At 62.5% G+C, this 56,089-nt stretch carries 50 protein-coding genes and 2 pseudogenes (2 of these 52 running past the window's edge); 26 read left to right on the top strand and 26 right to left on the bottom strand.

Translation table 11 applies throughout. The features are described 5' to 3' along the window. From V8Z78_RS18700 to V8Z78_RS18685, 4 genes are all read right to left on the bottom strand, one after another. A protein-coding gene (locus V8Z78_RS18700; protein ID WP_280031769.1) for an NAD(P)-binding domain-containing protein crosses the window boundary here: on the bottom strand, window positions 1-496 show its start. Its footprint begins 968 nt before the window's first position; the window shows 496 of its 1,464 coding nt (coding positions 1-496); the start codon lies at window positions 494-496; its stop codon lies beyond the left edge, outside the window. A gap of 204 nt (window positions 497-700) precedes the next feature. Further along, window positions 701-1,711, bottom strand: a complete 1,011-nt coding sequence (locus V8Z78_RS18695) for a Bug family tripartite tricarboxylate transporter substrate binding protein (protein ID WP_256629635.1) — start codon at window positions 1,709-1,711, stop codon at window positions 701-703. A 209-nt stretch (window positions 1,712-1,920) separates the two neighbouring features. Next, window positions 1,921-2,325 carry a YXWGXW repeat-containing protein gene (locus V8Z78_RS18690; RefSeq protein ID WP_003059306.1) on the bottom strand — a complete coding sequence of 135 codons (405 nt, stop codon included), beginning with the start codon at window positions 2,323-2,325 and terminating at the stop codon, window positions 1,921-1,923. Window positions 2,326-2,525: 200 nt separating this feature from the next. Further along, window positions 2,526-3,257, bottom strand: a complete 732-nt coding sequence (locus V8Z78_RS18685; protein WP_349731891.1) for a helix-turn-helix domain-containing protein — start codon at window positions 3,255-3,257, stop codon at window positions 2,526-2,528. A gap of 110 nt (window positions 3,258-3,367) precedes the next feature. On the opposite strand from V8Z78_RS18685, the gene V8Z78_RS18680 reads away from it, so the two are divergent. Beyond that, window positions 3,368-4,168, top strand: a complete 801-nt coding sequence (locus V8Z78_RS18680) for a hypothetical protein (protein ID WP_349731890.1) — start codon at window positions 3,368-3,370, stop codon at window positions 4,166-4,168. A 105-nt stretch (window positions 4,169-4,273) separates the two neighbouring features. Beyond that, entirely contained in the window at window positions 4,274-6,226 is a 1,953-nt protein-coding gene (locus V8Z78_RS18675) for an MFS transporter (protein ID WP_349731889.1), read from the top strand. Between the two features lie 10 nt (window positions 6,227-6,236). Here V8Z78_RS18675 and V8Z78_RS18670 read toward each other — a convergent pair whose 3' ends face one another. Then, window positions 6,237-6,929: a DUF3047 domain-containing protein gene (locus tag V8Z78_RS18670; RefSeq protein WP_012836807.1), complete on the bottom strand. Its 693-nt coding sequence runs from the start codon at window positions 6,927-6,929 to the stop codon at window positions 6,237-6,239. A 269-nt stretch (window positions 6,930-7,198) separates the two neighbouring features. Here V8Z78_RS18670 and V8Z78_RS18665 point away from each other — a divergent pair, with 269 nt between their 5' ends. From V8Z78_RS18665 to V8Z78_RS18655, 3 genes are all read left to right on the top strand, one after another. Beyond that, window positions 7,199-7,705 (top strand): hypothetical protein, encoded by a 507-nt coding sequence (locus V8Z78_RS18665; protein ID WP_314353087.1) that lies wholly within the window; start codon window positions 7,199-7,201, stop codon window positions 7,703-7,705. A gap of 21 nt (window positions 7,706-7,726) precedes the next feature. After that, complete coding sequence (locus V8Z78_RS18660) at window positions 7,727-8,584, top strand: DUF2145 domain-containing protein (RefSeq protein ID WP_003065630.1); 858 nt, start codon at window positions 7,727-7,729, stop codon at window positions 8,582-8,584. Window positions 8,585-8,654: 70 nt separating this feature from the next. Further along, a complete protein-coding gene (locus V8Z78_RS18655; RefSeq protein WP_314353088.1) occupies window positions 8,655-9,755 on the top strand; it encodes a serine endopeptidase in 1,101 nt (366 codons plus the stop codon). Between the two features lie 29 nt (window positions 9,756-9,784). On the opposite strand, the gene V8Z78_RS18650 is transcribed toward V8Z78_RS18655, so the two are convergent. Then, a complete protein-coding gene (locus tag V8Z78_RS18650) occupies window positions 9,785-11,206 on the bottom strand; it encodes a GGDEF domain-containing protein (RefSeq protein ID WP_314353089.1) in 1,422 nt (473 codons plus the stop codon). Between the two features lie 273 nt (window positions 11,207-11,479). After that, on the bottom strand, window positions 11,480-12,652 hold the full coding sequence (gene tgt / locus V8Z78_RS18645) for a tRNA guanosine(34) transglycosylase Tgt (protein WP_003065625.1): 1,173 nt from the start codon (window positions 12,650-12,652) through the stop codon (window positions 11,480-11,482). Window positions 12,653-12,773: 121 nt separating this feature from the next. Here tgt and V8Z78_RS18640 point away from each other — a divergent pair, with 121 nt between their 5' ends. After that, entirely contained in the window at window positions 12,774-13,247 is a 474-nt protein-coding gene (locus V8Z78_RS18640; RefSeq protein WP_012836812.1) for a universal stress protein, read from the top strand. A gap of 55 nt (window positions 13,248-13,302) precedes the next feature. Here V8Z78_RS18640 and V8Z78_RS18635 read toward each other — a convergent pair whose 3' ends face one another. After that, complete coding sequence (locus V8Z78_RS18635; protein ID WP_050788965.1) at window positions 13,303-13,782, bottom strand: hypothetical protein; 480 nt, start codon at window positions 13,780-13,782, stop codon at window positions 13,303-13,305. Window positions 13,783-13,820: 38 nt separating this feature from the next. Then, complete coding sequence (locus V8Z78_RS18630; RefSeq protein ID WP_409338882.1) at window positions 13,821-14,345, bottom strand: MarR family transcriptional regulator; 525 nt, start codon at window positions 14,343-14,345, stop codon at window positions 13,821-13,823. Window positions 14,346-14,461: 116 nt separating this feature from the next. Here V8Z78_RS18630 and V8Z78_RS18625 point away from each other — a divergent pair, with 116 nt between their 5' ends. From V8Z78_RS18625 to V8Z78_RS18590, 8 genes and pseudogenes are all read left to right on the top strand, one after another. Next, complete coding sequence (locus V8Z78_RS18625) at window positions 14,462-16,774, top strand: bifunctional salicylyl-CoA 5-hydroxylase/oxidoreductase (RefSeq protein WP_003065620.1); 2,313 nt, start codon at window positions 14,462-14,464, stop codon at window positions 16,772-16,774. 145 nt (window positions 16,775-16,919) lie between these two features. Next, complete coding sequence (locus V8Z78_RS18620; protein ID WP_046461445.1) at window positions 16,920-17,690, top strand: SDR family NAD(P)-dependent oxidoreductase; 771 nt, start codon at window positions 16,920-16,922, stop codon at window positions 17,688-17,690. Between the two features lie 21 nt (window positions 17,691-17,711). Next, complete coding sequence (locus V8Z78_RS18615; protein ID WP_034377981.1) at window positions 17,712-18,566, top strand: enoyl-CoA hydratase family protein; 855 nt, start codon at window positions 17,712-17,714, stop codon at window positions 18,564-18,566. Window position 18,567: 1 nt separating this feature from the next. Beyond that, window positions 18,568-19,733, top strand: a pseudogene (locus tag V8Z78_RS18610) (acyl-CoA dehydrogenase family protein). 53 nt (window positions 19,734-19,786) lie between these two features. Further along, the gene (locus tag V8Z78_RS18605) at window positions 19,787-21,397 is read left to right on the top strand and encodes a benzoate-CoA ligase family protein (protein ID WP_003065612.1); all 1,611 of its coding nucleotides are present in this window, start codon (window positions 19,787-19,789) and stop codon (window positions 21,395-21,397) included. A gap of 77 nt (window positions 21,398-21,474) precedes the next feature. Continuing rightward, entirely contained in the window at window positions 21,475-21,936 is a 462-nt protein-coding gene (locus V8Z78_RS18600) for an acyl-CoA thioesterase (protein ID WP_003065610.1), read from the top strand. A 2-nt stretch (window positions 21,937-21,938) separates the two neighbouring features. Then, on the top strand, window positions 21,939-22,331 hold the full coding sequence (locus tag V8Z78_RS18595; RefSeq protein ID WP_003065607.1) for a RidA family protein: 393 nt from the start codon (window positions 21,939-21,941) through the stop codon (window positions 22,329-22,331). A 169-nt stretch (window positions 22,332-22,500) separates the two neighbouring features. Continuing rightward, the gene (locus V8Z78_RS18590) at window positions 22,501-23,172 is read left to right on the top strand and encodes a GDSL-type esterase/lipase family protein (RefSeq protein ID WP_080771293.1); all 672 of its coding nucleotides are present in this window, start codon (window positions 22,501-22,503) and stop codon (window positions 23,170-23,172) included. 38 nt (window positions 23,173-23,210) lie between these two features. Here the strand turns inward: V8Z78_RS18590 and V8Z78_RS18585 are convergent, their stop codons facing one another. From V8Z78_RS18585 to V8Z78_RS18575, 3 genes are all read right to left on the bottom strand, one after another. Next, on the bottom strand, window positions 23,211-24,395 hold the full coding sequence (locus V8Z78_RS18585) for a phospholipase A (protein ID WP_502878862.1): 1,185 nt from the start codon (window positions 24,393-24,395) through the stop codon (window positions 23,211-23,213). Between the two features lie 80 nt (window positions 24,396-24,475). Continuing rightward, entirely contained in the window at window positions 24,476-24,799 is a 324-nt protein-coding gene (locus V8Z78_RS18580; protein WP_003065599.1) for a hypothetical protein, read from the bottom strand. Between the two features lie 114 nt (window positions 24,800-24,913). Then, window positions 24,914-26,986, bottom strand: a complete 2,073-nt coding sequence (locus tag V8Z78_RS18575; RefSeq protein WP_003065596.1) for an ATP-dependent helicase — start codon at window positions 26,984-26,986, stop codon at window positions 24,914-24,916. Window positions 26,987-27,215: 229 nt separating this feature from the next. On the opposite strand from V8Z78_RS18575, the gene V8Z78_RS18570 reads away from it, so the two are divergent. The 5 genes from V8Z78_RS18570 (at window position 27,216) to V8Z78_RS18550 (ending at window position 30,488) form a co-directional block, all read left to right on the top strand. After that, window positions 27,216-28,004 carry a hypothetical protein gene (locus V8Z78_RS18570; protein WP_349731894.1) on the top strand — a complete coding sequence of 263 codons (789 nt, stop codon included), beginning with the start codon at window positions 27,216-27,218 and terminating at the stop codon, window positions 28,002-28,004. Further along, the gene (locus tag V8Z78_RS18565) at window positions 28,001-28,567 is read left to right on the top strand and encodes a GTP-binding protein (protein WP_003065591.1); all 567 of its coding nucleotides are present in this window, start codon (window positions 28,001-28,003) and stop codon (window positions 28,565-28,567) included. The genes V8Z78_RS18570 and V8Z78_RS18565 overlap by 4 nt, the downstream gene beginning before the upstream one ends. Next, on the top strand, window positions 28,564-28,965 hold the full coding sequence (locus tag V8Z78_RS18560) for a roadblock/LC7 domain-containing protein (protein ID WP_003065588.1): 402 nt from the start codon (window positions 28,564-28,566) through the stop codon (window positions 28,963-28,965). Before V8Z78_RS18565 ends, V8Z78_RS18560 begins: the two co-directional genes overlap by 4 nt. Before the next feature lie 85 nt (window positions 28,966-29,050). Continuing rightward, window positions 29,051-29,410: a hypothetical protein gene (locus V8Z78_RS18555; RefSeq protein ID WP_003065585.1), complete on the top strand. Its 360-nt coding sequence runs from the start codon at window positions 29,051-29,053 to the stop codon at window positions 29,408-29,410. A gap of 127 nt (window positions 29,411-29,537) precedes the next feature. Beyond that, window positions 29,538-30,488, top strand: coding sequence for an AEC family transporter (locus tag V8Z78_RS18550; RefSeq protein WP_012836828.1), 951 nt, complete (start codon window positions 29,538-29,540; stop codon window positions 30,486-30,488). Between the two features lie 180 nt (window positions 30,489-30,668). Here the strand turns inward: V8Z78_RS18550 and V8Z78_RS18545 are convergent, their stop codons facing one another. The 3 genes from V8Z78_RS18545 to hemE form a co-directional block, all read right to left on the bottom strand. After that, window positions 30,669-31,790, bottom strand: a complete 1,122-nt coding sequence (locus V8Z78_RS18545; RefSeq protein ID WP_003065578.1) for an asparaginase — start codon at window positions 31,788-31,790, stop codon at window positions 30,669-30,671. 195 nt (window positions 31,791-31,985) lie between these two features. Further along, the gene (gene priA / locus V8Z78_RS18540; protein ID WP_349731888.1) at window positions 31,986-34,187 is read right to left on the bottom strand and encodes a replication restart helicase PriA; all 2,202 of its coding nucleotides are present in this window, start codon (window positions 34,185-34,187) and stop codon (window positions 31,986-31,988) included. 659 nt (window positions 34,188-34,846) lie between these two features. Further along, window positions 34,847-35,962, bottom strand: coding sequence for a uroporphyrinogen decarboxylase (gene hemE, locus V8Z78_RS18535; RefSeq protein WP_003065572.1), 1,116 nt, complete (start codon window positions 35,960-35,962; stop codon window positions 34,847-34,849). 216 nt (window positions 35,963-36,178) lie between these two features. Here hemE and V8Z78_RS18530 point away from each other — a divergent pair. Then, a pseudogene (locus tag V8Z78_RS18530) lies at window positions 36,179-37,046 on the top strand (GNAT family N-acetyltransferase). 62 nt (window positions 37,047-37,108) lie between these two features. On the opposite strand, the gene V8Z78_RS18525 reads toward V8Z78_RS18530, so the two are convergent. Beyond that, the gene (locus tag V8Z78_RS18525; RefSeq protein WP_003065569.1) at window positions 37,109-37,624 is read right to left on the bottom strand and encodes a hypothetical protein; all 516 of its coding nucleotides are present in this window, start codon (window positions 37,622-37,624) and stop codon (window positions 37,109-37,111) included. 313 nt (window positions 37,625-37,937) lie between these two features. Between V8Z78_RS18525 and V8Z78_RS18520 the strand changes: the two genes are divergently transcribed. After that, entirely contained in the window at window positions 37,938-38,324 is a 387-nt protein-coding gene (locus V8Z78_RS18520) for a VOC family protein (protein ID WP_039050727.1), read from the top strand. 30 nt (window positions 38,325-38,354) lie between these two features. Here the strand turns inward: V8Z78_RS18520 and V8Z78_RS18515 are convergent, their stop codons facing one another. Then, window positions 38,355-40,628 carry a protein-disulfide reductase DsbD family protein gene (locus V8Z78_RS18515; RefSeq protein ID WP_179627186.1) on the bottom strand — a complete coding sequence of 758 codons (2,274 nt, stop codon included), beginning with the start codon at window positions 40,626-40,628 and terminating at the stop codon, window positions 38,355-38,357. 100 nt (window positions 40,629-40,728) lie between these two features. After that, window positions 40,729-42,324 (bottom strand): MATE family efflux transporter, encoded by a 1,596-nt coding sequence (locus tag V8Z78_RS18510; RefSeq protein ID WP_179627185.1) that lies wholly within the window; start codon window positions 42,322-42,324, stop codon window positions 40,729-40,731. 96 nt (window positions 42,325-42,420) lie between these two features. Here V8Z78_RS18510 and V8Z78_RS18505 point away from each other — a divergent pair, with 96 nt between their 5' ends. Then, entirely contained in the window at window positions 42,421-43,296 is an 876-nt protein-coding gene (locus V8Z78_RS18505) for a creatininase family protein (RefSeq protein ID WP_349731887.1), read from the top strand. A 105-nt stretch (window positions 43,297-43,401) separates the two neighbouring features. Here V8Z78_RS18505 and V8Z78_RS18500 read toward each other — a convergent pair whose 3' ends face one another. The 3 genes from V8Z78_RS18500 to V8Z78_RS18490 all read right to left on the bottom strand — a co-directional run bounded on the left by V8Z78_RS18500 (window position 43,402) and on the right by V8Z78_RS18490 (window position 45,665). After that, entirely contained in the window at window positions 43,402-44,388 is a 987-nt protein-coding gene (locus tag V8Z78_RS18500; RefSeq protein WP_012836837.1) for a Bug family tripartite tricarboxylate transporter substrate binding protein, read from the bottom strand. Window positions 44,389-44,489: 101 nt separating this feature from the next. Next, window positions 44,490-44,939: a hypothetical protein gene (locus V8Z78_RS18495; protein WP_012836838.1), complete on the bottom strand. Its 450-nt coding sequence runs from the start codon at window positions 44,937-44,939 to the stop codon at window positions 44,490-44,492. A 48-nt stretch (window positions 44,940-44,987) separates the two neighbouring features. Further along, a complete protein-coding gene (locus tag V8Z78_RS18490; protein ID WP_179627182.1) occupies window positions 44,988-45,665 on the bottom strand; it encodes a histidine phosphatase family protein in 678 nt (225 codons plus the stop codon). Between the two features lie 286 nt (window positions 45,666-45,951). Between V8Z78_RS18490 and V8Z78_RS18485 the strand changes: the two genes are divergently transcribed. The 3 genes from V8Z78_RS18485 (at window position 45,952) to V8Z78_RS18475 (ending at window position 49,655) form a co-directional block, all read left to right on the top strand. Continuing rightward, window positions 45,952-46,980 (top strand): extracellular solute-binding protein, encoded by a 1,029-nt coding sequence (locus tag V8Z78_RS18485; protein WP_003065551.1) that lies wholly within the window; start codon window positions 45,952-45,954, stop codon window positions 46,978-46,980. A gap of 205 nt (window positions 46,981-47,185) precedes the next feature. Then, window positions 47,186-48,838, top strand: coding sequence for an ABC transporter permease (locus V8Z78_RS18480; protein ID WP_041743883.1), 1,653 nt, complete (start codon window positions 47,186-47,188; stop codon window positions 48,836-48,838). Window positions 48,839-48,995: 157 nt separating this feature from the next. Further along, window positions 48,996-49,655 carry an ABC transporter ATP-binding protein gene (locus V8Z78_RS18475; RefSeq protein WP_003065547.1) on the top strand — a complete coding sequence of 220 codons (660 nt, stop codon included), beginning with the start codon at window positions 48,996-48,998 and terminating at the stop codon, window positions 49,653-49,655. 14 nt (window positions 49,656-49,669) lie between these two features. On the opposite strand, the gene V8Z78_RS18470 is transcribed toward V8Z78_RS18475, so the two are convergent. Beyond that, window positions 49,670-50,596, bottom strand: a complete 927-nt coding sequence (locus tag V8Z78_RS18470) for a PhzF family phenazine biosynthesis protein (protein WP_179627404.1) — start codon at window positions 50,594-50,596, stop codon at window positions 49,670-49,672. A gap of 225 nt (window positions 50,597-50,821) precedes the next feature. Next, window positions 50,822-52,003, bottom strand: a complete 1,182-nt coding sequence (locus V8Z78_RS18465; protein ID WP_349731885.1) for an aminotransferase-like domain-containing protein — start codon at window positions 52,001-52,003, stop codon at window positions 50,822-50,824. 382 nt (window positions 52,004-52,385) lie between these two features. On the opposite strand from V8Z78_RS18465, the gene V8Z78_RS18460 reads away from it, so the two are divergent. Next, window positions 52,386-53,858: an aminotransferase-like domain-containing protein gene (locus V8Z78_RS18460; protein WP_003065541.1), complete on the top strand. Its 1,473-nt coding sequence runs from the start codon at window positions 52,386-52,388 to the stop codon at window positions 53,856-53,858. A 265-nt stretch (window positions 53,859-54,123) separates the two neighbouring features. On the opposite strand, the gene V8Z78_RS18455 is transcribed toward V8Z78_RS18460, so the two are convergent. The 3 genes in view from V8Z78_RS18455 to V8Z78_RS18445 are tightly spaced (each overlapping or abutting the next) and all read right to left on the bottom strand, a layout consistent with a single transcriptional unit that may run on beyond the window. Next, entirely contained in the window at window positions 54,124-54,951 is an 828-nt protein-coding gene (locus V8Z78_RS18455; protein WP_179627180.1) for a ChbG/HpnK family deacetylase, read from the bottom strand. Beyond that, a complete protein-coding gene (locus V8Z78_RS18450; protein WP_502878861.1) occupies window positions 54,948-55,364 on the bottom strand; it encodes a GtrA family protein in 417 nt (138 codons plus the stop codon). Before V8Z78_RS18450 ends, V8Z78_RS18455 begins: the two co-directional genes overlap by 4 nt. After that, window positions 55,361-56,089, bottom strand: partial view of a glycosyltransferase family 2 protein gene (locus V8Z78_RS18445; protein ID WP_039050713.1) — the 3' portion only. The gene runs 276 nt beyond the window's last position; only the last 729 of its 1,005 coding nucleotides appear in the window; its start codon lies beyond the right edge, outside the window — the gene reads right to left on this strand; it ends in the stop codon at window positions 55,361-55,363. The genes V8Z78_RS18450 and V8Z78_RS18445 overlap by 4 nt, the downstream gene beginning before the upstream one ends.

The raw sequence follows: 56,089 nt of genomic DNA, 5'->3' as shown, positions 1-56,089 counted from the left end.
CGGCCTGCGGGCGCACGGAAACGACTTCGTGGCCGTTGCGCACGTCGGCGTTGGTCACGCGGCGGTACCAGCGCAGATAGTCCATCCACTGCAGGCGCGGGATCTTGTCCAGCACTGTCCAGGCATCGAGACCGAACTGGGCGATGAACCAGGCGCGAAAGGACAGGGCTGCAACCCCCATGGCAGGGCCGGTCAGCTCCTTGGGCGAGCGCAGGGTTTCCATGCGCGCCGTGGTGGCCCATGGGCCTTCGAAGTCTGGCGCAGACCTGTCCAGCAGCACGGGCTTGATGCCGACCTGCTGCAGCGCCATGCTGAGCGCGAGACCGGCCTGGCCGGCGCCGATGACGAGCACGTCATGCACCGGCAGTCCCTTGCGCGTGGAAGGGGGAATCCAGGCCTTGGCAGGCCAGCCCAGAGTGACGAAGTCGTCACGCAGGCGTTCTTCCAGCGTTGCCAGTCCCGATGTGGTGGCTGTCGTAGAAGGTGAAATTGACATAGCTAAAACCCAAAAGCGCCTGAGGCTTGAGCCGCAGACGCATCAAACAAACACCGATAACTTAACACTGCTTGAACTCGAAGCAGGACCAAGCGAGAGACACCGAGGAAGGGCCTGGGCGGCCCCGCACCGAGGGTGTCGTTCCTCTCCCTTGGCGCGCAGCGCGTAGAGAAAGGGGGAAGCGGCAGGGCCGCTCAGGGGGTGTTAGTCAATACTGATTTTGGCATCCTTGACCACCTTGGCCCATTTGATGCGATCTTCGTGCACGGTCTTCTTGAACTGCTCGGGTGTCTCTTCGCGGATGGTGTTGCCCTGGGAGACAAAACGCTCGCGCACCTCGGGCTGCTTGAGCACGTCGTTGACCGCCAGGTTGAGCTTCTTGACGATGACCGGGTCCGTGCCCTTGGGCGCGAAGATGCCGAACCAGATGGAGCTGTTGAAGCCCTTGGTGCCGGGCAGGCCGCTGGCGGCAATGGTGGGCACTTCCTTGACGGCTTCCACGGGCTTGGCCGTGGTCACGCCCAGCAGGCGCACCTTGCCGGCCTTGTAGTGGCTCAGCACGGTCTGCACCTGGTTCATGATGCAGCAGGTCTCGCCGCGCAGCACCGAGGTGATGGCTTCGGGGCCGCCCTTGTAGGGCACATGAACCATGTCCAGGCCCAGACGCGAGTTGAACTCGGCGAATGCCATATGGGTGCCTGCGCCATTGCCGGTGGAGGCGTAGTTGTACTTGCCGGGATGGGCCTTGACCTCGTCAACGAACTCCTTGAGGTTCTTGACGTTGATCACATTGGGATTGATGGTCAGCACATTGGCCACGTCCACCAGCGGTGCGACGGGCACAAAGTCGGCCTCCACGTCGAAGGGTAGCTTTTTGTAGAGCGCGGCATTGCTGCCATGGGTGGCGGCGGTGCCGAAGTAGATGGTGTAGCCATCGGGCTTGGCGCGGGCCACGAACTCGCTGCCGATATTGCCGGCGGCGCCGCTCTTGTAGTCAATGATCACGGGCTGGCCCAGGATCTTGCCCAGCGGCTCCTGTGCCACGCGGCCGATCACGTCCACACCCGAGCCGGCGTTGAAGCCCATGATCATGGTGATGGGCTGATGCGGATAGCTGGCGGCACCGGGATCGGCCGCCTGGCTGGCCAGGGGAAACAGGGCGGCGGCCGCCGTTGTGGCAACAAGACCGGAGATGAAACGGGGCAGCAAACGCATGATGGGACTTGTCCAGAGGAACCTTGAATGCTGTGAATTGTGTCCGTAATTTAATGATTTGCTTCTATATGCTTATGCAGCATTAAGCTTGTGGGGTTAATGCAAAAAAGCCCAGATCTCTTGCGAGACATGGGCTGAAATCCGCTGGAAAGTGATGACTCGGAGGGCCAGCGGAGGGAGCTATCAGGGCTTAAAGCTTCAACAGGCTTTTAGCGGCGATAGGGGTTGTGGGGGTTGCGGTCATGGCGGTTGGGCACACCGTCGCCATCCCTGTCCCAGCGGCTGGCGCGGTAGTCCCAGCGGTTGCCGTGCTGTACCCAGACGGGCTGGCGGTACACATAGCCAGGGCGGTTCTGTACCCAGTGGCCGGCGCGCCAGACATGGCGATGGCCGCGCGGCTCCCAGTAACCCGGAGCCCAGACATAGCCACGGCGCGGAGCGGGCACGGCTTCATAGCGGACCGGGGGCGGTGCGTTGAACTGCACGTTCACATAGGCGCCCTGGCTGGCACCCGCCCAGTAAGCGCTTTGGGCCTGTGCGCTGCCGGCAAAGCCCAGCAAGGCGAGTGCGCCTGCGGCAGCGACGGTATGGATGGTGTTGCGGATTGTCAGCATATACGCCTCCTTCATGGGTAGCGGGCTGTCTGTGGGTCCAGGCATCCCTTGGGCTCCATGTTGGAAGGCCAGCGTCAACCGCGGGTTGCCGCTGTGCGAAGTCTTGCAATCTTGTGTGTCTGTTTGGTGAAGAATGTACAAAACAGGCGGATAACGCAGATGCAGCAAGCGCATTTAGCTACATATTTTGGAGTGACAGTCTACCGGCGCAAGGCCGCAAAGGCGGGCAGCTCCCATTTGCGCATGCCCAGCACCAGGGTGTAGCCCTCGATCTTGTTGGGCCCTAGGCGCTGATCCTGCAGATGCTGCTGCGAGAAGTCCTGACCGATGCGCTGGATGCGCTCCACGAAGCTGGGCGCCAGGCTGGGGGCGATGGAGCCGTGCACCAGCAGCATGGTCTCGTCCTCGCCGGCAAAAGTGCCGCCAAAGTAGTCCAGCACGGCGTTCTCGCGGAAGAAGTCCATCACCGGGCCGTTGGTCTGCCAGCGGAAGGTCTTGGCCAGGCGCAGCTTGTAGCGGTTGCCAGGACGCAGCTCGATGATGCCGATGCGGTCCAGTTGCGCCAGATAGCCTATGCCCTCGGGCTCGCTGATGCGGTAGGTGGCGACTATCTGCTCCAGCGTCCACTGGCTGAGCAGGCAGATGGCCGTGAGCAGCAGCTTGCGGTCGGCAACCACGGCAATCTCCTGCTCGCGCGTGATCTGCTGCAGCAGCGGCCGACTGTCGGCCACATTGCGGGCCAGATCGGCAAAGTCCAGGTGCAGGGCACGGCAGATCTCGTCGATGCGCGACAGCGGCATGTCGCCCTTGGCCAGCATGCGCTTGACGCTGGATTCGGCCATGCCTATGGCCTGAGCCAGGTCGGCATAGGTCATCTGCGCGGCCTTGAGTTCTTTCTTGATGGCGGTGACGAGATCGGCAGTCGTGCTCATGGTATCGGTTGGTAGTACTGGCAGTGCAGCGGTATGGGGCAAGTTTAGAAGATTGATGCCGCTGCTTCGGCGGGTTTCCATACTGCGCGGCAATCACACAAGGAAGCGCCATGCAACTGCATACCTCATCGATCACGACCGTGGAAATGACGAACCCCGAGACCTCGGGCACGCTGGAGCAGCGCTTTGCCTTGTTCGGGGGCATGGCCTTGCTGTTCACGCTGGCGCTGCTGATGCCTGGCATGGCTCAGCCCGAGCATTACCACGCCTTTGCCGACCGGCGCGGCTGGCTGGGCGTGCCGCATGCGGCCGATGTGTTGAGCAATCTGGGGTTTGTGCTGGCGGGACTGGCGGGCTGGGTCGCACTGGCGCGTGCCGACTATCAAAAGCTCAACGGCACGGCGCGTGCCCTGTGCGCCCTGTTCTTCACGGGCCTGCTGTGCTCGGGGGCAGGGTCTGCGTACTATCACTGGGCACCGCAGGATTCGAGCCTGGTCTGGGACCGGCTGGGCATGAGCCTGGCTTTCGCCGGCTTGCTGGGCCTGGCGGTACAGACGCGCATTGACGACATCAGCGCCCGCATCACTGCCGGAGTACTGCTGGTGGCCGCACCTGCCAGCGTGGCGGTCTGGGCGCAGACCAGCAATGTGCTGCCCTGGGTGCTGGTGCAAGGCGGCGGCATGCTGACTCTCCTGTGGCTGGCCTTTGTGGCACCGCGTCGTCATGCGCTGCCCATGGAGCTGGGCTGGGTTCTCGGCTTGTACCTCGTTGCCAAGCTGCTGGAGTTCTCGGACGGCGATGTCTTCGATGTGACCGCGCACTCAATCTCCGGCCACAGCCTCAAGCACTGGATGGCCGCCGCTGCCGCATGGCCTGTGCTGCGTGCCTTGCTCCAGTGGCGCGAGTCGTAATATTCATAGCGGCTGGCGCATGTTCATCAAGCGCCAGCGGCATAAAACCTACAAAAAAATCCGGGCAAGTTGGCACAATGCCAGCAGCGCCACAGGGAGAGATCCATGAATTCCACGCCGACCGTGCACACGGCCGCCGCTGCACAGCAGCATGCCCACCCCAACCAGTTTGCCCTGTTGGGCCAGCGCCGCTTTGCGCCGTTTTTCTGGACGCAGTTTGCCGGTGCGGGCAATGACAATCTCTTCAAGTTCGCCTTCACGGTGATGGTTACCTATCAGCTCAGCGTCTCGTGGCTGCCGCCTTCCATGGCGGGCCTGGTGATCGGTGCGCTGTTCACCCTGCCTTATCTGCTGTTTTCGGCCACTTCGGGGCAACTGACCGACAAGTGGGACAAGACCCGCATGTTCCGCCTGGTCAAGAATCTCGAGATCGCCATCATGTTGATCGCGGCCTGGGGCTTTGTCCAGGCCAATGTGCCGGTGCTGCTGCTGTGCGTGTTCCTCATGGGGCTGCACTCCACGCTGTTCGGCCCCGTCAAGTTCGCCTATCTGCCCCAGGTGCTCAACGACCGCGAACTCACGGGCGGCAACGGCATGGTGGAGATGGGCACTTTTGTCGCCATCCTGCTGGGTCAGGTCGCCGGCGGTCTCTTGATTGCCGTGCCCGAGGTCGGCCATATGCAGGTCGCCATGGCCTGCGTGGCCGTCGCGGTCGTGGGCCGCATCTGCGCGCAGTTCATTCCCCATGCGCCGGCGACCGATCCGGGCCTGGTCATCAACTGGAACCCGTTCACCGAAACCTGGCGCAACCTCCAGCTGGCACGCCAGCAGCCCGTGGTGTTCCGCTCGCTGCTGGGCATCAGCTGGATGTGGTTTTTCGGCGCGGTGTTTCTCTCGCAGTTCCCCAGTTTCGCCAAGGAGGTGCTGCATGGCGACGAGCATGTGGCATCGCTGCTGCTGGTGATCTTCTCGGTAGGCATAGGCATCGGCTCGCTGCTGTGCGAAGTGTTCAGCCGTCGCCAGGTGGAGATCGGCCTGGTGCCGCTGGGCGCGATTGGCATGAGCGTGTTTGCGATTGATCTGTTCTTTGCCACACGCGCGCTGCCGCTCTCCGAGCTGATGGGCGTGAGCGCCTTTTTTGGAGAGGCCAAACACTGGCGCGTGATGCTGGATCTGGGCCTGCTGGCGCTGTCGGCGGGCATTTACAGCGTGCCCATGTATGCGCTGATCCAGATGCGCAGCCAGCCCACGCACCGCGCGCGCATCATCGCGGCCAACAATATCCTGAACGCGCTGTTCATGATCGCCTCGGCCGTGCTGGCCGGTGCCCTGCTGGCCGCAGGTTGCAGCATTCCCCAGGTGTTTCTGATCACCGGCATTGCCAACGCCATCGTGGCGCTCTATGTGTTCCTGCTGGTGCCCGAATATCTGCTGCGCTTTGTGGCCTGGGTCATCACCCACTTTGTCTACCGCTTCAAGGTGCGCGGCGACGAGCATATTCCGCGCGATGGTGCGGCCGTGCTGGTCTGCAACCATGTGAGCTTTGTCGACGCCATCTTGCTCATGGCGGCCAGCCCGCGCCCCATCCACTTCGTGATGGACCACCGCATCTTTCAGACGCCGGTGTTGGGCTGGCTGTTCAAGCTGGCCAAGGCGATCCCGATCGCGCCGCACAAGGAGGACCCTGCGACCTATGAAGCCGCGTTCGCACGGGCCGCAGAGGTGCTGCGCGAGGGCGATCTGCTGGCCATCTTCCCCGAGGGCGGCATCACCTTCAATGGCGAGCTGCAACCCTTCAAGGGCGGCATCATGAAGATTCTCGACCATGCGCGAGACGACGGCCTGCAGGTTCCCGTCATTCCCATGGCGCTGACCAATCTCTGGGGCTCCTACTTCAGCCGCATCGAGCTGCGCGGCGGCAGGAATGTGGCCATGGTCAAACCGCTGCGCCGCGGCCTGTTCAATCGCGTGGGGCTGGAAGTGGGCGAGCCCGTGGCGGCTGCCTCTGTCACGCCGGCCCTGCTGCAGCAGAACGTGGCGGATTTGCTCCGGCGTTGAGGCGGAAAGATCAGGGCAGGAGCCGGATATCACCCATGTAGGCCAGTCCTTCGCCATGGGTGTTGTCCGAGTCTGCCGAGACGGTGACGCCGATGATGGTGGGCATGGCCTGGGACTCGTCGCCAAAGGCGTGCAGATAGTCGGACGCCAGGTTGCGCTGTTCCGCCACCCACTGGCCTTTGTGCGTGCTGCCGCTTTGCAGCACGATATAGCGCATGCGATGCGTGAACGCGTTGTGCATGACCGTGCCTGTGGGTTGCTTGTTGTCCCAGACATAGCACAGCGTCTCGGCCGGAATATCCTCTCCGGTGCTGATTTTTCCCAGGCGCAGCTTGGCCCGTTCACCAAAGCTCAGCTGCGATTTGTCAAAGTCGAATGATATGCAGAGCTTGAGCGCCGCATCGTCACCGGCTCTGGTTTTGATATCGGCCTTGTCGATCAGCTGATCCACGCGCCAGCGCCACTGCAGTTGCAGATCGGGCGAAGCAGTCAGGTGCAGCGTGTGAACCATATTGCCATAGGCGTCCTGTGTGCTCACGCGCAGCACATGCCCGCCATCCTGGTCCACCACATTGAAGGCCGTCGGGTTCTTGTTGGGCAGGGTGGCAAAGTGCCAGGGCCCTCCCAGAGGGCCCGGCGGCATCTGCGAAAAAGCAGGAATGCTGCTGCCCTGCGCCAGTGCCGAGACAGCTAGCGTGGACATGGCCGTGGCGAGCGCTGCTGCAAGCCGGCTTTGCCGGCGTGAAGGTTGGTGCAGGGCGAAGGTCTGAGAGTGAAGCCGCATGGATTGCCTGATGATTTTTGAAAGTTGTGGGCGCGGGAGTGGGGCAAGATGTGCAAGCTGCAGCCGGTTTGAGGGCTGGTAGTGGGCGGTAAGTATCGCTTCTCGATACTGCGAGACCTGCCGCTTGCTGATTTTGACAAAACACAGGGCCGAAGTTTCGGGCGCATTGATGATTCGTTCGTCGCCGCATGCAAATCGCGGCCCATTTCAACAACCACCGGGAGCCATTTGTGATCAACGTCCTGACCTTTATCCGTCCTCTTCGCAACGGCCTGTGCGCCCTGGGCGCGGCCTTTGCCTTGCTGGGCGGCAGCGCAGTCCACGCCCAGAGCGAAGCCTCTCTGGTGCTGTCGGCCCTGCCTGTGGCATCGGTGGTTGCAGCGGCATCGGGTGGCGCTTCGGAGGAAGTCGTGGCAATCCCCCTGTTTCTGTCGGCGGCAGGTGCATCCGTGATCGTTGAGGCCGTGGAAAGCAGTGCCACAGGCGTGACCTATGTGCTCAAGAATGTGGCCGACGGCACCTCGGCCGTGGTCAAGGTCTCCGGCCAGGCCGCAGGCGCGCTGTCGGTCGGCGTGGGCACGGTGGTGCAAACCAGCGCCACAGTGGCCGGCGTGATTCTGTCCACGGCAGGCAAGGTGCTGGCCTTCATCCCCAACGAAATCGGCAAGGCGCTGATGCACAACGAGCGTCTGTAATTCAAGAAGCTGGAGGCTCGCATGATCAAGGAAGCTACAAGCGTTGTACACGCCATGGCGCCCGCTCGACGCGCCGGCATGCCCATTCACGGCCCTGTGGCGCTGGCGCTGGGCGCCGCGCTGATTGCCTGGGCGGGCTCGGCCCAGGCCGGCCGCAGCTGTGAAGACCGTCCGCTGACCGCCGATGTGATGGCCAAGGGGCTGAATCTGGCCGCGCGCACCGCCAAGGCGCTGGACGCCGAATTCCAGAAGAACGGCACCCAGGTCGTGTTGCTGGCGCGGCAAGGGCAGGACTTGAGCAAATACGATCTCAAGTACTCGCACTATGGCTGGGCCTACAGAACGCCTGCCGGCCCCTGGCGCGTGGCCCACAAGCTCAACGAGTGCGGCACTGCATCCGGCCATATCTACCGCCAGGGCCTGGGCGAGTTCTTTCTTGACGATATGTGGCGCTATGAAGCCGCCATCCAGATCCCGACACCGGCGGTGCAGCAGGCCCTGCTCAAGTTCCTGAACGCTCCCACGGTGCTGCGCCTGCAAAACGAGCCCTACAGCATGGTCAGCTATGTCTGGAGCAGCAAATACCAGCAGTCGAACCAATGGGCGACCGAGACGCTGGCAGCCGCCATGGAGCCGGCTGCTATTCAGAATCGCGCACAGGCTCAGGCCTGGTTGCAGTCCAAGGGCTATGAGCCCAGCGCGCTCATCATCCGGGCGTTCTCGCGACTGGGCGGGCGCATGACGGCTGCCAATATCGCGTTTGACGATCATCCGAATGAAAAGCGCTTTGCCAGCCGCATCGAGACGGTGACGGTGGACTCCGTGACCCAGTGGTTGCAGCGCACGCAACTGGCATCGGCCGTGCGCACCGTGCAGTGAGTTTGAGTCTTTTTGGTTTCAAGGCCTTGCTGAGTATGCGCATGGCGCTACGTTTTTGGAGTAATTGAAAATGAGCAAGTCTCTGCGTTTGCCCGAGAAATGGTTTCGCCGCGGCCTCTGGCTGGTCGCGTTGGTGTTTGCCTTCTTCCTGATCGGTCTGGGTGGGCTGGTGGTGGGCAACCTGCCGCAGCCCGATCGCTCGCTGGAGATCGAGTCTTTTATTCCTGAGGCTGATGCACAGCGTGTGCAGGCCGAAATCGACCAGGCCCGGAAGATGGCCGGCGTGACCCAGAAGGCCCTGGACAGGGCCCAGCTCAAGTTCGACGCCGAGCGTGCGCGCTACCAGTCGGCGCGCGACACCTTTGACAACTGGGTGGCGACCCGCCGTGCGACAGAGCGCCCCGAGCAGGATGCAGAGCTGGTCGTACGCAGCAAGGCGCTGGACGAGCTCAAGCAGGCTGAGGACAAGGCCCGCCAGGAGCGCGAGAAAGAGGCCCAGACCCATCTGGAGGCCAATCAGGCAGTCTCCAACGCCGAGGCCGAGATGAGCAATCTGCGCGAGCAGGCCTATCCTCAGTACGAAGCCGCCATGCGAGCCAGCGAGCTGCGCGTGTTTCTGTTCCGCCTGGCCATCACTTTGCCCCTGCTGGGCGTGGCGGGCTGGTTGTTCGCCAAGAAGCGCAAGAGCACCTGGTGGCCATTTGTCTGGGGCTTTATCTTTTTTGCGCTGTTCGCCTTCTTTGTCGAGTTGGTACCTTATCTGCCCGACTACGGCGGCTATGTGCGCTATATCGTCGGCATTTTGGTGACAGTATTGCTGGGGCGCTATGCCATTCTGGCGCTCAACCGCTATCTGGAAAAACAGAAGCTGCAGGAGTCTCTGCCCGAAGAGCAGCGCCGTGAAGAACTGAGCTATGACGTGGCGCTGGAGCGCCTGTCCAAGAATGTGTGCCCGGGCTGCGAGCGCCCGGTGGATCTCAAGAACACCGAGATCGACTTCTGCCCCCATTGCGGTATCGGTCTGTTTGACCATTGCGGCAGCTGCAATACCCGCAAGAGCGCGTTCTCACGCTTTTGTCATAGCTGCGGCACTGCGGCCGGCAAGATGCTGCCGCGTCCCGATGCGGCGGTTGCAGCACCGCTTGCATCCGGGTCCGACGAGCCCGGATGACCTTGGGGCGGACTATCGGCGTGTCGCGCTCAGCAAAGCTGTGAACTGACGCGATCGCGCCCGGCGGCCTTGGCTTCATACAAAGCCTGATCTGCCTGCTGCAGCAGCATGTCCAGGCTTTGATGCGCTTGCAGGCTTGCGGTATGGACCAGGCCAATGCTGACTGTGGCACTCATCGTCTTGTCATTCATGGGCACGCGCAGCTCCCGGATGGCGCGGTTGATGCGCTTGGCGATCTCCTGCGCAGCGGTTGCGTCCACCTTGGGCAGGGCCACGGCGAATTCCTCGCCTCCCATGCGGCCCACGATGTCCTGAGCGCGCAGCACCTGACTCAGGGTCTGGCTGAAGCTGCGCAGCAATTGGTCGCCTCCCGCATGGCCGAAGCTGTCGTTGATCTGTTTGAAATGGTCGAGATCCAGCATCAGAATGGCAAAGGGCTGGCCATCCTGGCGGCAACGCTCCAGTATTCTTTGCCCCTGCTTCATGAAGGCACCGCGTGCCAGCATATCGGTCAGAAAATCGTGGTTGACGGCATGACTGAGCTTTTGCATCAGCTCGTTGCGCGCCATATGCGATCCGGCCACCGCCAGCGGGCCCAGCACCAGCATGCATAGCCCCATGCGAAATGACAGCGTTTCGAGAAAATGAGCGGGTGTGAATTCAAGCGTGCCCAGCGAAATGAAGATGATGCTGCTCAGGCAAAGTGTTGCCGTGATCAGCGTCAGACTGAAGATGCGATAGCTCAGCGCGCACCATATGAGAGCCGGCAGCGAGAACGCCAGCGAGCCGGGACCTTTGATCCAGTAGCTGATGGCCTCCAGCGCAATGACAGACAGCAAAGGCAGGACGCGGCGCATGGGGGAGGGCTCGCCCAGATGCCCAACTGGCTGCTTGCGTGTCGGCCAGGCCAGAACAATGGGCAAAAACATCATGTAGTTCAGCCATTCGCTGCTCAGCCACATGGAAAAGGCCTGCCAGTGCGGCGTCCCGAAAACGGCGCTCAGCACCGGAGCTCCCAGCAGCGCGGCCGTCAGTGCGCCCAGACCGCTGCCCACAAACAGCAGCAGGGCGGAGGACTGGCGTTGCATGAACAAAGTGGCATGGCGCTGCCTGTGCATCAGCGCCCAGGCCGCGCCCACACCGGCCATATTGGCGATGCTCAGCAGGATCGCCACATCGAGCCGGCTGCCCGTGAGCAGATCGGCTGCGATATAGGCTGCCGAAACCGCCAGCACCGAGCTCGGGCGCAGCCAGTCAGGGCGGTGCAGCAAAAGGCCCAGCAGCAGCGCGTTTGCGGGCCAGATCGCCGAGAGAAATCCCATGGGGCGCCCCAGTATGCCCAACAAGGCGGCTAGCAACACCAGGCCCCCAAGCCCGAGCGCCGCTGCCCATGTCCTGGGGGCAGCGGTCTGCGGCAGCGGCGTTGGCTTGGGTGCGGAGGCTTCGGTCATGGGAGAGGGGCCGCGAGCGTTTCGTGGAATTTTCTTCAGTGGCTCTTTGCGAATTCGATATCAATCGCCAAAAATGCCTGTTGTTGCCGTCAGATGTTGTGGTTCTAACAAAAACATATAGAAAAACGATTGCCAAAGCGGTTTTGCAGCGCGCAATTGACGATGTTTTTCATTTGACGGACTCCAGACAAACCGGATGTCAGCCGCCGAATGAAAAAAGCCAGAGACTCGCTCTGGCTTTTCGAGGTTCTGCTGCGGCAGATGATGGGTGGCTCAGACCCCGCGTGCGCGGTCGGCCTTGAATTGGGCGCGGAACTCGGCAAAAGTGCCTGCGTCCAGTGCGTTGCGGATTTCCTGCATCAGGTTCAGGTAATAGTGCAGATTGTGGATGGTGGTGAGCATGGGGCCCAGCATCTCGCCGCAGCGGTCCAGGTGGTGCAGATAGGCACGGCTGAAGCCTTCGCGGCCGCCATCGTCCCAGCTCACGCCGCTCTTGCCCGCGCACGCGTGGCAGGTGCAGGTGGTGTCTATGGGCTGGTGGTCCACCTTGTGACGAGCGTTGCGGATCTTCAGATCGCCGTAGCGCGTGAAGATGGTGCCGTTGCGCGCATTGCGGGTAGGCATCACGCAGTCAAACATGTCGACGCCATCGGCCACGCCTTGCACCAGGTCTTCGGGTGTTCCTACGCCCATCAGATAGCGCGGCTTGTTGGCGGGCAGCAGATGCGGCGTGTGGGCCATGATCTCCAGCATTTCGTCCTTGGGTTCACCCACGGAGACGCCACCCACGGCATAGCCGGGGAAATCGATTTCCAGCAGACCCTGCAGCGATTCCTCACGCAGATTGGTGTACATGCCGCCTTGCACGATGCCGAACAAGGCATTGGGGTTTTCCAGGCGCTGGAATTCCTCCTTGGAGCGCTTGGCCCAGCGACGGCTCATCTCCATGGACTTGCGCGCTTCGGCTTCGGTGGTCTTCTTGCCGTTGGTTTCGTAGGGCGTGCACTCGTCGAGCTGCATGACGATGTCCGAATTCAGAATCGTCTGGATCTGCATGCTGACCTCGGGCGACATGAACAGCTTGTCGCCGTTCACGGGACTCTGGAAATGCACGCCTTCTTCGGTGATCTTGCGCATCGCACCCAGCGACCAGACCTGGAAGCCCCCCGAGTCAGTCAGTATGGGCTTGTCCCACTTCTCAAAGTCGTGCAGACCGCCAAAGGACTTCATGATGTCCAGGCCTGGACGCATCCACAGATGGAAGGTGTTGCCCAGAATGATCTGTGCGCCCATTTCTTCGAGGCTGCGCGGCATCACGCCCTTGACGGTGCCATAGGTGCCAACGGGCATGAAGATGGGGGTCTGGACCTTGCCGTGGTTAAGCGTCAAGGTGCCACGGCGCGCGTGGCTGGTCGGGTCGGTCTTGAGAAGGTCAAACTGCAGCATAGCCCGCTATTTTCCCAGATGCCCGCAAGCACTGCTGCAATAGCCGGTGCTTGCCCCAGATTCGCAACCCGTCTTTGCAGCCTGGGCCTACACTGGTGCGCAAGACGAACAGGAGGTTGCCATGCTCAAGATCATGATCGCGGTGGATGGATCGGATGTCGCACTTGAGGCCGTACGCCACGGCATCAAGCTTTTGCAGAGCGGACTGGATGCTCACTTTGTAATAGCTCATGTGCAGAAGGAGGCCACGCTGCTGGAGCTTGCAACCACAGATTCAGATCTGATCGCCAACGCCAGCATCGAAGCCGGCATGGATCTGGTGGCGCCTGCACAGGATCTTCTCAAGGAGGCAGGGGCCTCCTATGAAGTGGAGATCAGCCTGGGCGAAGAGGCCAATACCCTGATCGATATTGCCGAGAGCAATGAATGCGATCAGATCATCATCGGTGCCACGGGCCAGAGCGGCCTGGGCAGCATTCTGATCGGCTCGGTCTCACGCGAGGTGGCCAGACACAGTCGGCTGCCGGTGACGATTGTGAAAATGCCCGAAGTGGCCGAGGCGGATGACAACTCCGCTGAAGATGCTGATTCCTGATTTGATAGCGCTATGCGCTTGACCAATAAGCGCTGGAAGGAAGTTTGACTGGAGGTCAGGCCGCACGACGCTGCTGGCCGGATTCACGTCTTTGCCAGCTGCTGCGGCTGCCTGCACGATGGGCTGCAAATTTGCCATGCGGCATGCTGGCCAGGCGCATCAGCATCCAGCGGCAATAGCCTTGCACGCTCAGGCATTTGTTGATTTCTTCTTCGGGCAGCGGGCCGGAGACCACGACCAGCCGGTTTGCGCCTTCCCAGTCTCCTGCCATGCGCAGACGGCGTTGCGCGCCCATGGCCCAGGAGTGAATGCGGGTGGGGTGACCATGCTGGTGCACGCGACCGGTGATTCGGTCAAACGCGATGGCGACCAGCTCGGTCTTGAGACGATAGGGCCGCTCTCCCGTGATGGCGTTGGGCGCATCACGCATGTCGTAGAGATAGTAGAACCCGGACTTGAGCCGATATCGCAGATGCAGTAAATCCATGAACCATGCCCCCCAAGCCTGTGTCACGCAGGACTGCGTGCAGGGCATTCTCCATGAAATTGTCACAAAACGGTGTTTTTTCGGACTCAGGCACTTTCTGGCGAGCTCAGCACCTGTCTGAGCTTGCCCAGTTGTTCATACAGATCGCTGACGTTTTTGCTGCCCAGCGGAGTCAGCAACTGCTCAAGCCATAGCTCATGCGCAGCAGCCATGGCCTTGAACTGCTTTTTGCCCGAGCGGGTCAGGCGCACGATCATGGAGCGGCGATCTTCCTCGTCAGCCACGCGTTCCACCCAGCCTTCGGCCACCAGTTGATCGGTCAGTCCGGTCACATTGCCGCCGGTCACCATCAGATATTCCGACAGGGTCTTCATGCGCAGACCTTTGGGAAAGCGGCTGAGTTGTGCCAGGTAGTCAAAACGAGGCAAGGTCGTGCCGAACTCTGTGCGTAGCTGGCTGCGAATGACTTGCTCAATCTGTGTGCTGCAGGTCAGAAGGCGCAGCCACAGGCGCACGGCCTGATGGTCGGAGTGGGACAGGCCAGCCTCGCGTCCCGGGGCTTCGGGCATGTCGATGGAGAAATCCGGATTGTGTTGGGCCATGGTTGGCATGGTGCGCAAACTAGCGTGCTTTGGGTTCAGGGTTTGGCCGGATTCTAGTGAAAATTTCATGCATTAATAATTTAGATATAAAGTAATTTTTCAAAAGCCAGGAACGGATCACTGTCATGAAAATTGTCTGCATAGGTGGTGGCCCCGCCGGCTTGTACTTCGCTTTGCTGATGAAGCAGATGAGCCCTGCGCATGAGGTGACGGTGGTGGAGCGCAACAAGCCCTACGACACCTTTGGCTGGGGCGTGGTTTTCTCCGATGCCACCATGGACAATATGCGCGACTGGGACCCGGTGACAGCCGCGCAGATCGAGCAGGCTTTCAACCATTGGGACGATATCGAGTTGCTGTTCAAAGGGCGCAAGATTCGCTCCGGAGGACATGGTTTTGTGGGGATTGGCCGCAAGCATCTGCTCAATATCCTGCAAGCACGATGCGAACAGCTGGGTGTGAACCTGGTGTTCGAGACCGACGTGCAAAGCGACGAGGACTATCCGGATGCCGACCTTGTGATTGCCTGCGATGGCGTGAACTCGCGCATTCGCAGCAAGTACGCCGACATCTTCAAGCCCGATATCGTCACCCGCCCCAATCGCTATATCTGGCTGGGGACGAACAAGGTCTACGAGGCATTCACCTTTGATTTCGTGCGCACGCCGCATGGCTGGTTTCAGGCGCATATCTACAAGTTCGACGACAAGACCTCGACCTTCATAGTGGAGACCACGGAGGAATGCTGGAAAGCCAGCGGTCTTGACACCGCCGATCAAGAGCAGTCCATTGCCTTCTGTGAAAAGTTGTTCGCGGACAATCTTCAGGGCGAGAAACTGATGACCAATGCCCGCCATCTGCGCGGCTCGGCCTGGATCAACTTTCAGCGCGTGGTCTGCGATCAGTGGTGGTTGAAAAACCGCAAGGGCAGCCATGTGGTGCTGATGGGCGATGCCGTGCATACGGCACATTTCGCCATTGGCTCAGGAACCAAGCTGGCGATTGAGGATGCGATCGAGCTGGCTCGCCAGTTCAAGCTGCGGGGTGATGCGGCTGCGCATATTCCCGAGGTGCTGGCGGCCTATCAGGAAGCGCGTCGCGTTGAGACGCTGCGCATTCAGAATGCGGCCTGGAATGCGATGGAGTGGTTCGAGGTCTGCGGCCAGCGCTATTGCGACCAGCTGGAGCCCGAGCAGTTCATGTACTCCATGCTCACGCGCAGCCAGCGCATCAGCCATGAAAACCTGCGCCTGCGTGATGCGCAGTGGCTTGGCGGCTATGAGAAATGGCTGGCCGAAAGAAGCGGTGTTGCGGTCGATGCCAAGGCGCCGCCGCCCATGTTCCTGCCCTATACCCTGCGCGGCATCACGCTGAAGAACCGTATCGTGGTCTCTCCCATGGCGCAGTACTCTGCGGTTGATGGCGTGCCTGGTGAGTTTCACCTCGTTCACCTGGGTGCGCGTGCGCTTGGCGGTGCCGGTCTGGTGTTCGCCGAGATGGCCTGTGTCAGCCCCGAGGGGCGCATCACGCCTGGCTGCCCAGGTACTTATAGCGCTGAGCAAAAGCAGGCCTGGAAACGCATCAGCGACTGGATTCACACCAACACCGATGCCAAGTTCGCCATGCAGATCGGCCATGCGGGTGCCAAGGCCTCGACGCGGCTGGCCTGGGAAGGTACGGATCTGCCGCTGGAGCAGGGCAACTGGCCCGTCATGGCAGCGTCGGAGCAGCAATATCTGCAGGGAGTGAGCCAGATCTCCAGGGCCATGACACGCGCCGACATGGATGAGGTGCTGCAGCAGTTTGTGCATGCTGCGCAAATGGCGGCCGACATCGGCGTGGACTGGCTGGAGCTGCATTGTGCGCACGGCTATCTGCTGTCGGGCTTTATCTCGCCGCTGACCAATCAGCGCAGTGATGAATATGGCGGCAGCCTGGAAAACCGCTTGCGCTACCCGCTGGAAGTGTTCAAGGCCATGCGTGCCGTTTGGCCGCAGGACAAGCCCATGTCCGTGCGCATCTCTGCCCATGACTGGGTGCCGGGCGGCATCACGCCCGAGGATGCGGTACAGATTGCCAAGGCCTTCAAGGCCGCAGGTGCCGATCTGATCGACTGCTCATCGGGGCAGGTCAGCAAGCTCGAAAAGCCGGTGTTTGGCCGCATGTATCAAACCCCGTTTGCAGACCGCATTCGACAAGAGGCCGGTATTGCGACCATGGCAGTGGGCGCGATCAGCGAAGCCGACCATGCCAACAGCATCATTGCTGCAGGACGTGCCGATCTGTGTGCGATTGCCAGACCGCATCTGGCCAATCCGGCCTGGACGCTGACCGAGGCCGCCAAGATAGGCTACACGCCTATCGTCTGGCCCAAACAATACTTCCAAGGCAAGCGCCAGATGGAAGCCCTGTTCGAGCGCGAAAAGGCCTTGAAATGAAGCACCCCCTGAGCCGCTGCGCGCCTTCCCCCCTCTCTCCACACGCTGCGCGCTATGGGAGGGGGCGGCACCCATGGCGTGGGGTGGCTCTTCCTTGGTGTTCGTGTGGCGGTTCGCGCTAGTTTCGTGAGCGATGGAGAACTCAATGACAGGCGATCTGAACGATCAACATGCGCTGGTGACAGGCGCGGGCCAGGGCATTGGCGAGGCGATTGCACGCCAGTTGCTGGCGCAGGGCGCTCGCGTCACGGTGCTGGGGCGTCGCGCCGAGCCGCTGCAAAAACTGGTGGAAGAACATCCCGGTCAATGCCGGATGGTACTGGCCGATGTGGCGGATGAGTCACAGGTGAAAACGGCGTTTGAAAAGGCAGTGGCTGCGCAAGGTGCCATCAGTATCCTGATCAACAACGCAGGTCAGGCCGGCAGTGCACCATTCATGAAGATGGATGCCGCGCATTGGCAGCAGATGCTGGCCGTCAATCTGAGCGGCACCATGCACTGCATCCAGCAAGTGCTGCCGGCCATGTCCGCTTCGGGCTGGGGGCGCATCGTCAATGTGGCCAGCACGGCCGGTTTGGTGGGCTATGCCTATGTCGCAGCCTATGTGGCGGCCAAGCATGGAGTGGTGGGTCTGACACGAGCTCTGGCGCTGGAGTACGCCAAGACCGGGATCACCGTCAACGCCGTCTGCCCCGGCTATACCGAAACCGAGATTGTCAAAACCGGCATTGACCGCGTCGTAGCCAAGACCGGCCGCACACCGCAGCAGGCAATGGCCGAGTTCGTCAAATCCAACCCTCAAGGCCGCCTGGTACAGCCGCACGAGGTGGCGGACGCCGTGCTGTGGCTATGTGGGCGAGGCGCATCAAGTATTACCGGGCAAGCCATAGCCGTCGCTGGTGGCGAAGTCATGTGAACCGGATCTTTGGAGACAGACATGAGCGAATATGCAATCGATCCAGCGCTGCAAGCTGGCAATCACAAGCTGCTGGCGGGCTATAAGGCTACGCATTTCCAGTGGCAGGTGACAGATGGTGTGGCCACCATCACCCTCAATCGCCCGGAGCGCAAGAATCCGCTGACGTTTGATTCCTATGCCGAGCTGCGTGACCTGTTTCACCAGCTCAAGTGGGCGCAGGATGTAAAGGCCGTGGTGCTGGTCGGCGCGGGCGGCAACTTCTGCTCGGGCGGTGATGTGCATGAAATCATCGGTCCGCTGGTCGCGCTCAAGGCTCCCGAGTTGCTGATGTTCACCCGCATGACGGGCGAACTGGTCAAGACCATGCGAGCCTGCCCCCAGCCCATCATTGCGGCAATCGATGGCGTATGTGCGGGGGCAGGGGCCATCATGGCCATGGCCTCGGACATGCGCCTGGGCACTGCGCGCAGCAAGACCGCATTCCTGTTCAACCGCGTGGGGCTGGCGGGCTGCGACATGGGGGCCTGCGCCATGCTGCCGCGCATCATTGGCCAGGGCCGTGCGAGTGAGTTGCTCTATACGGGGCGCAGCCTGGGCGGAGAGGAGGGTGAACGCTGGGGCTTCTTCAACCGTCTGAGCGAACCTGAGAGTGTGCTGGCCGAGGCGCAGAAGCTGGCCGCCGATCTGGCTGCCGGTCCCAGCTTTGCCAACGGCATTACCAAGACCATGCTGCACCAGGAATGGGCCATGACCATAGAGCAGGCCATCGAAGCCGAAGCCCAGGCCCAGGCCCTGTGCATGCTGACCGAGGATTTCTCGCGTGCCTATCACGCGTTCGTGGCCAAGCAAAAGCCAGTCTTTCAAGGAAACTGATATGGCAGACACCAGCTATCTGAAGTGGCCTTTTTTTTGAAGCCCATCACGCTCGTCTGGCCCAGTCGCTGGATGCCTGGGCCAGGCAGAACATTGCGCATTCCCATGGCGCCGATGTGGATGCCGAATGCCGGCAACTGGTCAAGGCCCTGGGCGAGGCCGGCTGGCTGCGTCATGCGGTTGCGGGTACGGCCTATGGCGGTGCGGGAGAGCATATTGATACAAGAGCCATCTGCCTGATCCGGGAGACTCTGGCGCGTCATAGCGGGCTGGCCGACTTTGCGTTTGCCATGCAGGGTCTGGGTTCGGGGGCGATTTCTCTGGCGGGCAGCGAGGAGCAGAAAAAACGCTATCTGAGCCTGGTGGCCAGGGGCGATGCGATCTCGGCCTTTGCGCTGTCCGAGCCCGACGCCGGCTCGGACGTGGCGGCCATGGCCTGCGAGGCCAGGCTGGAAGGTGATCACTATGTCATCAACGGCGAGAAGACCTGGATTTCCAACGGGGGGGATTGCCGACTTCTATGTCGTTTTTGTGCGTACCGGCGAGGCTGCGGGTTCGCGTGGTCTGTCGGCACTGATCGTGGAGGCCGGCACCCCGGGCTTTGAGATTGCCGAGCGTATCAACGTCATCGCGCCACACCCGCTGGCGCGTTTGAAGTTTTCGAACTGCCGCGTGCCTGCCGCCCAGCTCGTGGGCGCGGCCGGCGAGGGCTTCAAGGTGGCGATGCGCACGCTCGATGTGTTCCGCACCTCGGTGGCCGCCGCATCGTTGGGCTTTGCGCGTCGTGCCATGGATGAGGCATTGCAGCGCGCGACCAGCCGCAAGATGTTCGGCGGCGTGCTGGCTGATTTTCAGCTCACCCAGGCCAAGCTGGCGCAGATGGCCACGCAGATCGACAGTGCGGCGCTGCTGACCTATCGCGCAGCCTGGTTGCGTGACCAGGGCGAGAACGTGACAAGGGAAGCCGCCATGGCCAAGATGACGGCGACGGAAAACGCCCAGCAGGTGATCGATGCCGCCGTGCAGATCTGGGGCGGCCTGGGTGTGGTCAGCGAGCAGCCTGTGGAGCGCCTTTACCGGGAGATTCGCGCCCTGCGCATCTACGAAGGCGCGACCGAGGTGCAGCAGCTCATCATTGGGCGTGACCTTATCAAAAGTCATAGCTGATGGCGATTTTGTATCAAGCGTTTGATCCTGTTTTTGCCTGAAAGATCGGAATCATGTCGTACACCGCGCATATCGATACCTTTGCTGCCGACAACCTGCCACCGCCCGAACAGCAGCCCGAGTTCATTTTCGAGCTGCCCGAGCTGCGGTTCCCCGAGCGCCTGAACTGTGCTGTGGAGCTGCTGGATAGACATGTGAGCGAGGGGCGCGGCGACCGCTTGTGCATTCAGGCCGAAGGCCTGCGCTGGAGCTATGCGGATCTGCAGCTCAAGGCCAATCGCATCGCCAATGTGCTGACGCAGGAGCTGGGACTGCAGCCGGGCAACCGTGTGTTGCTGTGCGCACCCAACAATCCCATGATGGTGGCCTGCTGGTTTGGCGTCATCAAGGCCGGGGGCATTGCCGTGGCCGCCATGCCGCTGCTGCGGGCCAAGGAGCTGTCCACCATCATCGACATAGCGCAGATCAGCCATGCGCTGTGCGATGCGGCACTGCGCACCGAGGTGCAGGGTGCGCAGGAAAAAACCAGCACGCTCAAGGCCGTGCGCTATTTCAACAGTGTGGAAGCCGATGCACTGGAGCGCCTGATGGAGCGGGCGGGCGATGACTTCCAGGCCGTGGAAACTGCAGCGACCGATACCTGTCTGCTGGGCTTCACCTCGGGCACCACGGGCGTGCCCAAGGCCACCATGCATTTTCATCGTGATGTGATGGCGGTCTGCGCCTGCTGGCCCGTGCATACGCTGCGTGCCAATGCCGACGATGTGTTCATAGGCAGTCCTCCGCTGGCATTCACTTTCGGGTTGGGGGGGCAGGTGCTGTTCCCTATGTCCATCGGGGCCAGCATGGCCTTGCTGGAGAAAGCCGGCCCCGTCCAATTGGTTGATGGCATTGAGCGATTTGGTGCCAGTGTGGTGTTCACTGCGCCCACGTCCTATCGTGTGATGGCCCAGCAGGGCGAACGTATCCGCCGCACCCGGCTGCGCAAATGCGTGTCGGCGGGCGAGGCCTTGACCGCCTCCACACGCGCGCTGTGGAAGGAGGCGACCGGTATTGAAATCATTGACGGCATCGGTTCTACCGAGATGCTGCACATCTTCATCTCGCACCGCGAAGAGGAGGCCCGTCCCGGTGCCACCGGCAAGGCCGTGCCCGGCTATCGGGCCAAGGTGGTGGATGATGCGGGGCTCGAGGTACCGCCCGGCACCGTGGGCAGACTGGCCGTGCAGGGTCCAACGGGGTGCCGCTATCTCAACGACAGCCGTCAGACCAAGTATGTGAGCCGGGGCTGGAATCTGACGGGCGATGCCTATCTGATGGATGTCGACGGCTATTTCGTTTATCAGGCACGCACCGACGACATGATCATCTCGGCCGGATACAACATCGCTGCACCCGAAGTCGAAGAGGCCCTGATGCAGCACGGTTCTGTGGCTGAATGCGCGGTGATTGGCGTGGCCGACAGCGAGCGAGGCCAGATCGTCAAGGCTTTTGTGGTGCTGCGTGCCGGCCATGTGGCCAGCGATGCCATGGTCATGGAGCTGCAGGATTTTGTGAAGAGCCAGGTCGCTCCCTACAAATATCCACGGGCCGTACAGTTCGTCGATCAGCTGCCGCGCACGGCCACGGGCAAGTTGCAGCGCTTTCGCCTGCATCAAACTTGATTGCTATGTTTTTAAAAGCTGCATGCGACTGATTGAAAAGCGCTGCAGGCAGATTTTGCCGAAGGAATTGTTTGGGTATGAATGAAGTGGCAATGGCTTCAAAACGCTTTGTGACGCAGGTGCCGATTCGTTTTGCGCACTGCGATCCGGCGGGCATTATCTTCTTTCCCCAGTATCTGGTGCTGTTCAACGGGCTGGTCGAAGACTGGTTCAACCAAGCGCTGGGCCTGAGCTATGCGGACATGCTGCACAAGGACAAGGTGGGCCTGCCCATCGTGCATCTGGAGTGCGACTTTCGTGCCATCACCCGCATGGGTGAAACCGTGAGTCTGGGCCTGTCGGTTGCCAAGCTGGGCAATCGTTCGCTGACGCTCGATGTGGATTGCACAGGCCCTGAGGGACAGCTGCGCGTGACGGCGCAGAAAGTGCTGGTCTTCACCAGTCTCCAAACCCATCAGGCCATCACTGCGCCGCAACATATCCGCCACGCAATCGAGCGTTGGCAAAGTTCATCCAATCCAACAGAAAACAGGAGTTGAACATGCAAGTACTGCTGCCTCCGGGCTGGCCCCGGCCCAAGGGATATGCGAATGGCGTGGCCGTCAGCGGCCGCCAGATCTATGTGGCCGGCATGATAGGCTGGGACGCCGAAGGTCGGTTTCATACTGACGACCTCGCGGCGCAGGCCAGACAGGCTCTGCACAATATCGTCGAGGTGCTGCAGGCCGGTGGAGCCAAGCCTGAACATATCGTGCGCATGACCTGGTATATCACCGACAAGAAGGAGTATCTGGCGCAGCAGGCCGAGATCGGCAAGGCCTATCGCGAACTGATCGGTTCATTCAGCGTGGCCATGACGGCCGTGCAGGTGGCTGCCTTGATCGAGGACCGGGCCAAGGTGGAGATCGAGGTGACTGCAGTCGTGCCCGACTGATTGGCAATCTGCGCACGCATAGCCGCTGGGCCTTGGGCGCAGCGGTTTTTTACGGCTGCTGCTTTGCAGTCTTACCGTTGTGCAACGCGGCTTGCATGGAGGCGGCGGAGGCTGGGCTATCCTCGCGCTGCCCTCCAGCCGTTGCACACCCGCTGTTTTGCGAGATGCCATGAAGCCGATATTTGACCCGTACCGACGCCATGTTCTTCAATGCATGCGTGCCGCAGCATTGCTGACAGGTGGTGCCATGCTGCTAAGCGCCTGTGGCAAGAAGACGCCCAAGGCCGCAGCCGTTCCTGCCGGGGCTACCGTGCTGGCGCTTGGTGACTCCTTGACGCAAGGTGTTGGAGCCAGCGCAGATGCCGGCTACCCCAGCCTGCTGGCCGAGCGCACGGGTTGGAAGGTGGTGAATGCAGGTATTTCGGGCGAGACCAGCAAGCAGATTGCGGACCGTCTGCCGGGGCTGCTCGATGAGCACGGGCCATCGCTGGCGATTCTGTGCGCCGGTGGCAACGACTGGCTGCAGCGCAGGAGCGAGCAAGTTGTGCAAGGCGAGATCACGCGCATGCTGCAGCTGTGCAAAGCCAGGGCGACGCCCGTGCTGCTGGTGGCCGTGCCGGAGCTGAGCCTGAGTGCAGCGTTGACGGGGCGCATGAAGGATCACTCCATCTACCAAACCTTGGCCAAGGACAACCGGGTGGCATTGCTGGCCGATGCCTGGAGCGAGGTGCTGGGCAATAGCGCCTTGCGCGCCGATCAGGTGCATGCCAATGCCGCAGGCTATGCGCGGTTTACCGAGTTGCTAGTGGCTCAGGCCCGGGCTTCTGGCTTTCTGGCGTAAATCACGGCTCGGCCCAGCGGCTGCGGACCAGGCCGGCTTCAGAAGTCCAGCAGGCTCAGGCCCACGCTGAGTACCGTGCGCTTGTTGTTGTAGTCGATCAGACTGTCGCCATAGCCGCTGAACAGCTGAACATGCAGGCGCAGATTGCTCTTGCCGCCGTTCCAGCCTTCGCCCAGGGTGCGCAGCCACTCGATACGACCGGAGCCCTTGCCCTGGCCCAGCGAACCGCGTGCAGTCAGGCCCAGATAGTTCTGCTCGTTGACGTTCCAGCCCAGCTTGACTTCACCGCGACCGATGTAGTCCTGGATGTGGGGGTTGTCGTCCTCGAGCGCGCTCTCCTTCATGCGCTGCCAGGCCTTCAGATGCAGCTGCCAGCGGTTGCCCAGCTCGGCGCCGGTCATCAGATACCAGCGGTTCCAGCTGCGCGACAGCGGGTTGCTCTGGCCGTTCGACTGATGAGCTATGCCTATGCCCGAGTAGCGCCAGCGCCAGCCCAGCGGCAGCTGGGCGTCCGTCGGGTAGACGTAGAACACCTCGGGCTCGTGGTCGGTGGTGCGGAAGGGCCGCGAGATATCGCCGTTGAACAGCTGCCAGTAGGACTGCTGGGTATAGCCGAACCACAGCGAATCCTTGCCCTTCGAGGTGGGGCCGGTCAGCAGGCCGGAGGCAATCTTGGTGCGGGCCGAGAGCTGCAGGCGCATCTCGTGCTTCTGGTAGGGCTGCTCGGTCGCCAGGCCGCGGCTGGGCGAATAGGGCTGCTGATTGACCTCGTCGCCCACGACCACGGAGACCGACATGGGACGGTAGCCGCGGAAGTTGAAAGTGCCGCAGTCCGTGCCGGGCTCCAGCTCGAAGTAGCGCGACACCTCGGTGTAGCGCGGATCGCGGCAGCCGCCGTTGTTGGGTGAGAGACCCAGGCCGCTGTCGGCGCTGGCGACAGTCGCCCCAGCCGCACTGGCGGGCGCGGCATCGTTCGCCGAGGCGGTAGCGGCAGTGAGAGCCGGCGCAGCTTGTGCGCTGGCTGCAGGTGCACTCCAACCGGTGGCCGGGGGCGCAACCGCCGGGCCTTGCTTGTGTGCCCAGGCATCAAAGCAGGCCAGGCGGTCGTTGTTGCTGGTGGTGGCAGCACATTGCTGCCAGCTTTCGGGGGGCGGCAGTTCCGCGCTGCTGGCGGTGGTTGGGTTCAGGCCGCCGACCAGTGCCAGGCCGATGCTCAGGGTCAGGGGGGGGCGGGGTAAAGAAGCGAATACTCATGGGTCAATCAATGCACAGGCCGGTTGCGGTTGGCAACACCCAGCCCTGCTCAGGGTTGGGCCTTGCGCATGATGAACGCACGTGGTGGAACATTTTCTCCCTCCTGGTAACTGCCGTGAATTTCTGTACCGCAACTGCCCTCGACCACTTCGCCCAGCCAGGTGCCGGTGATGCGTGAGCCGTCTGCGCTTTCTTCAAGAGTGACCGTACCCTCGTTCACATCGCCCACCATGGGATGGCTGCTGCCCAGGCGGCTGACGCTGCCTTTGACATTGCCTTCCCATTCGGGATGCGGGCCCAGCACCATGCGGGCGGTTTCCTCACTGCCGGCGACGGAGCCCGTCCATACGCCTTGCAGCTGCTTGTCGCTCATCTGCCAGTCTCGCGCGCAAGTGCTGACAGGCTTGGAGTCAAACTGCGCGCAAGCTGTTATGGAGAAAGCGCTGGCAGCTATGAAAATCAAAGATCTCAAAGTCATGTGGAGTCATCAGTTGGCGGCGCCTGGCGCCGCCTGGTTCTTGCGCGCGGCAAATTCTTCGCGCAGCTTGCGCAGCTTCTCGCGCGGGTCTTCCTTGGCCGTGGCCGCATCGAGGCCCATTTCCTTGATGAAGCGGCTGGGCTGGCAGGCCACCATCTCGCGGCCTTTTTTGCGGCGCTTGGTCCAGCTCACGGCCAGCGTGCGCTGGGCGCGGGTGATGCCCACATACATCAGGCGGCGCTCTTCCTGCAGCCGCGCTGCCGTTTCATCGCTGACCTGCTGCTGCTTGCCATCGTCATCGTCCAGCTTGAATGGCAGCATGCCCTCGGTCACGCCGACCTGCATGACATGGGGCCATTCCAGACCCTTGGACGCGTGGAGGGTGGAGAGCACGACCATGTCCTGCTCCTTTTCGCGCTCGCTGATGGTGGAGAGCAGGGCAATGTTCTGCGAGACCTCCAGCAGGCTCTTGACCTCGGTCTGGGTGCCGGCGCCTGCAGCATCTTCTATCTGGCCGCCAGCGCGCTGGGCCATCCAGTCACAGAACTCCAGCACATTGCTCCAGCGCGCGGCGGCGACGGACTCGCTGTCCTCGCTGTCATACAGATACTGTTCGTAGCCAATTTCCTTGAGCCAGTCGATCAGAAAGCTGCGCGAGGCTTCAAAGCCCAGGGTGTGGCGGGCACGGTATTCCAGGTCGTTGATATAGCGGCCGAATTCCAGCAGGCTTTCGAAGGCCTTGCGCGGCAGCGCCTCCTCCAGCATGGCATTGAACAGCGAGCCGAACATGCTGAGCTTGTGCGCAGCGGAGAACTCCCCGAGCTTGCCCAGCGTGGTGTGACCGATGCCGCGCTTGGGCGTGCCTATGGAGCGCAGAAAAGCCGGGTCGTCGTCGTTGTTGATCCAGAGGCGGAACCAGGCGCACAGGTCCTTGATCTCGGCGCGGTCGAAAAAGCTGGTGCCGCCCGAGACCTTGTAGGGGATGTTGGCCTTGCGCAGCGCCTTCTCGAAGGGCTTGGCCTGGTGGTTGGCGCGGTAGAGGATGGCGAAGTCCTTCCACGCGGGCTGCGGGTTCATATTGGCGCGCAGGCTCTGAATGCGGGCCACGGCACGCTCGGCCTCGTGCTCTTCGGTGTCGCAGTCGACGATGCGCACGGGTTCGCCCTCGCCGAGTTCCGAAAACAGTGTCTTGGGAAACAGCTTGGGGTTGGGGCCGATCACATTGTTGGCGGCGCGCAGGATGGCGCTGGTGGAGCGGTAGTTCTGCTCCAGCTTGATGACCTTGAGCTGCGGAAAGTCCACGGGCAGCTTCCTGAGGTTGTCCAGCGTGGCGCCGCGCCAGCCGTAGATCGACTGATCGTCGTCACCCACGGCCGTGAAGTGGGCGCGCTCGCCCACCAGGAATTTGAGCAGCTCGTATTGCGTGGCATTGGTGTCCTGATATTCGTCCACCAGCACATGGCCCAGCAGGCGTTGCCATTTTTCGCGCACCTCGGGGTGGCCGCGCAGCAGGCGCATGGGCATGCCGATCAGGTCGTCGAAGTCCACGCTCTGGTAGGCGGTCAGGCGCTCTTCATAGCGCTGCATGATGAGAGCGGTGCTGCGCTCGTTGTCGTCCTGGGCCATGGCCAGGGCCTTGCGGCTGTCCCAGCCCTGATTCTTCCAGCCGCTGATGGTCCACTGCCACTGGCGGGCCGTCGCCACATCGGTGGTGCCGCCCGCGCAGTCCTTGAGGATGCCGGTGACATCGTCGGTGTCCAGAATGCTGAACTGGGGCTTGAGACCGAGGATGTGGCCGTCCTCGCGCACCATGCGCACGCCTAGCGAGTGGAAGGTGCAGATCAGCACTTCCTTGGCCTGGCGGCCGATCAGACCTGCGGCGCGTTCGCGCATTTCGGCGGCGGCCTTGTTGGTAAAAGTGATAGCGGCAATGCGGCGTGGCGCCAGACCGGTTTCGATCAGACGGCCTATCTTGTGCGTAATCACACGGGTCTTGCCCGAGCCGGCGCCTGCCAGAACAAGGCATGGACCTTCGGTGTAATGCACGGCCTGGAGCTGAGCGAGGTTGAGACCAGCAGACATGAAGCAGAGTGACCCATCATCAAAAACAAGGACTGGGAGCATACCGCTTCGCTGTGAAGAGCCCTGATGACAGCGTTCACAACTGACAAAAATCAGGGACTCAGCGAGCGTTTCACCTACACGTGCACTCTCCTGTTATCTGAATAATTGTTGTAATAAGGTGTTAGTTTTGTAGCGTGAAGATTGCATCGTGTCCGGCCTTGATCCCGACAGCGCCAGCGAATTTTCGATGGTTGAGGGATTCATTGTCTTTTCCTCAACCCTCAGGGTGTTGTGCATGGCGAGAACCATCGATGAAGTGAGCTTGGCCGCAGAACTTTGGACGCCTGCCGTGCAGCAGCGCTTTGAAGCGCTGTTCGCCGTGGCCGCGCGCAAGTCGCTTTCCGGCTGGCGTCAGGTTCCACGCCATGCGGCCGAAGTGCTGGTGATCGAAGGGCTGGAGAGCCTGCTGGTCAGGGCCGAGGCGAGAGCTCCTTGTGTGGTCTATCTCGGCGGCGAGCCGGCCATGCAGCCGCTGGGGCGTTCTTCCCAGGGCTGGGCAGTACATCTTGATGTGGACTTCACGCTGTCCGACCTGATCGACATGCTCGACCGTGCCGCGGTTTTCCTCATGGACTGGAGAGCCCGGCACAGGGCCGGTGAGCCCCTGCCGCTGCAGCGTGCCTTGCAAGAGCTTCAGTCGCAGGGAGTCGACTGTACGCATTGCTTTCAAATCAAATCCTGGGTTGCTTTGCCTGGCAGCGTCAACAGCGCGCAGAACATGCGTGCGCTGGCGCTGCTCGCGCGTGGGCCTATCAATGCCAGATCGCTGGCCGAGCACGCCGGCATTGAGATGTCGCAACTATCGACCCTGCTGTCCCTGCCTCAGATTCAGGCAGTCCTGCGCTGTAGTCTGCGCGGCTCCGAGGAACCCTCCGCTGCACAGAAATCAATTGCCCAGAAGCAGCCCGCCGCTTCCGTGACGCGTCAATGGCTCAGCAAGCTGACGGGCTGGATTACCCGTGGAGGACGTACATGACATCTTTCATGCCCATGCAGCCCGGCCAGGGTCTGCTGCGGGTGAGTCTGCTGGGGCCCATGGGCATAGGCAAGACCACGGCGCTGCGCAGCCTGTGCGGGGAATTCATGGCAGGCAGCGATGTGCGCAACCTGGACAAGGCGACGCACAGCAAGGAGTTCACCACGGTCGGTGCGGAGTTTGGCGAGATCGATCTGGGCTCTGGCGAGAGACTGCAGCTGGTAGGCAGCCCCGGTCAGGATCGTTTTGATTTCGTGCGCCGCTGGGTGCTTTCTGCATCGGTGGGAGCGCTGCTGATGGTGGACGTCAACGATGCGGGCGCGGTGGACTACGCCTGCGAGATGCTGACGGGGATCGCAGAGCTGGACCAGGCACCTTTGATGGTCATTCTCAGTTGCCGTCCCGCCAGCGGAGCAAGGCTGGAGGCATTCAGCTCCGCCCTGGTTGCCAAAGGCCATGACCTCACCCCGCTTGTTGAGGCTGATCCACGTGATCGCCAGCAGATGCTGGATGCCCTGAGCGTGCTGGCATCGCTGCTCTCCTTGCAAAGTCAGACTCTATGAAGACCCATACCTCCCTCGTGATTCCGCCACATGCCGTGGAGGCAGGTCAGGAAATCCTGGCGCGTGTGGTCGCCCCGGTGGCGGGCGTCCACATCGCCTTGCTCTGTACCCCTGACGGTTTCGAGATTTCAGCGCTGCGCATTCGCAGCGATCTGCCGACCGAACGACTGTCGGCCATGGCGGGCTCGCTCATGGCCATGGCCAAGGCCGTGGCCAATGAGATCGGACACAGGGATTGCAAGCGCCTGACCTTCGAGACGGAGTCGGGCACGGTGGTCTTCCAGGCGGTGAACGGCTCTTTCCCGGCCGTTCTCTGCCTGGTGGTGGATCAGAACGCCTTGCTGGGTCGCGCGCTCTGGGCGGCTGGCGAGGTTGCCACAGGGTACCTGCCCTCTTGATCACAGGTTCACTGGAGTTCTGAGTCTGAGTGGGTGCGCATCTGGCGCACGAGTTCCTTGTCTTGCTTTTTCAAAAGGTGGATTTATGGCCTCTATCCAGGATTCTCTGAACGCTCTGATGACCGCAGACGGTGCTGTCTGCGGCGCCCTCGTGGACAGCGCCAGCGGCATGCTGATGGGCAGCGTAGGCGGCGGCGTGGACATGGAGCTGGCCGCGGCCGGCAACACCGAGGTCGTGCGTGCCAAGATCAAGACCATGCGCATGCTCAATCTCAACGACCAGATTGACGACATACTGATCACTCTGGGCAAGCAATATCACATCATCCGTCCCGTTGCCGCCAATGACGGCGTGTTCTTCTATCTGGTGCTGGACAAGGCGCGTGCCAACCTGGCGCTGGCGCGCCGCAAGACTGCAGATGTGGAAAAGGAGCTCAAGCTCTGACGCGCTGTCCTTGTACCTGTCACAGCAGCCTGCCTTGCGCAGGCTTTGTTTTTGGATAGGTCTGCACTGAAAAATTTTCATCGAAGGCCGTGAGAGGGCTGGAGCCGGGCGCTGTCACAATTTGTGCGTGTTGTCCGTTCTACTCATCACCTTTCCCTTCTTTGCCCTGGTGGCTTGCGGCTTTGTCGCCACATGGCGCGGCATCCTGCCCCAGGCGTCCATCCCCGGCCTCAATGCCTTTGTGCTGTACTTCGCGCTGCCTTGCATGCTGTACCGCTTTGGCGCGCAGACACCGATTCATCAGCTGCTCGACATCAACGTCACCCTGGTCTATCTGCTCTGTGCGGTGCTGATGGTGGGGGCGACCGTGCTGCTGACACACGCACGCCTGGGCTGGAACGATGCCGCATTCGGTGCACTGGTCGCTGCTTTTCCGAACACCGGCTTCATGGGCGTCCCCATGCTGGCGGCGCTGCTGGGCGCGCAGAGTGCGGGGCCAGTGATCGTGACCATGGCCATCGACATGGTCCTCACCACCTCGGCCTGCATTGCGCTGTCGCGGCTCGATCTGGCGGGAGGGCAAGGAATCTGGCTGGCAGTGCGCAATTCGCTCAAGGGCATGGCGTCCAACCCCATGCCCTGGTCGATTCTGCTGGGCGGCCTGGCATCCGCCATGGGTTGGGTATTGCCCGGCCCGGTGGACAAGACCGTGTCCATGCTGGCTGCAGCGGCTTCGCCGGTGGCCTTGTTCACCATAGGCGCGGTGCTGGCGCGCTCGCAGATGAACAGCCACGAGCGCGTGGCAGCGCGCGACTATGTACCGATCGCGCTGGCCAAACTGGTCGTCCACCCGCTGCTGGTCTGGGCCGTCGGATTGGCCGCAATCTCCATGGGCTTGGGGCTTCAGCACGAAACCCTGGTGGTGCTGGTGCTGCTGGCAGCCCTGCCGTCCGCCAGCAATGTATCGCTGTTGACCGAGCGCTACGGCGCCCACAGCGGCCGCGTGGCCCGCATCATCCTGGTATCGACCAGCCTGGCCTTTCTCAGCTTCTCCGCTGCCGTGGCGCTGATGACCTGATCAAAAACAATAGCGATTTGCGCAAGACCAGCCTGCGCAAACCGCTGTTTTGGCTAAAAGCCGTAGATCAAGCACACCCCAACAAAGAGACACCGAGGAAGGGACGTCCCGCACCGAAGGTGTCGTCCCCCTCCCGAAGAGAGAGGGGGAAGGCGCGAAGCGCCTCAGGGGGGGGAGTGCTCAATACTCCCAGAACATCCGCTGCAGTTCCTTGGTGTTGGCGCCCTTGGTCAGCGCCAGCATGGTCAGCAGGCGTGCTTTTTCGGGGCGCATATCGTGGGCGACCACCCAGTCGTACTTGTCGTCGGGCTGCTCGGCATTGCGCAGCACAAAGCCGTAGGGCACGCGTGACGAACGCACGATGAGCACGCCCTTGCCGCGGGCATCCTGCAGCGGCTTGACCATGCGGTCGGCGACCGAGCCATTGCCGGTGCCGGCATGGACGATGGCCTTGGCGCCAGCATCGACCAGGGCATTCACGGCCGTGGGCTGGACGCTGCCGTAGGCATAGACGATGTCCACCTGAGGCAGCTTGTCGATGTTGTCGATATTGAACTCGGAGTTCATGGTGTGGCGCTTGACGGGCGCGCGGAACCAGTAGTTCTTGCCCTCGACCACCATGCCCAGCGGGCCCCACTGGCTCTTGAAGGCACCGGTCTGGATATTGATGTCCTTGTTCACATCGCGGGCGGTGTTGATCTCGTCATTCATGGTGACGAAGACGCCCTTGCCCCTGGCGTCCTTGGAGCCAGCCACGCTGACGGCATTGACCAGGTTCAGTGCGCCATCGGCGGACAGGGCCGTGCCCGGACGCATGCTGCCGACCACGGCAATGGGCTTGTCGGTGTGCACGGTCAGGCTCAGGAAGTAGGCCGTCTCGGCCAGCGTGTCCGTGCCGTGGGTGATGACGATGCCGTCCACATCGGACTGCTTGGCCAGTTGCGAGACGCGCTTGGCCAGGGTCAGCAGATTGTCGTTGGTGAAGCTCTCGGAAGCGATCTGGAACACCTGCTCGCCGCGCACATTGGCGATCTGGGCCAGCTCGGGCAGGCCGGCCAGCAGCTTGTCCACAGGTACCTTGGCGGCCGTGTAGGTAGCGCTGTTGACGGTCGAGGCACCGGCACCCGCAATCGTGCCGCCCGTGGCCAGCACCACCACATTGGGCTTGGCTGCCTGCGCCTTGGCCGCCTGCGCGGCCGCAGGCGATGCATCCTGCGCCAGGGCTGCGCCGGGGGCGGACAGAACGCCCAGAACGGCAATGGTGGCGGCCAGCAAGGACTGGCGGAAGACTTGTTTTTGCATGAAGTAGTGCTCCGTGATTGAATGAAACGGCCTCTTGTGGAGCCGAGCTTCACACCATGCAATAGCCATGCCGGCTTGCCCATTCGCGCAAATCCCGATGGATTTGCCAAGCGCCTGCGGTTTATATAAATTGATAGCTGTTAGCGCTTATGGGTAAAGGGCTAAAGAGCTAAAAACCTTAAACTTCAGACGACTTTAAATGCTGAGCGGATCCACATCCACCAGCCAGCGCACCAGCGGCCTGTGCTCGGGCAGAGTGCGCAGCCAGTGCAGATACTGCTGCCAGGCATTCAGAAAGCGCAGCAGGGCGCTGCGGTTGCCGGCTTCCAGCAGCATCTGGGCACGCTCCACATTGGCCACGCGCTGCACCGCCATGGGGATGGGCGGGTAGATGAACACTTCGTCCAGATAAGGCAGCTTGGCCTCTCTGGCGACCTGGGTGGCGGCATTCAGAAAGGCCTGGGCGGCTTCCTGGGTGCGTGCATCGGCCCGGACTATGGCCTGAAAGGCATAGGGCGGCATGCCGGCATCCAGCCGTTCCTTGAGCTGCTGCCTGGCAAACGCCGGGTAGTCATGCTTGCGCAGTGCGGTGTAGACGGCGTTTTGCGGGTCGTGGCTTTGAATCCACATTTCCGGATGGCTGCCCTGGGCCTTCACATATTGCGCGTCGCGCCCGGCACGCCCGGCGGCCTGCATCAGCAGGCAGAACAGCCGCTCCGGGGCGCGATAGTCGCTGGAGTACAGCGCGCTGTCGGGTTGCACGGCCGCCACCAGCGTGATGCGCCGAAAGTCATGGCCCTTGGCCACCATCTGGGTGCCTACCAGCACATCCACATCGCCGGCATGCACCTGGGCCAGCTGCTGCTCCAGGCTGCCCTTGGCCTTGGTGGTGTCGGCGTCGATGCGCGCCACGCGGGCCGGATTGCCGTCGGGACGCTGCACATTGCGCAGCAGCCGCTCCAGCTCTTCCTGCAACTGCTCCGTGCCCTTGCCCAGCGGCAGGATGTCGGGGTTGCCGCAGCTGGGGCAGGCAAACGGCACACGCTGGGTAAAGCCGCAGTGGTGGCAGCGCAGCGTGCGGTCGCCCTTGTGAAAGACCTGGTGAGCGCTGCAATGGGGGCAGTCGCTCTTCCAGTTGCAGTCGGCGCAGAACAGCACGGGGGCAAAGCCGCGGCGGTTGAGCAGAATCAGGCTTTGCTCGCCGCGTTTGACGCGCTCGGTGATGGCCTCGATCAGCGGCGGCGAGAACACGGCGCGTTTGGGTTGCTGGCCCATGTCCACCATTCTCACCCTGGGAAGGCTGGCCGCGCCTGAGCCGGCCGCGCCAATGCTGGCCGCGCCGATACGGCTGGGCATATGCAGGCGCAGGTAGCGGCCGACATCGGGTTCCGAGGCATGCCAGCTCTCCAGCGACGGTGTGGCGCTGCCCAGAATGACCTTGGCGCCGGTATCGCGCCCGCGCCAGATGGCCAGATCGCGTGCCGAATAGCGTGCCCCTTCCTGCTGCTTGTAGCTGGCGTCATGCTCCTCGTCGACCACGATCAGCGCCAGTTGCGGCACGCTGGCAAAAATAGCCATGCGCGTACCCAGCACGATGCGGGCGCGGCCCGTGTGAGCGGCCAGCCAGCTTTTGAGACGCTGCGGGTTGGTCATGCCGCTGTGCATACTGACTACGGCGTCCTTGCCGTACTGAGGCACGAAGCGGGCGACAAATCGCTCTTCCAGCTGAGGCGTGAGGTTGATCTCGGGCACCATCACCAGGGCTTGAGCCTCCGGGTTGGCATCCAGCACGGCTTGCACTGCACGTAGATAAACCTCGGTCTTGCCGCTGCCAGTGCTGCCGTAGAGCAGGAACGGGCCGGGGTTTTGCTCAATTTGCTCGAAAACCGCCGATTGTTCGGCACTGAGGGCGAGCAAAGGCGTTGCGCTGCTGGCGTCCTGCGTGTGAGCCATCGTCTCGGTGCTCGCTTGTGCTGCTTCAGCGACTTGTGTCTTCTTGCGCTTGCCGGCTGGCGTCTTGGCTGTCTTGGGCGGAGTCAGCCGCCGCGCCAGTTGTTCGGGCGACATATCGCGCAATTGAGGCGGCAAGGCGGTGACGGCGATCTCGCCCAAGCTGCGCTGGTAATAGTGCGCGGCAAAAGCCACCAGGCGTCGCCAGGCCTGGTTCAGCGGTTCTATGCCCTGCAGCAGGCCGGCAATGCTGCGCAGTTCCACCCCGTCTGGAATGGCTTCGGGGGCGGCGGGCGTATCCCAGACCACACCCAGCAACTCTCTTTTTCCCAGAGGAACGCGCGCCAAGCTGCCGGGCTCCAGCCATGCATCGCTAACGTAGCTCAACAGATCACCTACGGCGCTGTGGGCAGGGGTCTGGACGGCAACGTAAACGATATGGGACATGGAGTTGGATCGGGGGAAGGCGCTGCAGAGGCCGCGGTTCCTCAGAGCTATAGCAGATTTTGAGGCCTGCAAAGGCTTTGCGTTCTGTGGATAACTTTGTGAGAAACAATATGCGCGAAAGGCCTGAGCAAGTCCTGTTCGTGTTTGTAAGCCGGCAGGATGGCTGAGTGGTTGAATAATTAATTTATTTAAAACAAAGACTTATATGTATTCATGAGGCGATGAGGAGCTTGCTTCGGAGGAGTGTTGGCAGGGAGTCTGCCTCGCCATATCTGTGCATAAATCAGGCGGCGAGTCACTGTCAACCGAGAAGCTCCCTAAACCTAAATGCTTCCAAACCGCTGTGCAAAGTCCTTAACTTCTCAAAAAATAGCACTAGAGCCAGCAGCCATGAGGCATGCAGTTATCTTGAAGCATTCATATGTGGATAACTTCCGTCAATCGATGCCAAGGTGGATGAAAAAATAAAAAAGCGCCAAGCACTGCTGGCGCCGAATTTTTCAGGGTCTGAGATTTAGTGATTTGAAATCAATGATTTGCTGCCGCTCTGCTGCATCTCAGGGTGGCAATTGTCGTTCAATAACCATTTGATCTTATCGGGTGATTGGGGCCCGTTGTTCTGCAACAAATGCCTGGGAAGGCAGTTGTTGCAGGGGGAATCAGCCCTTTGTGCGCAGCAGGCGCGAGTGGCTGTGCACAGCTTCGACCAGCGCGGCCACATGTTCGGGCGGGGTGAACTGGCTGATGCCGTGACCCAGATTGAAGATGTGGGTGGGGCCGGTGGTGCTCTTGTCGGTATGGGGCTTGCCAAAGCTGTCCAGCACGGCACGCGCCTGGGCGGCGACCTGCTCGGGTGCGGCAAACAGCACATTCGGGTCGATATTGCCCTGCAGCGCCTTGCCGGGGCCGCCGATCTCGCCGCCCACGATGGCGCGCGCCTTGCCCAAATTGGCCGTCCAGTCCAGACCCAGCACTTCGCAGTCGATGTCCTTCATGTCGGGCAGCCAGATGCCACCGCCCTTGGTGAAGACGATGCGGGGCACGTCGCTGCCGTCCACGCCGGTGCGCTTGAGCTGAGCCAGCACGCGCTTGGTATAGGCGAGGCTGAATTCCTGGAAAGCACCGTCGGCCAGCACGCCGCCCCAGCTGTCAAAAATCATCACGGCCTGTGCGCCGGCATCGATCTGGGCGTTCAGGTAGGCCGCCACGCTGTCGGCGTTGACTTCCAGGATGCGGTGCATCAGGTCGGGGCGCGAGTACATCAGCGACTTGACGGTACGGTAGTCATCGCTGCCCTTGCCCTCGGTCATGTAGCAGGCCAGAGTCCAGGGGCTGCCCGAGAAGCCGATCAGCGGTACACGGCCATTGAGCACCTTGCGGATATTGGTGACGGCGTCAAACACATAGCGCAGCTTGTCCATGTCGGGCACGGCCAGCTCGGCCACGGCGGCCTCGTCGCGCACCACCTTGGCAAAGCGCGGACCTTCGCCTTCGGCGAACGACAGGCCCAGGCCCATGGCGTCGGGCACGGTCAGGATGTCGCTGAACAGAATGGCAGCGTCCAGCGGGAAGCGATCCAGCGGCTGCAGGGTCACCTCGGTGGCGTAGTCCACATTGGTGGCCAGGCCCATGAAGCTGCCGGCCTTGGCGCGGGTGGCCTTGTACTCGGGCAGGTAGCGTCCCGCCTGGCGCATCAGCCACAGGGGCGTGTAGTCAGTAGCCTGGCGACGGCATGCGCGCAGGAAGGTGTCATTGGTCAGGGGGGCGAAACTCATATGCCGATTGTCGCCCACTCCGGCTTTCCCATTCACCACAATCCCGAGCGGCAATTCAGCTCTCTGTGCAGGGATGGCGGCCGCCATGGTTTGTCATGCAACCGTCATTCAAATGTCGCGCGGGCTTCATCTGCGTTTTCCACAATGACGCCACGCAGACACACCGTGTGGCACAGGCAGGCCGCCAACTGCGTCCAACACCGGAGGAAAGCAGACATGAGGCATCCCGAGATTCTTGATGCGCTGAATGGCCAGAGCATCGCGACGACATCATCATCGGCTCCCTCGCTTTCCCATCGTCCCGCCAGTCCCGTGCATCCTGCCGCGCCCGCTTTGCGCCTGCAGGTGCGCTGGGCCCGGCATCTGGACGAGGTTCGCCAGGCCCAGCGTCTACGCTATCAGATCTTTGCCGAAGAAATGGGCGCTGTGCTGCAGACGCCCGTGGCAGGTCATGACATCGATGTCTTTGACGATTTCTGCGAGCATCTGATGGTCTGCGATGAAGAGCAGAACAAGGTGATCGGCACCTACCGTCTGCTGACCCCCGCCCAGGCCCAGCGTGCCGGCGGTTTGTACAGCGATCAGGAGTTCGATCTCTCGCCCATCAACGCCTGGCGGGCGCAGATGGTCGAACTGGGGCGCAGCTGCGTGCATGCGGAGCATCGCCAGGGCGGCGTGATTCTGGCGCTCTGGGGGGGCGTTGGCCGAATTCATGCAGCGCAACCGGCTCGAGGCCATGGTGGGCTGCGCCAGCATTCCCATGCAGTACCCGGGCCTGGCCCATGGCGAAGGTCCGGCACGCATCTGGCAGCAACTGCGCCAGAGCCATCTGGCCGAGCCCGAGTTGCAGGTGCGCCCCCGAGTAGCCCTGCCCGAGGAGTTGGCGCATATCAGCAATGTCTCGGCAGATGCGTTGAAGGTCGAGCCGCCAGCGCTGATCCAGGGCTATCTGCGTGCCGGTGCCAAGGTGCTGGGGGCGCCGGCCTGGGACAGCGACTTCAATACGGCCGATCTGCCCATCATGATGCGCATGCAGGATCTACCCTCACGCTACCGCCGACTGTTCGGGCGCATGAAGGCCTGAGGCGAGGGCAGAAAGCAAAAAGCCTGTGGCCATGCCACAGGCTTTTTTGATGGCTGGACGGGTCATGCCGCGTGGCTGGGCTCATCTTCCAGGCCTTCGGCAAACAGGCCCAGCGCCGTAACCATCAGGCCCAGCATGAGGAAGGCATAGGCTGCAATGGACAGCACCAGACTCATGCTGTAGCCCCATTGCAGAACCGAGCAGGCCCAATCCCAGGACCCATAAAGCGCGCTGCACTGATTGCTGGCCGGCATGTGCACATACCAGGTGACGGCGATCCACATCAGGACCAGCATCACCACCGTGGTGCGAAGCTTGTGTGACGGCGTCTGGTCCATGTTCTTGAGCAAGACCAGCGGTATGGCTCCGCCCCAGACAAACATCATCAGCCAACTGAAGGCAGGAGCCTGCGCCAGTGCCTGTTGCAACCAGTGCATCTTGGGCATGCTGTTGATGCTGGCCAGGACGTCCCAGGCAAAAGGCAGGGCCAGACCGGCGATTGCCAGACTGGCCAGCGCCAGTGCACGCAACAAGCAAAGACGTTTGTGAGACGGCTGGTGGATAAGGTTGGCATGCATGGCTTACCTCCTGTGCAGTTCAGGCAGTCCGCAGTGGTCAACGCGTGCAAGGCTGGCAAAGGCTGGAAACTGCGGTTGCGCCTGGCTTGTGGGCAGTTCCAGTCTAGAGCTTTTGCCTGGTTTGTGCCATAGGCACTATGCGCCTGCTTGAAGTCGCGCTCCACTCCAAGGCGAGGCCGATGTGCCCAGTCGTAAAGTTGATTGCGCCAGGTTCATTGAGCTTGCCGGGGCTGGCATCTGCCAACCCCTGGGGCTAAGCTTGATCCGCTCGACTCAGGGCCATGAACCCGCAGCGCCGGGCAAAGGAGTTCTTATGCTGAGCCATTCTGCTGTGACGACGATGCTGCCGGTAATGGATATGGCGCGTGCTCGTGCTTTCTACGAAGAAAGCCTGGGTCTGCAGCCAGGAGAGCTGCGGCCCGATGGAAAGTTTGTCTACCTGGTTGGCGGCAGTGCGCTGGCCCTGTTTCCAAAGCCTGGCGGTACCAAGGCCGAGCACACGGCCATCAGCTTTCGGGTGCCCGATATCGCTGCCAGCATTCGGGAACTGAAAAGCCGGGGTGTGGTGTTTGAGGACTACGACTTCCCCGACTTCAAGACCGTCAACCATGTCTGCGTGCTGGGGTCCGAGAAAGCCGCCTGGTTCAAGGACACCGAGGGTAACTACCTCTGCCTGCATGAGGAAGTGGCGACAGCCTGAATTGCGTCATGCTTTGCGCGCGGTAATGGCCTAGATCTGTTTGAGTGCGTCAAGCACCTCGCTTTTGGAGAGCAGCTCGCTCAGCACCACAGGCTGCTTGCCGGGCAGGTACAGCACGTAGACGGGGACGCCGCTGCGCCCCAGCGATTGCAGTGCCTGGGTGATGGCTGGGTCTTGGCGTGTCCAGTCGGCGCGCAGCAGCTGCACCTGGTGCTGCGCAAAGGCAGCAAGCACCTCGGCATTGCTGAGCGTGGTGCGCTTGTTGACCTGGCAGGTCACGCACCAAGCGGCCGTGAAGTCCACAAACACCGGCTGGCCCGAGGCATGGGCAGACTGAACCTTGTCTGCCGACCAGGGTTGCCAGAGTTCGCCGGCCTGTGTTTGAGCCTGGCCCGCAGGCTCGGCCTTGATCAGCGGCAGGGCGTAATAGGCCACGCCAGCGGCCAGCAGCAGGGCGAGAGCGCCGAGGCTGATGCGGCTCTTGCCGCGCAGGCCCAGGGCCCAGATCAGCGCGGCCAGCACCAGCAGCAGGGCCAGCAGGGCCGCAGCGGCATCCATGCCGCCCTGATGGCCCAGCACCCAGACCAGCCAGACCACAGTGGCAAACATGGGGAAAGCCATGGCGTGGCGGAAGGTCTGCATCCAGGGGCCGGGCCGCGGCAGCCAGCCCACGACGGAAGGCACGAAGCTGGCCAGCAGATAGGGCAGGGCCATGCCGACGCCGAGTGCGGCAAACACCGTCAGTGCCTGCGCCGCAGGCATATCGATGGCAAAGCCCAGCGAGGCCCCCATGAAGGGCGCCGTGCAAGGCGAGGCAATCGCCACGGCCAGCACGCCGGAGAGAAAGGAGTCCAGCACCGGGTTGCGTGCCTGGGCGCTGGCAATGCGGCTGGGCAGCAGGCTGCCGAACTCGAACAGTCCGGCCAGATTCAGCCCCAGCACGGTGAACAGCGCTGCCAGCAGCGACACGACCACGGGTGACTGCAGCTGGAAGCCCCAGCCCAGCTGCTGGCCCGCCGCGCGCAGGCCCAGCAGCAGTGCGCCGAGTGCCACAAAGGACAGCACCACGCCGGCGGTATAGGCCAGGCCGCCCAGTTTCTGGGCCTGGCGGTTCTGGCCATGGCCCGCAAAGCCCAGCACCTTGATGGCCAGTACGGGAAACACACAGGGCATGAGATTGAGGATCAGGCCGCCGATCAGGCCGCCCAGCAGGGCCGCCAACAGACTTGTGCTGCTGACGCTGCCCGAGGTCTGGGCAGGAGCTGTTGCATTCTTGTTCGCTTCCAGTGCGGCAGCGAGCGCGGGGGAAACGCCGGTCAGAGTGGCGGGCGTCCATTGCCCCTGCACATCCAGCGTGCTGCGCCAGGCGATAGGCTGACCATTGTCCAGGGCCGCAGCGCGGTCCTTGCCCGCCAGAGCCACAACAATGGCCAGTTGCGGTGGCGTATCGCTGCGCATATCGGACAGCGGCAGACCTTCAGCGACCCAGTCGTCGCCATCCCAGCGTTGTTGCCAGTCTTTGCCAGATTCGGCAGCATGCTTGAAGGTTTCGGCATTTTCGGGGTAGAGCTCCAGCGTTTTGCCCTTGATCGCAGCCGGCAGGCCCGCGACACGCAGATGGATACGGTCGTCAGCGATCTTGGCATCGGTGGCTGGCTGCACGCTGGCCTGGCCATTGCCGTTCAAGGCCACGGGTTGCTGTGCCCGGGCCTTGAGGAAATCTTCACTGTTGGCGGCGGTGCTGCCGACCACGGGAATCTGCAGGGTGAACTCGCCGCTTTCGGGGATGCACTCCACGCGGCAGATCAGCCAGCTGGCGGAAAGATGAACCTCCACCATGCCGGATGCGGGAGCCTTGAAGTCGTTGGCGACTTTGACCGGGATGGGCAGCAGCACGGTGTTTTCATAGCCGTAATTGACCAGCGGCCCCACCCGCAGCGCATGGGGCGTGGGCCAGTCAATGCTGCCGGTGCTCAAGCCCGATGGCAGCTGCCATTGCAGTTCGGTCGGCAGTCCTGAGTCGCCCGCGTTCTTCCAGTAGGTATGCCAGTCGGGTTCATGCGCGAGCTTGAGTCCCAGCCAGAAACTCTGGCCGGCGGCAATTCCCTCGGGGGCATGGGCTACCAGTTCGGCCCGTACACGCGGGGTTTGCACCAGGGCGGTGGAGTTGCTGGCTGATGTTCTGAGCTGAATTCCGGCTGTGGCGGTTGTGGATAAAGCGCTTGCAGCTATCAAAAGCAAGGCAATCAGCCAGAGCGCAAGCAGCGACAGGCGAGGGCGGCGTGAAGAAGTGGCAAAGAGCATGACGTTGGTAAGAGCCTGGGCCAGTATTTTGGTTCCTGAACCGCAGCAGTATGGTCAGCGGTGATTAAGTCGGTATGAGTGCATCTGCCGTCAAGCGGCTTCAGGATTTGTCCACAGCCTGGGCCTGATTGGCCACGGGGCTGGGCGGCTGACCACCGACTTCGGCCGGCATGACAATGCGCTCGCAGTTGCTGGCGTTGTTCAGCAGTGCATCGGCATCGACGGAGGTGTTCTCGGAGGTTTCCGGAGGGGCTTTGATTGCAGGTTCGGTTTGCCTGGTGGGCAGCATGTGCGCCTGGCGCCAGTTGCCCCAGCGGTAGTAGGCCAGCATCATCAGCATGGAGCAGACGGAGCTGATGGGAAAGCTCCACCAGATGGCATCCACGCCCATCACGGGTTGCAGCCAGCGCGCCACGGGCACGCGTATGCCCCACATGGCAATTGCCAGGATGAGCACCGGCGCCATCACGGCCCCCGTGGAGCGCACCACGCCGGCCAGCACAAAGGTCACGCCGAAGAAGAGGAAGGAGCCTATGGCAATGTGGTTGAGATGGCGGGCCACCTCCAGTGAGGGGCTGCCGCCGGGCAGAAACCAGCCCAGCACATGGCGGTCCAGCAGCACGATGAGGACGATCAGGCTGCCCGTCATCAAGAGATTGCCCAGCATGCCTGCATTGGCCGTGGCGCTGACACGCCTCCAGAGCCCTGCTCCCACGTTCTGCGCAGCCATGGACGAACAGGCCGCGCCTATGGCCATGGCCGGCATCTGCACATAGGTCCACAGTTGCAGCGCGGCGCTATAGGCGGATGCGGTCTGCACACCATGCTCGTTGACCATGGAAATCATGGCGATCATGGCCAGCGAGATCATCACGATCTGCACGCCCATGGGCAGGCCCTTGACCACCAGAGTGCGCACAATCGTCAGATCGGGCTTGAACAGCCCCAGCTGCCGGCGACCTATCCACAAGGGATGGCGGCGCAGGCGTAGCCAGCCCAGCAGGGCAAAAAAGCTCACGGCATTGGCAATCAGCGTGGCGACCGCCGAGCCCTGGATGCCCATGCGCGGCACGGGCCCCCAGCCAAAGATCAGCAGAGGGTTGAGCGCCATGTCCAGTGCCACGACGGCGAGCAGAAACCAGAACGGCGTTCGGGTGTCTCCCGCGCCGCGCAGGGCCGCCGTCACAAAGCTGAACATGAACAGCAGTGGAATGGCCAGAAAGATGACCTTGAGATAAGCCTCGGCCAGCGGCAGCGCTGCCTCGGGTGTGCTCATCCACTGCATGAGATGGCGCGACAGCGGCCAGCCCAGCAAGGCAATCAGCAGTGAGACAACACCAAAAAACGTAGCGCTGGTGCCAAGTACACGCTTGGCTTGCGCGATGTTTTTCGATCCCATGCTCTGGGCGATCAGGATATTGGTCGCCATGCTGATGCCGAACACCGCACCGATCAGCGCAAACATCACATTGTTGGCATTGGCGGTGGCCGTCAGCGCGGCCTCGCCCAGGTGACCGCCGACCCAGATGGCATTGACCGAGCCGTTGAGCGACTGCAGCACATTGCCGGCCAGAATCGGCAGGGCAAAGACCAGCAAGGTGCTGGCAATCGGGCCCTGGGTCAGATCGCGGGTCTGGGGCTTGGAGGTGGCGGTGCGCGCACTCTGGCGCGGGGCGCTTGCGGAGGCTTCAGGCATCGGGCCATTGTGGGGCATGTCGTCCGGTTGCGGATGACGGGAGGTAGGACCGAAGTCGGGAGCGAGACGTGGTTTTGTGGAGCTGGCGCAGCTACGATGATGGTCATGAGCAATACCCCGACCACTCACGCAAGCGCGCTTCCCAGCTGGCCGTCACGCTTCTGGGCCCAGGCCTCGGCCCATGACTTTGCCCTGGCCCAGAGCAATGGTTTGGCCGCCGATACCGTGGCCGTGCTGCCCGTGGCTGCGGTGGAGCAGCATGGGCCGCACCTGCCGCTGTCGGTGGATGCCAGCCTGATAGATGGCGTCATCGATGCCGCTCTGGCGCAGCTGCCCGCCGAGCTGCCGGTGCTGTTTCTGCCGTCGCAGAACATCGGCTTTTCGGTCGAGCATACGCACTATGCAGGAACCTTGAGCCTGCAGCCTGCCACACTGATTGCGCTGTGGACAGAGCTGGGCGCCTGCGTGGCGCGCGCCGGCATCAGGAAGCTGCTGCTGCTCAACGGTCATGGCGGCCAGGTCAGCGTGATGGACATCGTTGCGCGCGAGCTGCGCATCCGGCATGGCCTGCTGGTCTACAGCGCCAGCTGGTTCGGGCTGGTGGATGATGTGGCCAACCAGCAGTTCTGCGCGCATGAGCACCGCTTCGGCATTCACGGCGGCGAAGTGGAGACATCGATGATGCTGCACCTGGCGCCCGAGACCGTGCATATGGAGCGTGCGCAGAACTTTGCCTCCAGCTCGGAGCTGCGGGCCGGAAAATACCACTTCATCGGCAATGGCCGCAGTGCCAAGCTGGGTTGGGCCATTGAGGACTACAACCCGGCCGGAGCCGTGGGCAACTCCGCCGCCGCGACGGCCGAGCGCGGCGCGGCCATGGTGCATTCATCGGCCGAGGGCCTGGTCAGGCTGCTGGGCGAAATTCATGACCTGCCCCTGAGCACGGTGGGAAACCAGCCGCAGCCGCTTTGAATTCAGGAGCTTCTCACGCAATAACAGTCTGCATTTGCAGGCTGTTTTGTTTTGAAAATCAATGCTATCAAGCGTTAGAAGCTACTGAAAACATAGTCCTTGCTGTCATTGCTTCGGTATTTTTGCCTGAGCAATCACATCGCCCCAGCGCTTGATTTCCGATTGCAGCAGCTTGGCGGTCTGCTCTGGCGTGCTGGCCTGGGCCTGCACATTCAGTTCGCGCAGCTTCTTGGCGACCTCGGGGTTGTTGACGGCGGCGTTGATTTCCTTGTTCAGACGCGCGATCACGGGGGCTGGTGTCTTGGAGGGTGCAGCCAGCGCATTCCAGGACGAGGCCACAAAGCCCTTGACGCCGGATTCCTGGGCCGTGGGCACATTGGGCAGCAGCGGCGAGCGCTTCTCGCCCGTCACCGCGAGCAGGTTCACGGCCTTGGAATTGATCTGGCCCATGATGGGCGTGAGAATTTCCACGGCCGCATCGATCTGCTTGCCGCGCAGCGCGGTCACCACGGCGGGTGTGCCGTTGAAGGGCACGATCTGAGCATCAATGCCGGCCGTGGTCTTGAACAGCTCTGCCGCCAGGTGCTGGGTGCTGCCCACGTTGATGCTGCCCAGGTTCAGCTTGCCGGGATTGGCCTTGGCATAGCTCACGAGTTCGCCCAAATTCTTGAAGGGCGATTTGGCATCGGTGATGACGCCGATGTCGAAGTAGCCCAGCGTGGAGATGGGCGTCAGGTCCTTGACCATGTCGAAGGGCAGATTGTTGAACAGATTCACCGTGACGGCGCTGCCGTTGGACATGAGAAACAGCGTATGTCCGTCGGGCGCCGCCTTGGCCACGGTGTCGGCCGCCACGATACCGCCCGCGCTGGGCTTGTTGTCTATGACCACGGGCTGGCCGAGCTGGGTGGACAGCTGCTGGGCCACGACACGGGCCGTCACATCGGCAACGCCGCCGGCCCCGAAGGGAACGACGATGCGGATGGGTCGGTTGGACAGGCCTTCGGCCTGGGCGGTGGCAGCAAATCCGCTCAGCAGGGCAGCCCCCGCTGCGGCACTGATCAGGGATTGGGTAAAACTGCGGCGTTTCATGCTTGTCCTTCTGTCTGAAACTTTTATCCCAAGAGTGTGCCGCCGAAAGATGCCCGGAGGCAGCCGCAAAGCGTTCTGTCTGCTATGCCGCACAGGTATGGCTAGTTACCGCTTGCTTGCAGGGTATCCAGTCCCCAGTGATGCATGACCTCGCGCACTATCAGCAGGGCGGCTGCATGCTCGGGGGTCTGCGGCAGCTGCGGGTCGGCATGGCCGGGCTGCTGGGCCTGGCGCGCCAGCAGCTCGAACAGGTTCTCGATGGCCTCGCGTGACGCCTGGGTGGCTTGCGGGTCGGCTGTGGCACTGTGGATCAATTGCCGCAGCAGCGGGGCTGTCGTTTGCAGCAGACTGGCGCCTGCAGGCAGCCAGCGCCCGGCCGGCATGACGGCATCCTCGACATCGGCAATCGCGTTTTCCAGCATCAGCGCATTGGGCATGCGCTGGGCAAAGGCCTTGACCAGGGTTGCAATGCCTATGGGCAGCCGGTGCTGCTGCGCGCCTATGTCAAGCGTCAGCGCCGTATCGCCAAGGCTGAGAAAGATGGAGTCCATGCAGGACTTGTAGCAGCTTGTGTTTGCCTGCGCCGGGGTCGTGGGTGATCAGGCTGCGGTGACCCAGTCTCTGTACTCGAGCCCATCCAAATGATTGAGCGTATTGAAGCTTTGCAGCATCAGCCGCTTGGGGCTGATGCTGAACTCGGTCACTGCAATATTGCGCAGCCGCATATTGAGGGCGATGGTCACCTCGGGCGCGGTTCCAAGCACCTGGCCCACGGCCGCAGAGATGGGGCCGCCGCTGCTGACCAGCAGCACGTTCTGGCCGCTGTGCTGGTGGCGTATCTCCTCGAGCACCTGGTGCACTCCATCCGCAAAACCATTCCAGTCAGGCATGCCGACCGGGCTGATGGTACCTCCCATCCATTGCGCCAGCGCGTCGCACAGCAGGCGGAAATGATGGCGGTACAGCTCGGGCGTATCGGGCCTGGGCAGAGGGCCAGGGTGGATGGCGCGCAGCAGGGCTTCGCTGTCGTACTCGTTGAGTCCGGGCCGGTTTTGTGCCTCGGGGCTGGAAGCGCTGCCCAGACCCTGGACTATGCCGGCCAGCGTCTGCTGATGGCGCTTGAGCGTGCCTGCATAGACGGCGTCGAACTTCAGACCTCGCTCACGCCAGTATTCACCCAGACGCACGGCCTGTTCCTGGCCGCGTGGGCTGAGCTGGTCGTAATCATCCGCGCCAAACGAGGCCTGGCCATGGCGCACAAGGTAGAGGTTTCCCATGGCGCGGATGTTGGGCCTTGGCCGCTTGCTGCGCTGTCATGCCTGCGACCAGGTGGCGCTTGGGTGACAGCGGACTGGTTCGCATTTCCGCATCTCGCATCGGGATTGAGGTACAGGCATGGCCTGGCGCTCGGTTAAGATAGTTGAGAGCTATTCTCAAAAACATAACAACACGCTCCGCTTTCGGTACTGGTTCACGGATCTCTTGCACTTGGCTGGCAGGAGGCTTGTCGATTTCGAGGCGGAGCGTGTTTTTTTTATGCCTGTTCACCTTCTGGAGCCCTCCATGTTTCGACGACCCCTGTTTGCACTGGCCGCCGTTGCCAGCCTGTGCGCCCCTGCGCTGTCCGCCCACGCCGAGGACATCACGCTCTATACCACCCGTGAACCGGCACTGATCCAGCCCTTGCTGGCGGCCTTCACGGCGCAGACCAAGATCGGCGTGAAGACGGTCTTCGTCAAGGACGGCCTGCTGGAGCGCGTCAAGGCCGAAGGCCAGCGCTCGCCTGCCGATGTGTTGATGACGGTGGATATCGGCAATCTGCTGGATCTGGTGGACGGTGGCGTGACCCAGCCAGTCAAGTCCAGCATTCTGGAAGCCGCCATTCCTGCCCAGCTGCGTGCCGCAGACAATCAGTGGTTTGCGCTGTCCATGAGGGCCCGCGTGCTGTATGCCGAAAAGGACATGAAGATCGGCGCCTTCCGCTATGAAGACCTGGCCAAGCCGCAGTTCAAGGGCAAGGTCTGCAGCCGTGCCGGCCAGCACCCCTACAACACGGCGCTGATTGCCGCCATGATTGCCCATGACGGCGAGGCCAAGACCGAGCAGTGGCTCAAGGGCGTCAAGGCCAATCTGGCACGCAAGGCCACAGGTGGTGACCGCGACGTGGCGCGTGACATTCTGGGCGGCATCTGCGATGTGGGCCTGGCCAACACTTATTACGTGGGCCATATGAAGGCGGCCAAGGAAGGTACGGACGCACGCAAGTGGGGTGATGCCATCAAGGTCGTCAAGCCTACTTTCAACGATCCCAAGAGCGGCACGCATATCAATATCAGCGGCGCCTCGGTGGCCAAGCACGCGCCCAACCGCGATCAAGCCGTGAAGCTGCTGGAGTTCCTGGTCTCCGAACCGGCCCAGAATATGTACGCTCAGGCCAACTACGAGCACCCTGTGCGCAAGGGCGTGGCGCTGGACCCCGTGGTGGCCCAGAGCATCGGCGAGATCAAGATCGATCCGCTGCCGCTGACCGAGATTGCCAAGCACCGCAAGGCTGCCAGCGTGCTGGTCGACAAGGTGGGATTCGACAAGTAAACACCCCTGAGCGGCCCCGCCGCTTCCCCTCTCTCTATGCGCTGCGCACTAGGGGAGGGGACGACAGCATTGCAGCGGGACGGCCCTTGCTCGCTGTCCCTTGCTTGGGAGCATGCTTGTTTTAGCATTGCGCTCCTGTTTGAGCCCCTTTGCTGGGGCATGTCTGTTTCTGGGCCCTTGGTCTTGCCGTGATCGTTTTGTCTTGATGTTTTCTTATCTTCGTTCAGGGCTCAGGCCCGTTGGGCCGGTGTGGCAGGGCGCAAGCTGGTTGATTGCGCTGGGGGTGTTTGCGCCCATTGCCTCGCTGGCCTGGCTGGCGCTGGGGGCGGACTGGGCGCACTGGCAGGATCTGCTGCGCTATGTGCTGCCCGATGCCGCAGCCAATACGGCCTGGCTGCTGGGCGGGGTGGGTCTGGTGGTGCTGGTGGTGGGCACGGGCTGTGCCTGGCTGGTGACGGCCTGTGATTTTCCGGGGCGGCGCTGGCTGCACTGGGCACTGCTGCTGCCGCTGGCCATGCCGGCCTATATCGTGGCCTTTGCCTATCTGGACCTGCTTCACCCCATAGGCCCGGTGCAAGGCGCGCTGCGCTGGTTGCTGGGGTACGACAGCCCGCGTCAGTGGCGCCTGCCCGATCTTCGCTCCATGGGCGGTGCGATCTTCGTGCTGGGCTTCACGCTCTACCCCTATGTGTACATGACGGCGCGCTCCATGTTCATGACCCAGCCGGCGCATCTTATGGAGGCTGCACGCTCGCTGGGTGAGACCCGCTGGGGTGCTTTTTGGCGCGTGGCCCTGCCCATGGCGCGACCGGCGCTGGTCGTGGGCCTGAGCCTGGCGCTGCTGGAGACACTCAACGATATCGGTGCGTCCGAGTTTCTGGGCGTGCACACGCTCACGGTGTCGATCTACACCACCTGGGTCACTCGTTCCGATCTGGCTGGTGCCGCGCAGATTGCCTGCTCCATGCTGCTGGCCGTGGTGGCCCTGGTCTGGCTGGAGCGTCAGGGCCGAAGTCGTCAGCGCTTTGGCTCGGCCCAGCGCATGAGAGCCATAGCGCCGCACCGTCTGCCCGCAGGCAGGGCCTGGCTGGCAACACTGGCCTGCAGTCTGCCGGTGCTGATCGGCTTTGCTGCGCCAGCGGCCTATCTGGCCTGGGAAAGCGGCAAGCGTCTGGTGCAGGGCTCTGGCGTGTCCGAGGGCCTGGTATCCAGTCTGCTCAACACGTTGGGTTTGGCGCTGGGCGTGACCGTGATCGCGGTGGCCGCGGGTCTTGTCGTGGCCTGGGCCACGCGCACAGGCATCAGCACGCGAGCGCCTTCGCGCTGGCCCGCGCAGTTGGCGGCGCTGGGCTACGCCGTGCCGGGCACGGTGCTGGCCATCGGCCTGCTGACGCCTGCGCTGGCGTTCGACGCCGGGCTGGCCCAACTGTTCGGTATGAACGGCCTGCCGCTGATGGGGCAGGGCATTGTGTTGGTGGCTGCCTGCGTGATTCGCTTTCTGGTCATGCCCGTGGGCGGCATCGAGGCCGGACTGGCGCGTATTCCGCCGACGCTGGAGCAGGCATCGCGTCTGCTGGGCGAAAGCCGCCTGGGCACGCTGCGCCGCGTGCATCTGCCGCTGCTGCGGCCCGCCATGGCCACCAGTGCCATGCTGGTGTTTGTCGACGCCATGAAGGAGCTGCCCGCCACCTTGCTGCTGCGCCCGGCCGATTTCGACACCCTGGCCACCTGGCTCTATGCGGAAGCCGCGCGCGGCACCTATGAGGAGGGCGCGATCGCCGCGCTGTGCATTGTGGTCGCGGGGCTGGTTCCCGTTATGCTGCTGGCGCGCACGCAGCTGTCGGGTGGGCAGCGATGAATAAGCATGAAGATGGGCTGCGGCGCCTATGGGTATTACGCAAGCAGCTATTGAATATGAATAGGACTTACGCAAACAAGAATGCAACAATGGCCGGCCTTTTGAGGCAGTTGTCTTGCATGAACCCGTTTTGCGTAAGTCGTGATGAAGTGATTGCATGACCGCCTCTCTACAAATTGCGCAGCTGCAACTGGGCTATGACACGCCCAAGGGCTTGCACACCGTGCTGCAGGGCTTTGATCTGCAGGTGCCTGCAGGTCATATCGCCAGCCTGCTGGGGCCCTCGGGCTGCGGCAAGACCTCCGTGCTGCGAGCGATTGCGGGTTTTGAGCCGGTGCGCGCGGGAAGCATTCATCTGGGCGAGGTATTGCTCTCCGGCCCCGGCACGCATCTGCCTCCCGAGCAGCGCCATGTGGGCATGATGTTTCAGGAATACGGCCTGTTCCCGCATTTGACGGCAGTGCAGAACGTGGGCTTCGGCCTGCGTCGCATGGGCAAGCCAGAGCGCGACAAACGTGTGCAGGAGCTGCTTGCCGTGGTGGGGCTGGCGAATTCAGGTAGCAAGTTCCCGCACGAGCTGTCCGGCGGTCAGCAGCAGCGTGTGGCGCTGGCCCGCGCCCTGGCGCCGTCCCCGGCCTTGCTGCTGCTCGATGAGCCATTTTCCAATCTCGATGCCGCCACGCGCGAGCGCCTGACGCTGGAGGTCCGCGATATTCTGCGGGCCACCGGGCAGACGGCGATTCTGGTCACGCACAACGCGCAGGAGGCCGAAACCATGGCCGACCAGATCTGCAGGATGACGCCGGCCCAGCTCTGAGCCGGCTCTGAGGTCTAAAGCAGGACGCGGCCTGATGTGACGGTCACGGTATGGCCGCCCACCCAGAGCTTGCCGTTGGCGGCGGTCTGGACATGAACCTGTCCGTCACGGCCCACGCATACGCCTTGTGCGGCGATATAGGGCGTCTGCAGCAGACCCTCGCCCGTCAGCCATTGGGCCAGCGCAGCATTCAGGCTGCCGGTGACAGGGTCTTCGCTGGCGGTCTCGCCTATCAGGGCGCGCACTTCAAGGCGTGGCTGGGCTGGGGTCACTTTTTCTTGAGCTGCTTCTTCCGCCTGCTTGGCAAAAGCGCGGGCCTCGCGGCTGGAGCGGCCAATCAGCGGGGCATCCTCTTCCACCTCATAAATGGCCGCCAGACCTGCTTTGGTCCCCAGCTTTTTGAGTGCTCCAAAGTCTGGCTCCACACTCAGAACCGTATCGGGGTGGTCCAGCAGCATTCCCAGCCAGGGCGAGCCGTTGTAGAGGCTACGCGCCATCAGCAATTGTTCCCGCTGCAGGCCCAGGGCCTGCAGCACGGGTGCCAGCTCCTCTTCGGAAATCTCCTGGGAGTCGAGCGAAGGGGCTTCGAAAAACAGCGCACCTTGCGCATCGCAGCCAATGGCTACCAGGCCTTTTTGGCATTCCTGCAGTACCTGCTCGGGGTTGCGCGGCTGGCCGCCCTGGGCCAGCCAGGCATGGCAGCTGCCCAGCGTGGGGTGGCCGGCAAAAGCCAGCTCGCCCGCGGGCGTGAAGATGCGCAGCCGGTAGTCGGCGCCCGCAGCCAGCCCCTCAGGCGTGGGCTGCAGCACAAAAGTGGTTTCCGACAGATTGGTCCAGCGCGCGAAGGCCTGCATCTGCGCATCGCTCAAGCCATCGGCACCCAGTACCACGGCCACGGGGTTGCCGAGCAACGCAGTATGCGTGAACACGTCCACGGTCATATAGGGACGAGAGAGGGGGCTGGTATGTGCGGAGGCAGACATGGGCAGCGATTGTCGGCAAAAAGAAAAACCGGCGCAGAGCCGGTCGATGTGGCATTTCACATGCCATGGGGTATCAGAGACAGCGAGGAAGCGCCGCCGCGCACCGAGGCTGTCGTCCCCCTCCCGCATTGCGCAGCAAAGCGAGAGAGGGGGAAGGCGGGGCCGCCTAGGCGCGTCAGCGCCTCAGGGGGTGTTGCTGCGGATGGCGTCAGCCAGAGCAGCAATGCCAATATTTATCTGCTCGGCAGACACTGTCACATACGACAGGCGCAGCGTGTTGTTCTGCGCATCGCCGGCGTAGAAGGGCGCGCCGGGCACAAAAGCCATATTGCGCTCCACGGCCTTGGCCAGCAGGGCCTGGGCGTCCATGCCTGCAGGCAGCTTGACCCAGAGGAACATGCCGCCCACGGGACGTGTCCATTGCACGTCTAGGCCGGCCATCTCGCGCTCCAGGGCCATCAGCATCACATCGCGCTGAGCCTTGTACATGGCGCGGATGGTGGGCACATGGCGGTCCAGGAAGCCGTCCTTGATGACTTCGGCCACCACGCGCTGATTGAAGCTGGGGGTGTGCAGGTCGGCAGCTTGCTTGGCCTGGGTCAGCTTGCCGTAGACGGACTTGGGCGCGACGATGAAGCCGATGCGCAGGCCGGGGGCCAGCACCTTGGAGAACGAGCCCATGTAGATCACGCCCTCGGGGTTGCGTGCAGCCAGGGGCAGGGGAGGCTCCTGCTCGTACCACAGGTCGCCGTAGGGGTTGTCCTCGATCAGGGGAATATCCAGTTCCCTGGCCTTATCGACCAGAGCCTGGCGGCGCGCATCGCTCATGGTGCGGCCGGTGGGGTTCTGGAAGTTGGGCAGCACATAGGCCAGGCGGGCCTTGTCGGCGCCGCTGCCGATCTGCTTGGCAAAGTCTTCGATCAGCATGCCTTCGTCATCGCTGTCCACGCCCACGGCCACGGGCTCCATGGGAGTGAAGGCCTGCAGGGCGCCGAGGTAGGTGGGTTTTTCAACCAGCAGACGGCTGCCCTTGTCCAGGAACACCTTGCCGATCAGGTCCAGCGCCTGCTGGCTGCCGGTGGTGATCAGGATCTGCTCAGGATCGACGCTCCAGGGCAGGAAGTCGGCAATCGCCTGACGCAGCGGGGCAAAGCCCTCGGTGGTCGAGTACTGCAGGGCTGCGGCACCGTCGCGCTGCATCACGGTCTGGCAGGCTTCGGTGAACGCGTCCAGGGGGAAGGCCTTGGGGGAAGGCAGGCCGCCAGCCATGCTGATGATGCCGGGGCGGTCGGTCAGCTTGAGGATCTCGCGGATGGCGGAGGAATTCATCTTGGCAGCACGTTCTGCCAGCGTCCATGTTGTCATAAAACAGTACTCGATCTCTACGTTGCCAGCCCGGGCAGGGCTGGCCGGTGTGCATTCTCACGCCGTTGTCGGGCATGTGCCGGCCTGAGCTTGGGGCTCGGGATGCAATCGCTGCGGCGCACAAAGCGCTGCAACCATGCACCAGCAGGTGGGCTTATTGTGTCGCGGCCGGTTTGCCTGTGTGGGCTGGCGGGCAATTGCGACTGTTTGGTCTGCAGTCGGTGAGACTGCAGACCGTGACCATAGCCCTGTGTGGAGGGCGGCCAAGAGAGGTTGATGGACTCAATATACGCTTGAGACCATTACAGTACCTATACAGACAGTCTCACAATCATGGCTTCTGTATCGGTATTCGCTTCAATACAGTTCGCTGCACATCACCATGTCCATCTCCCTGTCCCGCCAGGCGGCCCTGACCCTGACCCAGCAGCTGGCCGAGCGTCTGGCCGAGCGCATACGCACAAGGCTGCTGCCCGCAGGTGCGCGACTGCCTTCGGTACGTGAATGCGCGCGTCAGCAGGGCGTGAGTCCGTACACGGTGGTGGCTGCCTACGACCTGCTGCAGGCCCAGGGGCTGGTCGAGGCCAGGCCGCAGCGCGGCTTTTATGTGCGCGATATTGTGCAAAATCCGCTTCAAATGCCGGAGAGTAAAGCGCAGATAGCTATCAATGCGGGAGCGGTCAATACCCCGGTAGGCATCCCGCCTGGCACGCGCATCAACGCCACCATGCTGATTCGAGGCATGTTTGTGGAGAGTGTGGCCGGCAAGCCCCAGCCCGGTGCCGGCGTGCTACCTGCCGAATGGCTGGATGCCGGCTTTCTGGTGGCCGCCATGCGCAAGGTCACAAGCGGGCAGGCGCTGCGCGAATCGTTGGTGCGCTATGGCGAGCCCATGGGCGACAGCCGGCTGCGCGAGGCGCTGGCGCGGCGCCTGCAGCGCATAGGCATTGCGGTGGGGACTGGCCAGATCATCACCACCCTGGGGGCGACCCAGGCGCTGGACATCGTGAGCCGAGCCCTGCTGCAGCCCGGCGATCCGGTGATGGTGGAGGAGCCGGGGTGGGCCGTGGAATATGCACGCCTGGCCGCCATGGGCATGCGCGTGCTGCCCGTGCCGCGCGGGCCCGAGGGGCCGGACATGGCGGTGATGCAGCGCTATTGCGAGACCATGGCCCCCAAGCTCTATGTGAGTGTCAGTGTGCTGCACAACCCCACGGGCTACAGCCTGAGCGCGGCCAGCGCCCATGAGGTGCTGCAGATGGCGCAGCGATACGGCTTCTATGTGGTGGAGGACGATAGCTACTGCCATATCGCTGCCGATCACGCTCCGCGCGTGACGGTGCTGGACCGCTTGCAGCGCAGCATCTACATCAGCGGCTTTGCCAAGGTGCTGGTGCCCAACTGGCGCCTGGGCTATCTGGCCGCGCCGCCCGATCTGGTCGAGAGACTGCTGGACACCAAGCTGCTGTCCACCCTGTCCACGCCGACCCCCATGGAGCAGGCCCTGGCCCTGTGCATGGAGCAAGGCCAGTTGCGCCGCCATGCCGAGCGGCTGCGCCAGCATCTGGCCCAGGCGCGCACGCGCAGCGTGGCGCTGGCCCAGGCAGCCGGCTGTCGGTTTGTGGCCGAGCCTGCTGGCATGTTCGGCTGGGTGGATACCGGCGTGGATACCGAGGTGCTGACCCAACTGCTGCTGGATCAGGGCTACATGATTGCCCCAGGTGCCATGTTCCATGCCAGCCGGGGCTCCAGCACCTGCATGCGCATCAACTTCGCGACCACACAGGATGCCGCCTTCTGGCGTGTCTTCGAGCGCGTGGTGGCCCAGATGCGGGCCCAGGCACAGAAGTTGTAGAACGTGTTGACGATCTCCTCGCGCCGCGACAGAGGGTTTGCGGGATGGCATGCTAGGCGCGATACCGCAGCAATAGCCGTGCTATTGCGAGGATTCGCAACGCCGCAGACCGCCCGCAAACCCTCTGTCCCGCAGGGTTGGAGCGAAATCGGGCGATTTCTGCGCGCTGACTCTTGCTTGCACCCCGGTGCAAGCGGCGAGCCAACGCTTTGAGCTCATCCCGATTGCGCTCCAACGCGACTGCGTAGAGATCGTCAACACGTTCTTAACCCAGCTGGACGGGACCCTGATGAATATGGCAGCTGGTGCGCTGCAGCAGCTCGCCAAAGGCATCGGACATCAGATACTTGAACTCCACGGGGCGCTGCCTGCCTATGGCATCGCCCTCCACCACGCCGCTGGCCGGGTGGCACATCAGCAGGCCGCCAGCCGCCATATGCGGCAGCCAGCCGGCCATCTGCCGGCCGTAGCTGGCCGTGTCGGGCGCATCAAAGCCATAGACGCCGCCAAAACCATGGTTCATGGGAATGTCTGCATGGCGTAGTTGCCGGGTGGTGGTCCAGCCGCCGAGCAAGGCGATGATGGCGGCCTTGGGGCTGCGCCACAGACCCGAGGCCGGTGCCGTGGAGCGCACCCAGGGCATCTCGTGCGCGGCGTAGCGGCTCTGGAGCTCCTGCTGCATGGCGGCCCGCAGACCCGGTAACTGATGCACATGCTGGTGGCCGTCTATGAAGTCCGGGGCCGTGCCCATGACCTGCTCGAAAGCATCGAGCTGTTCGCGCCAGGCCTGGCGCATCAGACCCTGCGGCATCTGCCGTGCATAGGCCTGGCGTAGCACCGTGCCCAGCGCCTGGGCGTCATGCTGTCCGCCATGGTCTTCGGTCAGGTTGAAATGCAGACCCACCGAGAGCCGGGGGCGCAAGTCCCGCAAGGCCGCTGCGGCCTGCGGCCACAGAGGCGAAGTGGTCATGCAACTGGTGGCCGAGAGACGGCCGGCTGCAGTCAGCTGCTGCACGGCGTCGTCCACCAGCGGATGCAGGGCGTAATCATCGGCGCACAGCAGGATGGCGCGTGAGGTATTCATGTGATTCATGCGGCGCTGCGTGCCTTGAAGGCCCAGAACTTGCTCATGACAAAAGTGCCTATGGCCACCAGCACCAGCACGGCGGCCAGACTCCAAAAGTAATGCCAGTGCAGCCAGTTCAGGGCGATGTAGTACAGCGCCTCATTGGCGACAAACGAAAGACAGGCCACGGCAAAGAATTTCGCCACCACCGGCCAGCCCCTGGCCTGCGCTGCTGAAAAGGTGAGCAGCGCATGACCGTTGTAGCTGACCACAAAGGCCACGAGAAACGCCAGCACGTTGGCCCAGAGCGGCGGCATGCCGGAGAGAGAGACCAGCAGGCCGACCACCGCCAGATGTGCGGCTGCTGCCGAGCCGCCCACCAGTACGAATTGCAATAGCTGCGGCAGGCGGCGCAGTCTTTGCAGCGCGTCCGCGATCACGATGGCTCGCGCAGCGGGCTGCGGTCCTCGTCATGCGCCACCAGGTAGATGGGGCGGCGCTTGACCTCTTCGTAGATGCGGCCGATGTACTCGCCCAGAATGCCTATGGACAGCAGCTGTACGCCCGAGAACAGCATGATGCTGGCGGCCAGCGTGGGCCAGCCGCGCAAAGGGTTGCCAAAGAACAGGGCTTCTGCCGCAATCCACAGGCCGTAGGCCAGAGCCAGCAGCGAAATGCCCGCCCCCACCATGCTCCAGACGCGCAGCGGCAGGGTGGTGAACGAGGTCAGGCCCAAGAGGGCCAGGGACCCCAGGCGGCGCAGATTGAAACTGGAGCTGCCGGCGACCCGGTCCTTGGGAACAAAGGGCAGGGCGGCGGTCTTGAAGCCGACCCAGGCATACAAGCCCTTCATGAAGCGGTTGTTTTCGGGCAAGGCCTTAAGGGCATCGACGACCTTGCGGTCCATCCAGCGGAAGTCGCCCGCGTTGGGCGGCATCTTGACCGCGCTGCCCGAGTTCATCACGCGGTAGAACAGATCGGTACCCACGCGCTTGGCACCGCTTTCTGCGCCGCGGTCAGCGATCACGCCATAGATCATCTCGTAGCCCGATTGCCACAGCCCATGCATTTCGGCCAGCATCTCGAGCGGATGCTGGAAATCGGCGTCGATGAGCAGCACGGCATTGCCGCGGGCGTGGTCTATGCCGGCAGACAGTGCCGCTTC

The organism is Comamonas sp. wu1-DMT (assembly GCF_040187805.1).
In the GTDB taxonomy this organism is placed as follows: domain Bacteria; phylum Pseudomonadota; class Gammaproteobacteria; order Burkholderiales; family Burkholderiaceae_C; genus Comamonas; species Comamonas thiooxydans.
This window is presented reverse-complemented; position numbering and strand designations above follow the sequence as displayed.

Excerpts from the sequence above, each read along its gene's own strand:
- V8Z78_RS18695 (WP_256629635.1), bottom strand. The coding sequence starts at position 1,711 with ATGCGTTTGCTGCCCCGTTTCATCTCCGGTCTTGTTGCCACAACGGCG.
- V8Z78_RS18690 (WP_003059306.1), bottom strand. The coding sequence starts at position 2,325 with ATGCTGACAATCCGCAACACCATCCATACCGTCGCTGCCGCAGGCGCA.
- V8Z78_RS18685 (WP_349731891.1), bottom strand. The coding sequence starts at position 3,257 with ATGAGCACGACTGCCGATCTCGTCACCGCCATCAAGAAAGAACTCAAG.
- V8Z78_RS18680 (WP_349731890.1), top strand. The coding sequence starts at position 3,368 with ATGCAACTGCATACCTCATCGATCACGACCGTGGAAATGACGAACCCC.
- V8Z78_RS18675 (WP_349731889.1), top strand. The coding sequence starts at position 4,274 with ATGAATTCCACGCCGACCGTGCACACGGCCGCCGCTGCACAGCAGCAT.
- V8Z78_RS18670 (WP_012836807.1), bottom strand. The coding sequence starts at position 6,929 with ATGTCCACGCTAGCTGTCTCGGCACTGGCGCAGGGCAGCAGCATTCCT.
- V8Z78_RS18665 (WP_314353087.1), top strand. The coding sequence starts at position 7,199 with ATGCAAATCGCGGCCCATTTCAACAACCACCGGGAGCCATTTGTGATC.
- V8Z78_RS18660 (WP_003065630.1), top strand. The coding sequence starts at position 7,727 with ATGATCAAGGAAGCTACAAGCGTTGTACACGCCATGGCGCCCGCTCGA.
- V8Z78_RS18655 (WP_314353088.1), top strand. The coding sequence starts at position 8,655 with ATGAGCAAGTCTCTGCGTTTGCCCGAGAAATGGTTTCGCCGCGGCCTC.
- V8Z78_RS18650 (WP_314353089.1), bottom strand. The coding sequence starts at position 11,206 with ATGACCGAAGCCTCCGCACCCAAGCCAACGCCGCTGCCGCAGACCGCT.
- tgt (WP_003065625.1), bottom strand. The coding sequence starts at position 12,652 with ATGCTGCAGTTTGACCTTCTCAAGACCGACCCGACCAGCCACGCGCGC.
- V8Z78_RS18640 (WP_012836812.1), top strand. The coding sequence starts at position 12,774 with ATGCTCAAGATCATGATCGCGGTGGATGGATCGGATGTCGCACTTGAG.
- V8Z78_RS18635 (WP_050788965.1), bottom strand. The coding sequence starts at position 13,782 with ATGCCCTGCACGCAGTCCTGCGTGACACAGGCTTGGGGGGCATGGTTC.
- V8Z78_RS18630 (WP_409338882.1), bottom strand. The coding sequence starts at position 14,345 with ATGCCAACCATGGCCCAACACAATCCGGATTTCTCCATCGACATGCCC.
- V8Z78_RS18625 (WP_003065620.1), top strand. The coding sequence starts at position 14,462 with ATGAAAATTGTCTGCATAGGTGGTGGCCCCGCCGGCTTGTACTTCGCT.
- V8Z78_RS18620 (WP_046461445.1), top strand. The coding sequence starts at position 16,920 with ATGACAGGCGATCTGAACGATCAACATGCGCTGGTGACAGGCGCGGGC.
- V8Z78_RS18615 (WP_034377981.1), top strand. The coding sequence starts at position 17,712 with ATGAGCGAATATGCAATCGATCCAGCGCTGCAAGCTGGCAATCACAAG.
- V8Z78_RS18605 (WP_003065612.1), top strand. The coding sequence starts at position 19,787 with ATGTCGTACACCGCGCATATCGATACCTTTGCTGCCGACAACCTGCCA.
- V8Z78_RS18600 (WP_003065610.1), top strand. The coding sequence starts at position 21,475 with ATGAATGAAGTGGCAATGGCTTCAAAACGCTTTGTGACGCAGGTGCCG.
- V8Z78_RS18595 (WP_003065607.1), top strand. The coding sequence starts at position 21,939 with ATGCAAGTACTGCTGCCTCCGGGCTGGCCCCGGCCCAAGGGATATGCG.
- V8Z78_RS18590 (WP_080771293.1), top strand. The coding sequence starts at position 22,501 with ATGAAGCCGATATTTGACCCGTACCGACGCCATGTTCTTCAATGCATG.
- V8Z78_RS18580 (WP_003065599.1), bottom strand. The coding sequence starts at position 24,799 with ATGAGCGACAAGCAGCTGCAAGGCGTATGGACGGGCTCCGTCGCCGGC.
- V8Z78_RS18575 (WP_003065596.1), bottom strand. The coding sequence starts at position 26,986 with ATGTCTGCTGGTCTCAACCTCGCTCAGCTCCAGGCCGTGCATTACACC.
- V8Z78_RS18570 (WP_349731894.1), top strand. The coding sequence starts at position 27,216 with ATGGTTGAGGGATTCATTGTCTTTTCCTCAACCCTCAGGGTGTTGTGC.
- V8Z78_RS18565 (WP_003065591.1), top strand. The coding sequence starts at position 28,001 with ATGACATCTTTCATGCCCATGCAGCCCGGCCAGGGTCTGCTGCGGGTG.
- V8Z78_RS18560 (WP_003065588.1), top strand. The coding sequence starts at position 28,564 with ATGAAGACCCATACCTCCCTCGTGATTCCGCCACATGCCGTGGAGGCA.
- V8Z78_RS18555 (WP_003065585.1), top strand. The coding sequence starts at position 29,051 with ATGGCCTCTATCCAGGATTCTCTGAACGCTCTGATGACCGCAGACGGT.
- V8Z78_RS18545 (WP_003065578.1), bottom strand. The coding sequence starts at position 31,790 with ATGCAAAAACAAGTCTTCCGCCAGTCCTTGCTGGCCGCCACCATTGCC.
- priA (WP_349731888.1), bottom strand. The coding sequence starts at position 34,187 with ATGTCCCATATCGTTTACGTTGCCGTCCAGACCCCTGCCCACAGCGCC.
- hemE (WP_003065572.1), bottom strand. The coding sequence starts at position 35,962 with ATGAGTTTCGCCCCCCTGACCAATGACACCTTCCTGCGCGCATGCCGT.
- V8Z78_RS18525 (WP_003065569.1), bottom strand. The coding sequence starts at position 37,624 with ATGCATGCCAACCTTATCCACCAGCCGTCTCACAAACGTCTTTGCTTG.
- V8Z78_RS18520 (WP_039050727.1), top strand. The coding sequence starts at position 37,938 with ATGCTGAGCCATTCTGCTGTGACGACGATGCTGCCGGTAATGGATATG.
- V8Z78_RS18515 (WP_179627186.1), bottom strand. The coding sequence starts at position 40,628 with ATGCTCTTTGCCACTTCTTCACGCCGCCCTCGCCTGTCGCTGCTTGCG.
- V8Z78_RS18510 (WP_179627185.1), bottom strand. The coding sequence starts at position 42,324 with ATGCCTGAAGCCTCCGCAAGCGCCCCGCGCCAGAGTGCGCGCACCGCC.
- V8Z78_RS18505 (WP_349731887.1), top strand. The coding sequence starts at position 42,421 with ATGATGGTCATGAGCAATACCCCGACCACTCACGCAAGCGCGCTTCCC.
- V8Z78_RS18500 (WP_012836837.1), bottom strand. The coding sequence starts at position 44,388 with ATGAAACGCCGCAGTTTTACCCAATCCCTGATCAGTGCCGCAGCGGGG.
- V8Z78_RS18495 (WP_012836838.1), bottom strand. The coding sequence starts at position 44,939 with ATGGACTCCATCTTTCTCAGCCTTGGCGATACGGCGCTGACGCTTGAC.
- V8Z78_RS18490 (WP_179627182.1), bottom strand. The coding sequence starts at position 45,665 with ATGGGAAACCTCTACCTTGTGCGCCATGGCCAGGCCTCGTTTGGCGCG.
- V8Z78_RS18485 (WP_003065551.1), top strand. The coding sequence starts at position 45,952 with ATGTTTCGACGACCCCTGTTTGCACTGGCCGCCGTTGCCAGCCTGTGC.
- V8Z78_RS18480 (WP_041743883.1), top strand. The coding sequence starts at position 47,186 with ATGTTTTCTTATCTTCGTTCAGGGCTCAGGCCCGTTGGGCCGGTGTGG.
- V8Z78_RS18475 (WP_003065547.1), top strand. The coding sequence starts at position 48,996 with ATGACCGCCTCTCTACAAATTGCGCAGCTGCAACTGGGCTATGACACG.
- V8Z78_RS18470 (WP_179627404.1), bottom strand. The coding sequence starts at position 50,596 with ATGACCGTGGACGTGTTCACGCATACTGCGTTGCTCGGCAACCCCGTG.
- V8Z78_RS18465 (WP_349731885.1), bottom strand. The coding sequence starts at position 52,003 with ATGACAACATGGACGCTGGCAGAACGTGCTGCCAAGATGAATTCCTCC.
- V8Z78_RS18460 (WP_003065541.1), top strand. The coding sequence starts at position 52,386 with ATGTCCATCTCCCTGTCCCGCCAGGCGGCCCTGACCCTGACCCAGCAG.
- V8Z78_RS18455 (WP_179627180.1), bottom strand. The coding sequence starts at position 54,951 with ATGAATCACATGAATACCTCACGCGCCATCCTGCTGTGCGCCGATGAT.